The sequence below is a fragment of the Amazonocrinis nigriterrae CENA67 genome, assembly GCF_016056305.1.
Classification (GTDB): Bacteria; Cyanobacteriota; Cyanobacteriia; order Cyanobacteriales; family Nostocaceae; genus Amazonocrinis; species Amazonocrinis nigriterrae.
Genome location: NZ_JAECZC010000111.1, coordinates 30,127 through 87,797, shown reverse-complemented (window position 1 = coordinate 87,797; position 57,671 = coordinate 30,127). Strand labels below are relative to the sequence as shown.

Below are 57,671 nucleotides of genomic sequence, written 5' to 3'. Positions count from 1 at the left end.
CTTCGAGTTTGGCTTAGTGAAAAACGGCTACATCTGGAACTTCCCCAAAGCAGACGGCTATTCAATTGGTGTTGGTACATTCATTGGTGGTGAACGCCAAGACTTTAAGAAAATTTTGGATGAGTATGCCAAATCGTTTAATTTAGACATGACAATTAGCAAACAATATGGTCATCCCCTTTGTATTTGGGATGGCAATCAAAAGCTGCATACTCAAAATGCTGTTTTAGCTGGGGAAGCTGCTTGTGTAGTTGATCCCATGACAGCAGAAGGCATCCGTCCCTCAATTTTCAGTGGCTTACTGGCAGCAGGAGCTATTAATCAGGCCCTTTCTGGTGACATAAATGCTTTAGAACAATACACCGAAGCCATGAATGAACAATGGGGTGCTGATATGGCTTGGGCGCAAAAATTAGCTCAAGCATTCTATCGCTTTCCTGGTATTGGCTACAAAGTTGGTGTCAAGCGCCCCTCTGGTGCCCAAATCATGGGTAAGATTCTGTGTGGCGAACTGCGCTATGGTGATGTTGCTGGACGTGCCCTCAAGCGTTTGATTCCTGGTTTTGGGGGTTAATCAGCCCTTTGTGTCTTAGAGGTTGTTTGAAAAGTATTATTGCTAACATCAAAGCCTAAAAAACCTAACCCCCCTACCCCCCTTCCCTACGAGGGAATGGGGCTTTCAAAGCCTCTCTCCCTGTGGGGGAGAGGTTTGGAGAGGGGTTCTTAGTATACTTTTCTACTTTCCAAACATCCTCTTAGTGTCTTGGTGGTTCAACAGTCAATTTCTTAACCACTAAGGCACAAAGGCACAAAGGCAGAGTTAAGAATTGAGACTTTTGCAAGAGGTCTAGTGGGGGGTTGTTTTTGCTAGCGTGGTGATATAGGGTTTATTGCCCGCCCAGCAAGCAGCCAGAAAGAGGTTTAACATGGCTCATTTAAATCTTCGTCGCCCCCAAAATGTCAATGGCGATTTTTATGTAGATACTACTTGTATTGATTGTGATACATGTCGCTGGATGACTCCCGAAGTTTTTTATCGGGTTGATGAACAGTCGGCAGTATTTCACCAACCAGAGAATGAGACAGAAAGATTAGCAGCACTCCAAGCGCTTTTAGCTTGCCCTACTAGTTCCATTGGCACAGTTGAAAAACCACACGATATCAAAGATGCTCAACAAACTTTTCCGATTTTACTAGATGAAAATATTTATCACTGTGGCTATCATTCGGAAAAATCTTACGCTGCTGCTAGTTATTTGATTCAACTTGCGGAAGGTAATATCTTAGTTGATTCTCCCCGATTTACGCCTCCTTTAGTTAAGCATATAGAACAGATGGGTGGAATACGTTATATGTATTTAACCCACCGAGATGATGTGGCAGATCATCAAAAGTTTGCCGAACATTTTCATTGTCAGCGGATTCTCCACGCTGATGATATTTCTGGAAGTACTCGGAATGTGGAAATACAGCTAACTGGTGTAGAAGAATTTGCTTTAACTCCAGATTTGCTAATTATTCCTGTTCCCGGACATACCAAAGGGCACACGGTTTTACTGTACAAGAATAAGTTTCTCTTCACTGGCGACCATCTTGCTTGGTCAGAAAGTTTGCATCAGCTGATAGCATTCCACAATGTCTGCTGGTATTCTTGGCCACAACAGACTCAATCAATGCATCAATTGGCTAATTACTCATTTGAATGGGTGCTACCAGGTCATGGATGGAGGTTTCATGCTGATGCTGAAACTATGCGCCAGCAAATGCAAAAGTGTATTGAATATATGGAATCATTTTAAATTTAGAGATTGTTGAAAAACCTACGTTGAGTTGAAACTCAACTTAGTTGAATTTTTGCTTATAGCTGGATATATCCTAAGTAGGCTAAGCGGAAAGTAAGCGCCTGAGTGCTTACTCTGTAAGAATCTGCCAGTTTCTTCAATCCTTCTTCATCTAGCAAATCAAGCATTTCCATATTAGTAAGATCCTTTTTGAGAAAACTTGCTGGCATAAGAAGTTCTGCCGCAAAATAATTTGCTTCTTTTTCTTCTAAATTGATGCCTTTGCTTGAATCTTCGTTACGAAGCTTGACTTGAAAGCTATAGTCAATACGGTCAACATGTACTTTTTCTCCTTCGTGTAATAGAAAATGTCCAAGTTCATGGGCAATTGTAAATCTTTGCCTATTTTTATGATGAGAACTGTTAACGCCAATAACAGCACAATGGTTTTTAAAATCTCGAATTAGAAATCCAGATAGCTTGTCATCAGCTGGTTGATATTGCACTTCCACACCCAAAGCACGCGCCAATTCTTCAACAAAAATTGGTGCTGCTTGAATACATTGATCCTTAATCAGGCGTTCTACGACCTTACAGATGTACTTCCGGCGAACTGCCATATCACTCTCTCTCTTCAACAGAATCAAAGACAGCTTTGATCCAGTGCTGTTCCTCGGGAGGTCGATCTTTCAAGAGTTCATCAAGTTCTTCTTCGGATGTAATTTTGCTCTCTGGAAGTAAGGTAGCTGGCTCAACTCGCAATGCAAAAGCTAAGTCCACAAGGGTGTGAGCTAGAAACTTCTGTCTACCTTTTTCAATATTTGTCACAGAGGTACGGGTAAGAGAGACAAGTGAGGCTAGTGCCTCTTGACTCAATCCCCGTTTTTCTCTTGCTTCGCGGATACGGCGACCTACTTGTGTATAGAACCGTTGATAGTCAGGCATTTATACAGTAAGAGAATTTGCTGCATATCTTGTCAATCCTACAATACTGTAATGATGTTAATGAGACAAACAGTTTGTATTACAAACATATTTTTTTGCAAACAATTTTAATTGACATCAGGTAAATAAAGGGTTAGACTGCTACCTAATCTTGTAATTAATACATAACACTACACATAAAACTAAATTCAAAAAATTGAGATTTGTACTCTCAATTTAGGTTTTGAGATTTTGTAGGAGTAACTCAAGTGAACAACAATTTAATCTAAATCTGGAGTGAGGTAATGACTGTTAACTTCACTAAACCACAACTTTCACCAGATGAACTAACGCTGCACTTAGTTGCTAGTGGTATCGTAAAACTTGCAGAAAGCCTCAAAAACGGTAAAGCGCCCACTCTTCCTTATCCGAAAGAACTCCAACGTGGTCTAGATAGACTGGTTTTGAATTGCTTACGTCAAGGCAGGAAACCACCACAAGGAGTCCCTGAGTTGCTTTGTTGGTGTCGTCGGCCTTTAACAGAGTGGCATTTGGATTTGTCTCAAGAAGATTTAGGCGTAGCAGATAAGCTGCTTGATGGTCAAATACCAACTGCTATTTGTGAAGAGTGGGCGATCGCAAGTTCGGATATAGAAGCGGAACTCACCCAAAAACAGTTATTGCTAAACGTAATGAGTGTTTGCAGATTGGCTGACACTCCCGATTCTTATGTTCAGTTCCGTCGTTTGTTGATTAGTCAACTTCTACTAACAGCGTTTGAGTTACTACAAATTTGTACTGAACCATTGTTAGAAAAGCTAGAAGAACAAATTCAAGCAGCTTACGAACCTGCACCGGAATCCTATGCTGTCGATGGTTATTTTCACTGTTGCGCTCACTGTGGAAATTTGATGCTTCGCACTGTCCAAGGAGAATTGATCTGTGCGGAAGATCGTTGCCGTGCCAAAAATGTTAGCAAGTCAGGTCGTCAGATTTCTCAAAAACAGCAAGTTATTTGGCTCAAACGAGGATTACGGCGCTTTATTGCTGCACCTGGTTGTGCAGAGTTAAGATTGGCAGAAAAACTAGAAAATTTAGGTAAATCAAGGCTTCAAGTCAACTTATGGCCTGATTTTGATGCCTATGATTTACGAATTGTTTTTCCAGATAATGAAGTATGGGCAATTGATGTCAAAGACTGGGCTAATCCCTTTCTGTTAGCACACAAAGTCAGGCAACAAAATCCTTTGATTCCCAGCAAACCACCTTGGATAAAAGCCTACTTTGTCTTTCCAGATGATCGCAGTGAACAACGCCCGGATTATCTACGAGCTTTTTGTAATCATTGTCCGCTACCCAAACAGATTAAGGCTAAGTTTGAAAGCGCATTCATCAAAGATGTACGAAACAAGTTGCAAAGGTGCTAGTAAATGCGGGATACAAATTCTTGGCGGCGAGAGTTAAGACGTACTTTGCGGAATCATCGATTAGAAATTGAAGCACATTTAACGTTTGCAAAATTTTGTGACCTAGAATTAGGTCTCTACCTTTTATCACAGTTAATACCAACAGCAAGAGCAGATTCTCTGTGGGTACTACTAACTGGATACCCTTTTCCAATTGCTGAATCATACAATTGGAGTGAACAACAATGGCGAATGTTGGGTAACGCACGCCATATTCTTACCCAGTTTAGAAGCGACTCCAATTGGAGGAATGGCCTAGAGCATTATTGTTTGGTAGATGAACGTCTTCGAGGTTACGAAATAGATGCAGAGTTTAACCAATTCTCCCAGCGTTCTGTCAGCATTGCTTCTAATCGTTACCACATTTATTTAAATACCTTGAATCTACCATTACAGCATCATCAAGATCCTGTGAGGTGGATTACAGAAGCAGGCTTATACGAGTGTACTGATGGCAAATATCAAGCTACAGTTGAAATTCCCCCAGAGTTAATACTCAACCCACCTACAAGTCACGACTTGTCAGGAAGAACTCAAAGAAATCAAATCACAGTTTCCAAGCAAGAACTTGTTGAAACTGCGCGTTGGATGGATTCTGTATTACATCCAGAGCTAGTGGTATCTCAAGAAGAATCCCCAAACTCTCAAACATGGGAATATCGGATATCAAGAGTCAGCTTAGAACTGTTTGGTAATAACAGTATCACTCTCACTGATGCAGACAGTCTCACTATCAATGGATTAATGCATTTAATTGGCATGGTATCGTCTGGCAAATCCACTCTCATGGATGTGCTAGCAGTTAGGGCTGCTCAACAAAAACTTCATGTAACTCTAGTTGTGGGAGATGTGATTGGAGCATTGGAGCGGTCAAAATTATTTGAGAGATTAGGTATTAAAGTTGCTCCTATTCTGGGGGTGTCAAACCGAGAACGCCATACAAACCGCTTGCATCGAGCATGGACTGCTGAACATCCCCTAGAGCCGTTTGCTCAAGAACACCAAGGCTTTCAATGGCTGAGTGCAGCCTGTCCATTAAGCGAATTACGTCGGGATGTGACGCAACCCTTTGTATCGGGTAAGCAGCCTTGTTTATCTTTGTTACGTCTGGATAATGCAGAGGAAGAAGAACAAGCACAGACAAGTAAAACCCATGCTTGTCCCCTCTACAGTGCTTGTCCATTTCACCAAGCACAGAGAGATTTAGTGAAAGCGCAAATATGGATTGCTACACCAGCCAGCTTGGTATACACTCGCGTCGCTCGACAAATTAACACTGAGAGTATTCGTTTTATTGAGTTAGTTTCTCGTCGTAGCGACTTGATCATCGTAGATGAAGTTGACCAAGTACAAGTTCAACTTGATAACATTTTTAGCCCGAATCAAAAATTATTTGGGCCTGGAGGAAATGGTTGGTTTAGCCAAGTCCAGCAACCTGTGGTGCGGCAGTTAAATTTAGAGGGTCGGGGTCAACTCGCAGATCCAGATGTTGATAGGTGGGAGCTAGCACATGATACTACTCAAACAGCTATTAGTCGGATTTACTCGTTAATGCTAAATCAGAAAGCAGAAACTGCCCTGAAGACATGGAAGAAAAACGGAGAATCCTTTACAGATTGGTTGATTTTGGACAAATTAGCAGTCAAGCTAAGTGGTACACAATTTAACAAGCGCCAATCTAATCCAGATTATCGCAGACTGATGGACTTGTTTGAGGAATACCTCAACGACCCACTTGGTGACTGGAGCAATCATCAACTCTCAGAATTCACGCGTCAACTCATCACTGTTACCAATGAAGAATTAGTATTACAGCGTTTGCATGGCTGGATCGTGCAAAACAAATCTCCTGCTGTGGCACTAACAGAGGAAGAACTAAAAGATGCGGTAATACAACTGAAGTTTGCTTTGCTTGTGGCGGCGGTTCAAGAACGTCTCAACCGAATGTTACGGGATTGGAAGCTAGTAGAGGAAACCTTCAAACTTGAAGGAGAGAGTTCACTTTTGGTTCATAACCCACCGAGGGACTATGAGCCAGTTATGCCGGTAGCATCAATGGGTAATATATTGGCATTTCAGTATGTTAGTTACAATGACAACGAACCCGGAAACTTGTGCTTTTTTAAGTGCTTGGGTATTGGTCGTTGGCTTTTGTTGCATTTACACGAACTCTTTGCTAGTGATGGCATGGCGGGGCCAAACGTTTTGTTGCTTTCTGGTACAAGTTGGGCGGGGGATGCGCCAGGATATCATGTACAAGTGCCAGTAGCGGGAATATTGCGATCGCCCCTAGAAGAGCTACAAGCAATTGAAAAAAGTGATTTTCGATTTGAAGCTTTTTATTACGATGATCAAGGTCAACAGCCAATCACTGTCTCTGGTAAGTCTGGCCACCAAAGAGTTGTCGCCCTCAAAGAACTTCTAAATAAGTTGACACAACCAAGTGGTTTAGGAGGCCCCAGCTTACTTGAGGTAGAACGTGATGCATTACCAGAAGACCGTCAGCGGATTCTTTTACTTGTTGGTAGTTATGAAGAAGCAAAGCTGACACAAGAGCATTTAGAATACATTCGACCTGAATGGCGAGATCAAATACTGCGTTTGGTTTGTGATGATGACGAATTTGAAAGCGAATGGCGCAGTAGTAGCGGTCGAAGCATCCAACGTGGACTAGTAAGTAAATTTGCCACTACTGGAGCATGGATTTTAATAGCTCCTTTGATGGCAATTGAACGCGGACACAACATTCTTAACGAAGCTGGGAAAGCAGCATTTGGAGCGGCTTACTTTCTCGTGCGTCCGCTTCCACGTCCTGATGATATTAGTTATGCCATCCACTCCATCAATCGCTGGGCTGTAGAAAAGTACAATGACGTTTCCTGGCTAACTAGTAAGTGTGAAAATAATTTGCTGACACTTGACAATGTAGGAAAAGCCTTTCGTAACGCTGCTTACAGCGAATGGCGTCGTCTTTTGCGACTACCAATGATTTACAGCACATTGGGTAATGACGAGCGTAAAGCTGTGACTTGGAATCAGCTAGTTTCCATTTGGCAAGTTATTGGACGGCTGGTACGTGGAGGTAGCCCTGCGCGTGTGGTTTTCTGTGATGCAGCCTTTGCTCGTCGTACTGCCTACCAAGATGAGCTAGGGGAAGTACCATTAACCAGTCTTTTAGTCAGTATTAAACAAGTTTTGCGCCCTTATTTTTTGCCTGCCTCTAACGGCAAAATTACTCAGAGAGATCAGGCATTAGTGCAAGCACTATACGGGCCGTTTTATCAAGCTATTGAAAATATCGGAGGCATCGCTGACTGATGAGCTACGACGAATTACGCACTCTTTCCTTTCGTCTGAAAGAGGGTATCAAGCTGCAACATAATTTTCAAATTCTCAATCTTCCAGGTAAGTCTGAGCTATTGCAGTTACAATCTGAGCTTTCAGGTCGTCCACTTGATAGAACTACTATCCCTATCAGCTTACTGAATAAGGCAATGCGGGCTTTGGTGCCAGACTTAATTTACATTGCTGCCAATGCTGGTAGAAGCGGTGAAACCCCTTGGCTGTACAGTGAGACAGCAATTAATCCACAGGCATTGTATTTGATTCTCAACGCTTGGGTACAGACTCAATTTTCCAGAGCATCGGATGCAAGAAAACGTCAAGTGCTAGAGCAACTACAGCCAGCTCAACTTTATTGGCGACCCACACAAGTCAATACAGCTAAGTGGACTGTTGGGGATAATGGCACAGCAAACTTAGGTAATGACGATCAATTTATCTTACTGCCTTATATCCTGGCTGCTCAGTTCAGCAGTCCAGATGTATCGTTAAGATTCGGTTCAGAAACTTTACATTTTCGCCGCGCTCCTTTACCTCCAGGTATCAAGGGAGCTGAAATTGTTTCTTGGAAACCACTGGAATATGAGGGCTGGTACTGGTCTGTTGTAATTACTTTTACAGTACAGACTGTACCTTTTCAAAACTTTCCTGTTATTCACGCTGACATCAGCTTACGGCGTTGGGAAAGTAAGCCAATTACTTATTTACCGAGGAATAAAGAAACTAGTGTCTATTTACTTACAAGTGTGCCTTGGCTTGAGGGGCTGCATAACTCACAAAGTTTTCAAGTCGCACCGATAGGATGGGGACGTTTGCCCTCTTCGCAAACAGAGCAAGGTAATTCACAATACGGCTGGACATGGGGGAGTAATCTAACAGCTTTACTTGATAGGCTAAATCGCCAGCATCCTTTTCCTACACCACAAAATATTGTAGATGATCCGGCATCAGCACTTAATCTGAATGATCACCCCAATGCTGCACTAGTTTATCGCAATGGTATAAAGCCTGCTCATGAAGTTGAGCCTGGGTTCGGGCCAGTTGACCGTCGTGAACTTGCCGAACAAATTGCCGAATTACTTCAATCAGAGTGGGAATTTGTGGCAGCTCCCGAACGAGTTAAGTATAGTCCAAAAATTCCTATAAATCCCTTTTTACCAGATACAACAGCTAAAAAACTAAATTCCGAGGAGGAATTTCAAAATCAACGTTGTCATGCTATCAGCAAAACCATTGGTGAGCAATTAACAGTAGAAATCTGGTATCAACGCTCATCAACACGCGATACTTTGATTCATACTTTACGTCAATTCTTAGGAATTTCAGAGTTGGAATCATTTCCTTATAAGTTTCCTAATGTGAATCTAACTTTAAATATCCAAGAATATAATTTGGGGGAGTTAGGGGATGTATTACAGCTTGATAAAAGTATCACAAACAAAATAGAGCAACGTCGTGAAGCCATTACTCAACGATGTGAAGAAGTAGAAGCAAAGGTTCCGCAAGCTTCTTGTGTAACAGTTGCATTTATTGAACTAGATGGCCCAGATAAGTTTGCTGAAAACGCTGATCCAAAAGATGCGCTTCGTATGGGATTTGCTGTGAAGGAAAGCTGGACGCAGTTTATTAGCACTGATAACACTGGAAATTTGTCGCATCGTGCCAAAAATGGTTTTTTAGATTTACTGCGTCAGTTAGGTGTACAAGCACAACCACCAAAGATAGTAATTACGATACCCCACAGTAGTCAGCAAATGATCGCAACGCCTCCACAAGTTACCCAAAAAGCTTTACCAGAAAAACTGAATTATGTTGCTTTATGGATGATCAAACACAATTCCTCAACCAGCAGTGATGGTAGTATTCAACGTGTGCCAGTAATGGTTCACATGTCCTCAGATACTACAGAAATTAAAGCGATCGCTCCTGGCTTAGGAAACACTTGGTTACCCTATCGAGAAGCACTTCTGAAAATTGGTCAAGGCGAAGTAGAAAATTACCAACGTCAAGAAGAAGCTGTAATGAGATTCATCAAGCCAAAACTTAAAGATGTTCTCTCACTTGGTGATACACTCTTGCTCTGCCACGCACAGAACATCAGAAGTGTTTGGAAATGGTTACAAAATGGAAACATCACACTTGACAAAATAGCTTTTGGTGAAGAAAAGCCTTTAGACATTAGTCGCTTTCATTCTAATAAGCTTCGGATTGTGCGAGTGCGTGATAGTCAAAATCACGAAACACCAGAGTGGTATGCCCAAAAAGACGGAGATGGCCATGGCTTTAGCGAAGGCATTTTTAAAATGGGTGAGCGCGTCTTTGCTAGCACCTACAATACGCCTAAGCAGTTTCAGTTAAACCGTAATCTTTCTAAAGCCTCGTCTTGGACAAGCATAAGTCGAAAAACAAAGGAAGAAAAAATTTATGATGCATCTCCTGATGTTTATTATTGGAATCCAGGTTTAGTTGAATTGACTGTAGCTTGTATTCAACCGAATGATGATCCAATACTTTGGGCAGCGGTAACACATGAATTACGTCATCTAGCACTCCACTATGATGAACCACTCAAGCTGCCTTGGCCTCTTCATTTAGCTAGGTTGATGGAAGATTATGTATTGCTGCTTGAGGATTATGAGGAAATAGTATCATAAACAAATAACAGCAAGCTTTCGTCAACTAACGATCGCCTGCGATCGCTCGTCGTGCCACAATTGATATAATTTGGTTGCAGACATAGTTAAGTATAAAATATCGCCATCGCTGAGGATAGTTTCTAGCAATTCCCAGCCATGAAAGGTTTTGTAATTATTTTCTAAGTATAAAGGCACACATTCAGCCAATATAGCTACATCTTTCACCCAGTGGCCGCAGAAGGGATGTAATGGTGTAATTTCTGTCGCAAAAGCTACCCACAGATTATCCGCTGTAATGCCATTGCCGAGGATTTTGCCTCCAAGTGCAGCAGCGGCGAAAGCTGGTGCTGCAAGTTCAGCAGGACTGAGTACAGCCTCGAAATCAAATAACTGTTGAGCCATTCTAGCAAAATCAGGGTCGGCATAATGCACAATCACCGGAATACTTGGTGTTAAGCCTTTAGCCTTCAAGGCAATCTCTAAGTTAGTAGCATCGTTGTTGGTGACAGCAAGCACCGCAGCAGCTGAGTTGATATTGCTGGCTTTGAGTATTGTGCGGAAACTGGCATCACCTTGAATTACTGGAATACCCAATCCTCTGGTGGAGTTGACAAATCTGTTATTAGAGTCTGTTTCAATTACTACTATTTCATGTCCGCTGGCATGGAGTTGTTGGATAATTGTGATGCCGATGCCACTCAAGCCACAGACGATGTAATGATTTCGCTGCGGAATGCGTGCTGCGTCCCAAAATTGTTTGAAGCGACTGCCTAAGACAAAATCGGTAAGCATGGCGTACCAAATACCAATCACTGCTGCCCCAATCAGCATGATCACAATAGTAAATAATTTAATACTGTCGGGAGCATTTTCTACTACTTTGTCATTACCGCCGGCTCCGGTGATCATACCTACAGCAAAATATAAGGCATCGATAAAAGAAATGTTTAACTTAGTAGCAGTATAGGTGAGTGTAGACAGCAAAATGATTGCCAGTAATACAATTGCCATCGACACCACCGATTGAGCATGTTGTTGAAACTTGCTCAGGCTGGTAAGAACTTTCAGCAGTTTTCTCACCAGTGAACGGCGGGGAGGACGGATGCGAGGTTGAGTAGCAATGACTAAGCGATCGCCTAATTTTAACTCTTCTCCAGACAGCACGGCAGAGATTAAATCTATCTCACCTTGCACAGGTAAGTAATAAATCATCATCTGCGAAGTGTCATCCCACAAATCACTCAGCTTACGACCTAGCCAAGGGTGGTTTTCATGTATATATTCTTCTTTGATAGGCCAAGTCTGCTGAAATAACTTGATTTGCCCAATGGCTTGGTTTCCCAGGGCCACAAATGTAAATACTGGTGCTGCTAAACCTACAACACTCATACTTAAATGGTCAGGCAAAGTTTGATCCAAGCGATCGCTCAAATTCGTATTATAGAGACGGTTAATAATCCGAATTTGGGGATTTAGCACCCGCGCTTGCATCATAATCGATAAATTTACAGCATCATCACAGCTAGCAATCACTAAAGTGTCTGCCTCCTGAATTGACGCTGCTGTCAGTGTAGCAGCTGCATGTAAATCACCAACAATCACATCTTTTGCTGTTTCGCCAGGGATAGGTTGGTGATGAATGCCAACAACTAACGCTCCCTGCTGTCTCAACAAACGAAAGATTTTATATCCAGTACGTCCTAAGCCACAAACAATGATTCGGGGTTTCATGAAACAGCAGGATCATCTACAGCAAGGGCTGCATTTCGAGTTATTTAGAATCATTGTTACTCACATTTCTAGGACAGAACTGTAGCTGTAAACACGATACTTACAATAAAAAAACTCCATCTTTGAGAGTGGAGTTTTTGGGAATAGGGAATTGAGTATGGTGAATGGGAATAAGTGAGCAGAATTTCCTAACAGACAGCATCTAATTCATATCGCAGTTGTCAAAATTGTCTTTGTGTTTCGGTCTTCTACCAATGCACCGACGAGATATCAACGAACCAACTAGGTAAAACTCATCAACACCTAATGTCTCCTCAGCAGTTTGAGACTGAACATTCATGAATTCGACTTTTACTGATGCCATAGTACTCATAAAATTAATAGGCTTGATAAATTTAACGCTAGATAACAATTGAAAATCACTACAAAAAATTAATCCTGTGACAGGATTTTAGGCTAAGCTTAGCCCTAGATTTAACCAGAGCTAAGCTAGTTTCATCCTCAAGATACCTATCGAGGATAAATTCAGAATTTATGCAAAAACCTAAAAAATTTTTCGTGGGCTAGTAAAACTATAACCAGAATAACGTGAGTTCGATGAACCTCTCCCCAACCCCTCTCCGACGCGGAGAGGGGCTTTGAAATTCTTGATCAAGCATGAAAAATTAAGGTTTTGAAGCCTCTGACGCTACATGCGCGGCTGTCGGCAAAGCCGGACGCCAGACGCATCAAGTCGGGAAACCCTTTCGGCAGTTGCGCGGCTGTCGGCAAAGCCGCCCAACGCACTGCCTCACCCCGGCGGTGGCTCCCCAACGCAGTGGCTCCTCCTTTCAGGGGAGAGGTTTGGAGAGGGATCTTTAAAATCTGTCGAACTCACGTCAGAATAAATCAGCCAGGAGCCAGAAATAATAGTAAAAGATAGGACAGTGCAACCAACGGTACACTGTCCTATGCTCTGAAAATCCACAAACAATACAGACCAGATTGACTATTTACAGTCATCAGCCATCAGCTATCAGCCATCTAAGAAGCATTTTGCAATTCAGCGGTACGTACTGATAGCTGCTGTGTTTGATTACCTCGTTGCACTTTCACCTGCAACACTTGACCAAGGCGGCTATCTTCTACAACATTCTGTAACTGTTCGGCGCTGGTGATTGGTCTACCATCAATTTGGACAATGACATCTCCCCGCCGGATACCAGCACTAGCAGCTGGGGAATTGGGTATAACTCGCATCACCAAAACGCCGTTAACTTCTGGTATTTCGATAGAAGAGTTGGGATCAGTGTTGTTCTGCTTTGCTAATTGAGGTGTTAAAGTTACCATTTGCACACCTAAATAGGGGTGGGCAACTTTGCCGTTACGCTGTAACTGAGATGCGATCACTTTGGCTTTATCAATGGGAATCGCAAAGCCAATACCCATAGCATCAGCACGAATGGCTGTGTTAATCCCAATCACTTCACCCCGTTCATTTAATAGCGGCCCACCAGAGTTACCAGGGTTAATAGCTGCATCGGTTTGAATAAAATCCAAGCGTTTGTCAGTGATACCAACTTGAGCGCTGGAACGTTTGAGGGTGCTGACAATTCCTAAAGTAACAGTGTTATCAAATCCTAAAGGATTACCTACTGCGATCGCCCAGTCTCCCACCTGTACATTATTGGAAGAACCTAACGATGCGACTGGTAAATCGCCACCAGCGTTAATTTTCACTACCGCTAAATCTGTGACTTCATCAATACCTTGAACTTTTCCTTCAAAGGTACGACTATCTTTGAGGCGGACTGTCACCTTATCAGCTTTATCTACCACATGGGCATTAGTTAAAATTAACCCGCTTTTGTCAATGATGAAACCAGAACCAAGACCCCGCAACTGTTCAGAAGGAATCTGTTGGGGTAGACTGTCACCAAAAAATCTACGGAAAAAAGGATCTTCCATAAATGGATCTACTCTACGGGTAATTGTCCGTTCTGTGTCAATCCGTACAACTGCTGGCCCGACAAGATTTACAGCTGCTGTGACAAAACTAGTGCTGCCGATCGCACCAGTTGCAGGAGATGGTCGTTGGGCGATTATTTCTAGGGTATCTGGGTTAGTCGCAGTATTCGGTGCAGGTTCTGCTTGTGAGGGCAATACTCGTAACGAAGTGACAGTTAACACAACACCTAAAGCGATCGCTAACACATGAGTACTAAGTTGACGTATGGAGCGAGGTAGTTTGTAAAATCGCATAATCACAACCTAATTTAGAAGTTTAATTGTTAGTTAGTCGTGACAAAACAAAGGATGTAGATGCCCTTTGAGTAGCTTCCCACGGAATAGGCTAAAGGCTAAATGTTGATATTTTATACTTCATTCTTCATCCTTCAGTTAAGAAATCTATCTACAGCTATTTTTACAGGTTGGATATAAATCCAGCGTCTTAACATTTGCTCTGAGCTTTAGGTTTCGCCTGATTCCTCCAATATTGAATTTCGGGCAGTGTGTAAACCACCTGTAATTAAAATTATTTACATATTTAGCGCCATAGCTATTATGGACATTTACCCTTTGTAGGTTCGGCTTTCACCCATTCCCTGGGGACTGGGGATGAGAGAGATGAGGGAGAAATAACTAATAACAATGCCCAATGCCCCATTCACCATTCCCCATTCTCCATTGCCCACTCAGTTAAATAAATTATTGCTCTCTAGGCTAGGATTTTAGTACTACCAGTGCTTTCATAACCCATGAATGGATCAAACCGACTAGCCAACGAATCCTTGCCTGTATCTGAGCAAACAGAACACTCCCATAATCAAGATTTAAGCCACGCGCATACAGACCATACTCATGGGCATGAAGAATCGGTGCATCCTCACATCCATAGTGAAGAGTCTTTACGGCGAATTGTCAATCGGCTGTCACGTATAGAAGGACACATTCGTGGTATTAAGACAATGGTGCAACAAAATAGCCCTTGCCCTGATGTTTTATTGCAAATTGCTGCTGTGCGGGGTGCATTAGATCGGGTAGCGAGAATCGTTCTTGATGAACATTTAACAGAGTGTATTGCTAGAGCTGCCAAAGAGGGCAACATGGAAGTTGAAATTGAACAATTAAAAGCAGCTTTAGATCGGTTTTTGCCCTGAAAGCTAGAAAATTGAAACAGAATGAAACCAGTAGATAAAAAGTCTTTATATTGGGAGACTGTTCTATGACGGAGATAAACCGTGATAAACAACTGTCGAGAATAGTTTTAAAAGGCTTCAAGTCTATCGCCAATTGTGACCTTAAACTCTCCAGAGTGAACATTTTAATCAGTGCTAATGGGGCGGGTAAATCCAATTTTATCGGCTTCTTCCGCATGGTTGGGCAGTTGTTAGAGAAGAACCTACAAGTTTTTGTGAGTCGCCAAGGAAGTCCTGATGCGTTATTACATTTTGGGCGGAAAACAACGGAACAATTAGAGTTTGAATTATACTTCGGCAATAATGGATACTTCGCTACCCTTGAACCGACCCAGGATAATCGCTTGATGTTCGCTAGGGAATCGTTCTGGTGGAACATGGGTGGTGAACGTGAAATCGGTAGGGGTCATTTCGAGACAAAGGCTTTCATCGGCACAAGAACGGGAATTGATGAATACGTTTTGCCTGCCATGCAACAGTGGCGAGTTTACCATTTCCATGACACAAGTGACAGCGCCTACATCAAACAGCCGCAGGGTATCAATGACAATGCTTATCTGCGTCCTGATGCACGTAACCTTGCATCCTTCCTGTATCTATTGCGTAACAGCTACCCAGCGTCATATCAAAGAATCGTCAAAACTATTCGACTGATTGCTCCGTTTTTTGGGGATTTTAACCTGCGTCCTGCTCCACAGAACAAGGAGGTTATTGAGTTGGAATGGTTCGAGCGGGGTCAGGATATTCCGTTTAAGGCACACTTGCTTTCAGATGGCACGCTGCGCTTTATATGTCTAGCAACGGTTTTTCTGCAACCTGAAGATCTCCAAACAGAAACAATTATCGTTGATGAGCCAGAACTGGGACTTCACCCTTACGCTATTAAGGTACTGGCTTCGTTAATCCGTACTGTCTCTAAACAAGTGATTGTTTCTACTCAGTCCGTTGAATTGCTTAACGAATTTGAAGCAAATGATGTGATTATTGTAGACCGCGATGAAGGAAGTTCTTACCTTCACAAGTTGAATCAGCATGAGTTGGAAGAATGGCTATTGGATTATAGCTTGGGCGAGCTTTGGCAAAAGAACCTCTTAGGCGGAAGACCGGCACGATGATCAGGGTCAATGTTTTCGTGGAAGGGCAAACTGAAGAAACTTTCGTTAGAGAACTGCTGTACAATTATTTTCTAGAGAAAAATATTTACCTCAATCTTATTCTTGTAAAAACTAGTTCCACTGGTAAGGGTGGAGTGATGATTTATGCCAAAATTAAGCTGCAATTAAATCGTAAATGTCTAGAAGACAAAACGGCGATCGTCACTACCATGTTTGATATGTATGCCTTGCCTAATGATTTCCCTGGATGCGATTCCATACCGAAAACTAGCGACCCATTCAAGAAGGCTGAATATTTGGAACAGGAAATGGGCAAGGATATTGCTCACAACAATTTTATCCCGAACTTGCTCGTACATGAATTTGAAGGGCTGCTGTACAGTCAGCCACAAGTGTTTGCCCAGTGGTTTGATGAAAGTGTAGTCAGTATTTTGCAAGCCGACCGTAAGCCTTTGCTTCTCCTGAGCATATTAATAATAATCCACTAACAGCGCCATCAAAACGAATTCGTAATTGTTGCAATGGCTACGATAAAGTATTACATGGTTCCTTGCTGGCGCTTGAGATTGGTTTGAGTAAAATACGTCAAGAATGTCAGCATTTTAACCAATGGTTGTTGCGTCTGGAAAATATAATTCCAAGCTAACTTCATTTGATGAGTAAATCGAAGTGATTATAAGCTAAGGATATGGTTTTAGAAAATTATCAATTTCACTATTCTGTAATTGGCAATTTAGAAAAACCATTGATTTTGTTCTTACATGGCTTCATGGGTAATATTGATGAATTTGATGAAGCTATAGAATTACTAGGTAATGAATTCTCTTATCTAATACTTGACCTTCCCGGACATGGAAAAACTCAAGTTTTAGGTGGGGAGGATTACTATACAATGAAAAATACTGCCTATGGCTTAATCAACTTACTAGATAATTTGAACATTTCTCAATGCTTTTTAGTTGGTTATTCAATGGGTGGCAGATTAGCTTTATACCTCACCTTACATTTTCCAGAACGTTTTTATAAACTTGTATTAGAATCAGCCTCTCCAGGTTTGGCAACGGAAACAGAACGATTAGAACGAGTTAAATGCGATAATCAAATAGCTAATAAATTAGCAAGAAGTGTAAATAAGAGTGATTTTGCAACTTTTCTATCTAATTGGTACAATCAGCCGATTTTTGGTGATATAAAAACTCATCCTAGATTTGAAATGATGGTAAAAAACAGGTTACAGAATCATCCAATTGAATTAGCTAAATCACTGAAATTTATGGGTACTGGATGTCAACCATCTTTATGGGAAATGCTTAATAAAAATACTAAGCCTTTGCTATTACTAGCTGGTGAGTATGATGATAAATTTATCAATATAAATACGGAAATGACTCAAGTATGTAAGTTTGCTCAGTTTAAATTAATTAAAAATGCTGGACATAATATTCACTTTGAAAATACCACAGCATTTGTGCAAAATGTGCGATATTTTTTTAGGCATTAAGTAGATTTATGATAAATCACTGAACTTGAAACTTTTTTTCTACTGGTTTGCTTTGAGTGCTTGAGCTTGGCGCTAAATTTAGTGATGGTGGTTGGTTATTTTGGTTTAATTCCTCTTGCAACATGGTCTGATAAATCTTAGGCAAAGAGCTAGTCATAGAATTAGTTTCTATGCCATATCCTAAACTTGTCCATGTGGGAGATAGTCGCCGCAAAACATCATTTAACTGTCCCTGACGCAGCTGTTGAGAAATATCAGTTTTCCAAACTTGCGAATCATTCAACCAACGGTAAACTACCAAGTCTTGATATTCTGGTTCAAAACTATAAGAAACCCAAAACATTAACCTGCTTGGGTGCGGGTGATAGCGGCGGGCTATTTGATACCAAGTAGTATTGATGATTTGATATCTACCAGCAGCTGTAGAACAATTTCCTGTGTTGGGGCCTGTGACAATTGTGATGCATATCTCAGGATGGCGGCTGAGGTCGTTGACTTGCTGACCACCATACAAGAGAGAATAGGGACGGTTGCTATTTGCCTCGCTGGCTGAAATAGTTCGCATCAAAGCGCGAATGTAAGGATCACCGCCTTTCATGACTAAAGGTGGCTGTTTGGCTGTAAAAACTGGATCATCAGGCGATCGCAAGTCTCCATATATATACCATTGCAACAAACATATGAAGCCGAGAAGTGCGGCTATTGGGCCAATCAGTTTTTCAACGCCCTTGAGTTCAAAGCCTTTCAGAGTCTCACTCCTTTAAATTTGCTCTCTTAGTCAATAACAATCATTGATACACCGATTTCGGCAAAGTTCACAAATCGCTTTGCTTGTAGTTAGGAGTTAATAGTGAGGAGTGAGGAATTACAACTCATAACTCCTAACTCCTAACTCCTAACTTGTTAATTAGGCTACGTTAGCAAATAACTCGCCAAAGCTTTTTGATGTAGCTTCAGGTTTGGCAACAATCTCGACAATTTTATTGCGTGCGGCTGGCTCAAACAAGGACTCTACACAAACTTGGGCAACTTTTTGCCGAGGAATACTACCATCGAATAATGTATCAGCACCCTGCATGACTATAGGATCGGTGTTATCTTCATTCTTTAAACCGCCAGGTCGCACAATCGTATAGGTAAGACCGCTTTTCTGGATGTACTCCTCGGCTTGCTTCTTCCAAACCAAAATCAGCCAGAACAAGTTTAAAGGGTGGAACAATTGGGAAGTACACAAAGAAGAAACAATGACAAAATGCTCGATTCCCTTTGCTTTGGCTGCATCCACTAAATTTTTAGTACCTTCAAAATCTACTTTATAGGGGCCGGTAGGGTCAAAGCTAGGTTTTGCCCCAGTAGCGCAAAGCAAGACTGTGCTGTCTCCCAAAGCAGCAGTCAGGCTTTCTGAGTTCAATACATCGCCCGCTACTAACTCAGCCTCAGGAGGCAAAATAGCTCTAGCTGTTTCTGTATCCCGCACCAAAGCACGAACTGGGATGTTCCGCGCTATCAATTCTTGCACAATCCGGCGACCTGTTTCACCTGTTGCTCCTGCGACAAATGCTTTCATGACAAACGCCATCCTGGGAAACTAATATGTGATTGTTCAGTTCTTTATTTTAGTGATTTTATAAAGTTTATGACAGATTATTGAGGTTTCGGTCAAAATGGGATGTTACAGTAAAAGACCCAAACAAGCTGGGAATTATTAATATAGACAAACGCCTAATTATAGGGGAATCCATTGATGCTTTCAACAAATGGCGAATATCATTCTTTGGAAATAACAGACACTGTTTTACCCGCAGAGTCAAGCCTAGCAGAAGCTGAGGAAACACCCCAACAAGCAACTGTAGAGTCACCAACTAAGTTTTATGGTCACTATAGCGACTGTATGGAAATGTATGCTCCAGCTGATACAGTTGCTCAGTATCTTAATGCTCACGCTTCATGGTTTTCTCGTTGCGCTGAACCGATGAAGGTGCAACCGTTGGGTAAAAATGGCTATGCTTTGACAATTGGTCGTTTTGGCTCTTTTGGTTATGAAGTTGAACCGAAAATAGGTTTAGAATTGTTACCACCAGAGCAAGGAGTATACTACATTCGCACAATCCCTATTCCTGACTATCAGCCACCTGGTTACGATGTAGACTATCGAGCAGCACTACAGTTAAAAGAAAATTTGGTTAACGATGCTTGTAGTAATCTCGGTGAAGTGACACGAGTTGAATGGGAACTGGATTTAATGGTTCATCTACACTTTCCTCGGTTTATTCAGCGATTGCCCAAGTCTATAATTCAATCTACAGGCGATCGCTTATTAAACCAAATTGTCCGTCAAGTCTCTCGCCGCCTCACACGCAAAGTTCAGGAAGATTTCTACCAATCTTTGGGTATTCCATTTCCTAATGCTTCTAAGAAAAAGCGGTGAGTCGAAAGTCAGTGGTCAGTAGTCAGTGGTCAGTGGTCAGTGGTCAGTAACAAAGAAAAATAAATCACTGACTCCTGCAACTAACAACTAACAACTAACAACTGACAACTAACAACTGACTACGCTTGAGTCAAAATTCTCTGAACAATTTGCACGCCACTGAAAGCCTGCCAAACAAAAAGTCCTAACAGCGTGAAGTTTAATAAAATGTGAGTTGCACGTGCCCAATTTGCTCCTTTTTGCATGTAAGGAGATAAGGCAGCAGAAAATGCAATCAGACTAGTCATACCAAGCCCTGCAAGCAGGTGCGGCCCTACAAACAATTTACCGTTATTGATGTAAGTGACGGCCATACCACCAACGGCACCTGTCACCATCAAAGCTAAGAGTATAGAGCCTATTTGGTAGTGCCTAATATTATATCTACCTTTAATCAGTTCTTTCTTTTGTTCTCCTTGAGCGTTTCTGGTACGCTGTACTTGCAGCCCCAGGTAAGCAGCGTAAAGTGAAATCGCCAATAACAGCCACATCAGCACGGGATGAAAAAAGTTCAGCCAATATTTAACCGAGGGAGATAGTACTGAATCCATTGTGTTCTCGCCCAATTCTTAAATCTTAATAAAAATTAGCATAACTCTAAATATTATTTTATAGTTAGCCTTCTTGCAAAAGTGGTTAAACAATCTCAGACTAAATTTTGAGAGTAGACGAATAAAACCTGCTGGTGCAGAATTTCATGACTGAAAACAAAGATATTTTGCTGCTGAAGGCCGCTAAAAGTGGCGATATCAAGCGGCTGGGTGCGCTACTGGCTGCTGGTGCTTTGGTGGACGCGTGCGATCGCGATGGCACTACGGCTTTAATGTTTGCTGCCAATTTAGGCTACACCGAAATTGTGCGATCGCTGCTAGATGCTGGGGCAAATATTAACTTGCCAAGAATTCGCTATGGATTAACAGCTTTGATGTTGGCTGGTAGTGCCAATCAGCTTGATATTGTACAGCTTTTAGTGTCTAGAGGTGCTGATGTCAATGCTGTTAATGAAGATGGCAGCACAGCTTTAATGGCAGCAGCACTCAAAGGTCATGTTGATGTGGTGCGAGTTTTATTAGCGGCTGGTGCTAAAGTCAATTTCACGGATCAAGATGATGACACTGCTTTGAAACTGGCTGTGAAGCACGGACACACAGCTGTTATAGAATTACTTTTACAAAATGGTGCAAATGTCAATATCCAAGATGAAGAAGGCGAAACACCCTTGATGGTAGCGGTAGACTTGGGAAATTTGGAGGTTGTGCAAGCATTACTGACAGCTGGGGCTGACGTTAACTTGAGAAATAGCCATGGGGGAACTGCGCTGTTGGCAGCTGCGGCAGCTGGACATAGTGCGATCGCAGCTGCTTTACTGGAGCGGAGTGCCGAAATTAATGCCCAAGACAAAGATGGTGAAACAGCCCTCCACCTGGCTGTTGTGGAAGGCTATATTGATGTAGTGCAAGTGTTACTCAACCGGGGTGCAAATGTACAAATCAAAAATAATTTGGGTGATACCCCAATGTTTGTAGCCGTATTACAAGGACACAACCAAATTGTTGAGGCATTACTGCGTTATGGAAGCGATATTAACGGCCAAAACCAGGGTGAAATACCTTTGAAGCTGGCTGTATCGCAGGGACAAACCCAGATGGTAAAGTTGTTGTTAGACTACGGTGCTGATGCCAATACTCTAGTAGAAAATGGCAAAACTGTTTTGATTAAAGCAACCGAACGCAACTACACAGAAATCATACAGCTGTTGCTGGCAAAGCAAGCAGATGTGAATTTTCAAGACTCAGCCGGGGCAACAGCATTGATGTGGGCTGCCTCTGGGGGGTATGGTGAGGCTGTGCAGATATTGCTTGAAGCTGGGGCAGATATGAATTTAAAAAATCGCGGTGGTTATACCGCCTTAATGATTGCGGAATTTAATGGATACAGAGATATAGTTAGAAGTCTGATCAATGCTGGGGCGCAAGAATAGCCATTCTAGCAGTTTCTCAGCAACAATAATTGGCAGTTGGTTACTCAAGGCTGATTGCAATTGTTTTGCAGCCAAGTAGATAAATCTGTTGGTGTTGCAAAATCCAATAGCGCCTCAGCGAGATTTTCCAGCTGTTCAACAGATAATTGACTAATACTCTCTTGTATTTGCTGATCTACATTACCAATGCGTCGTCGCAGCAGACGCATTACTACCTCTAAAGTCTGTTCCTGTCTGGCTTCATTGCGGACTTCCCGTATGACTTCATCGCGGGCTTGCTGTTTGACTTCATCGAGGATTTCCTCTTTGAGTTCCTCATAAATTCTGGTTTTTTTGATATCAAAAGTATCTAATTCAAACATTTTGATTAACTCCTGACGGCTGAGACGGGGCAATTTATAGAGTACAATTGTCTCTATCAAATCTAGCACTTGCTGCATGAGGGCTGTATTAGCTAGTTCTGTGCGTGTCCTAGTAATCAGATTTTTTGCATATTCAGGGGTCTGTTTATCACTTTCAACCACTAATTTGATGATACCAACTCCTAAAGATTGTTCAGCTTCATTTCCCAACTCGTTCAGATATAATCGCGTAACAAGTTGACTATCAAGCAAAACTTGATAAGGTTCGATTTCTATTGGTTCAATGCTGCGGTGAGGAAAAATCACTACTGCCCGCCAAGCTTTTGTCGGTGTGTTAAGTCGTAAATAAAGAAATATTTGTGAAAACAAACGAGCGTAAAATTCAGTATCTTTTTGAAACTGAACTTCGGGAAAATAAATTGGGCGATCGCTAGCATTAACAACAGGAAGAAATACCCCATCAATACGAAATGCTGTTTGTTTCAATTCTACTGAGGTAAAACTATATGCATTCGCTTCTGATGGTTGTAAATTGATTAATTCAAAAAAGGCGCTAGGAAAGGTTTTAAATAGTTTATAAAAAATTGAATCAGTTCTCATTGGATTTTGAGATAATATCAAATCATATGGGATGATAGTACTATAAAATCAACAAGAGTGAACTTATAATCAAAATAGCAGTTATTAATTAAGTACACTAAAACAAATGAAAACTCTTTGTGTCTTAGTGTCTTTGGTGGTTATTTTATTTTTTACTACTCAGGCACAAAGACAAAAATTGTGAATAAAATAAAACTCCGTTGTAGCTGTTGTGAGCTTGCTACAACGGAGAATATAAGAAATTGAAGCACCGAGGGAAAGCACAGGGAAAAAGTTTCTGCTTCCAAGATACCAAAGAAGCCAAAATGAAGAAGGAAATTACCTTTAATATTTCACCTAGTCTTCCCCTCGGTGTTTCCTACTGTGCTAGATATGCTTAATATATAGATTTTAGTTTTTGATAACAGTATTCTAACGATCAGTTTTCAGGTATCATAGTAAACGGCTAAATGACAAAGTTAATTTCATCTAGGATTGCGACAAGATTTGTGGGTGGGAATTGGTTGCCAGAGGGGTAGTTCGTTGCAGTTGATGGAAACAGCAATTGAGCAGGTGTTTCAAGAAAATCAACTTAACCAAAGTGCGATCGCAGGTTTTGCTACCATTAACACTAAAGCCTCAGAGGTTGCTCTAGTAGAACTTTGCCGCTTACGGGGGTTGCCTTTAAAAACCTTTACAGCAGAAATGTTGTCCACTGTTTCTGTCCCCAACCCCGCCACAATTATCGAAACGCAAGTGGGAACACCTAGCGTAGCAGAAGCAGCAGCTATTCTCGCAGCTTCTCATGCAAATTTAGATGATTGCTCCAAATTGCCCTTATTGTCTACCAAATTCCAAGTCATGTTTTTAGTTCCTAAACAAATTTTTCGTTTAAAAGGGCAACCTGGAGTAGTAACGCTGGCTGTTACTCAACAATCAAATTAGGAACAAAAAGCTTAAACTCACGAATGATTGAGGACTGCCATAGACCCTTTGTTGTTGATCTAGTAATTTTTTATTACAAAACTACTCTCAGAAAATAGCTGATGATGCTAGAAACAATTGTTAACACAATTGACCCCAAAAATGCAGGCAAGAATCCCTTAATTTCAAACCCATAACCAGGTGTGAGGGCGCTTGCTAGCCAAAGGGTGAGGGCGTTGATGACAAATGTAAATAAGCCAAAAGTCAGTAAGGTAATGGGAAACGCCAAAATACTTAAAATTGGGCGAATAAATGCATTAACTAGTCCAATAACTGCTACAGCAACAAGGGCCGCTACAAAATTTTTCACAGAGAATCCCGGAACAATATTAGCAGTGATCAGTAAAGCCACCGCAGTTCCTAGCCAAGTTAATAAAAAGTGTTTCATAATTTCAAAACTTAAGAAAAAGCTTCAACTGATTCATTGATGGTTAATGGCAATTACAGCTGGGTACTGGGTACTGGGTAACAGATACCAACATCATCATAAATTCACACGTTACCACAATCCCTAATCCCCAGTCCCTAATCACCAGTACCCAGTCCCTCTTACACTACCGTTACCTTGATGATCGCCGCAAGAGAATTTCCCAAGTAGCGCCACCGACTACGCCGTCAGGTTCTAGTCCATAGCGTTTTTGCGCTGCTTTGACTGCTTCTTCGGTTGCTGGGCCAAAGTCTCCATCTATACCGCCATCGAGAAATCCCAGCCTTTGCAACCGCTGTTGCAACTTAGTGACTTCCGAATTACGCATACCTGGACGCAAAATCGGCAATCCTTCTGTGGTGTATTGAACGCCAGGGATTTGGGTAGTAGTTGTAGTTGTGCTGCGGGTGTTGGATGTGCTGCGATTCTGCGATGAAGGGCGTTTAGGTGTTGTTTGTGGCTTTTGAGTTGTAGTTGGTTTGCGGATAACAGGTCTGGGTTCGGGTTTGGTAGTTGCAACTGGAGGTGTGGTTGTGCGGATAACAGGTCTGGGTTCGGGTTTGAGAGTTGCAACTGGAGTTGTACTAGGGAGAGTGGGAACAGGGAAACTGGTTGTCGAGTTAGATGCTGAGTTAGTTGATGGGTTAGCAGCAGAGACGCCTGGTGTAGCTGCTGGGCCATTTGGGAACAGTCTTTGCCAAGTTTCAGCATCAACAATGCCATCTGGGTTTAAGCCAACTGCTTGCTTAAAACGGGAAACAGCACTAGCTGTATTTTCGTTATAGACACCATTGACTGCTTCTGAGTAAAAGCCCAAAAGCTTCAAAGCGGCTTGCAGTTCCGATACACGTTCGCCTTGGCTACCAACTTGCAGCACAGGACGATTGATGTTACTTTGAACGCTGACTTGGGCAATTTCTTGTTGTGCGGCAATTGATACCATACCAGAGGAGCCAATAAGCACAGTCGTAGAGGAAAACACAAGTAAGCTAAAAAACTTATTAGCCCTCAATAAGTCACATGCTTTTCCTGACCCCAGGTAGTTCAATATACTTGCTGTGAGGCTGCCTTTCATGGAATTTGTTCCCAGAATCTTCTGATGCTAATATTACAGCCGCTTGCGTTTAGAAAACAGCTGGTGCGATCGCGATCGCGTATAAATTATATAGCCAATAGTCAACAGTCAACAGTCATCAGTCATCAATCAACTATCAAGAGCATTATTAATTGCTTCTTCTTGACCAACTAAAGACAGATAAGGTTCCTGCAAATACCTACAAGCAGCTGTCATGGCATCTTGTGCATTCACGGATGCAATCAACTCTTGAAACTTCATATCAAAGTCAATTCCCAAGCCTAAAATTTCATACCAGCCGTATATTTGAGCAATTTGTCCGTTTGTTTGTTTACCCAAAGCATACTGTCCCAATATTTTGTTCTTAGCCGCTTGCAGGGCACTTTCTGATACTTCTGTGTTACAGAGTAACTCTACTTCTGTACGCAGACCGTTCAGGGCTATACTTGTATTTTCTGGTGCAGTACCCATATAAACCACAAACGACCCTGGATACAGCCGTGTTGGGTAAAATGCAGAAACTTCATAAGCTAAGCCCCGCTTTTCTCGCAATTCTACAAACAAACGGCTGGAAAGCCCATTACCTAAGTAGGTCGAAAGTAGCTTTAGCGGTGCATAATCAGGAGAAATCACTGATGAACCCAAGTAACCCAACATGACGATTGATTGCTGCGTTTGGATGGGCTTGAGTTGGTGTTGTGGTTGTACTTGAATTTCAGGTAAATTAATACTAGGTAGTGGTTGTGTAGGAATTTGCCAATCACCAAATACTTGTTCTACCAATGCCACTGCATCTTGTTGGGAAATGCGACCGGCAATACTAATGACTACGTTATCTGGACGGAAATAAGTCTGGTGATATGCAACTAAGTCTGCACGGGTTAAGCGGCTCATGGTTGCTTCGTTACCCAGCAATGACATAGCGTAGGGATGGTTTTGATACATCACCTGCCGCATTTGCTCAAAGGCAACGGTAAACGGTTGCTCTTGTTGAGAACGAATATTTTGTAGTGCCAAACGCCGTTCTAGTTCCACTTGCACTTCAGGAAATGTAGGCGATCGCAAAATTCGCCCTGACAATGCTAAAATTTCCGGGAAGTCTGATGTTACTGTCTTCAACGACAACAAAAAGTAATCTGTGGTAGTATCTGCACTTAAACTAGCCCCCACAGACTCCACTTGTTCAGCAATTTCTAAACTCGAAAGTCCATCACATCCCTTTGTCATTACTGCTGAAAGCAAATAGGCTAAGCCTGCTTGCTCTTGTTTTTCGTAACAACTGCCAGCACGAATAAAAATCCGCCCTGCAATAATATCCGCAGCCGGATTTTCTGCTACTAGCACTACAATGCCATTGTTCAATACAGTGCGATGGATAGAGGAGTGAGATAAAGAAGGTTTCACGGTTTGAGTTATTAGTTGTCAGTGGTCAGTTGTTAGTTGTTAGTTGTCAGTTGTCAGTTGTTAGTTGTTAGTTGTGAGAGAGTAAGGTTTTAGGGAGTTATTAGACCTATTGCAAAAGTCCTTCTTTTTATCTTCTTCTTTGTGTCTACCCTGCGGGAACGCCTGACGGCGAATGCGCCTTTACGTGAGATAAAAAATTATTTATGCAAAAAGTCTATTCTGTTGCTTTAGTTCCCAAAGTTGTGGTGAATGGTGAGTCCTATCCTGAAGGTGGGTTTCTCGCCATATGGAACTGGCTAAACCAAAGGGCGTTGTTTGGCTGTGAGTAATTGCAGACCAAAAGGTAAGTTCTTTACAGCTACTGACAACTAACTACTGACAACTGACATTAACAGGGTTTAAGTATGGTGACAGCGTAATTATGCGGTGAAAGATACTGTTTAGCTAATTGTTGCAGTTCTTGGGCATTAAATGATTGAATCTGCTGCGGATATGCTACTGCTAATTCAGCTTGGGCAATGGTATTGTAGTAACCATAAAGCCCAGTCAGCTGATTTGGCGTTTCTGTAGAAAAAGCATATTCATTACACAGAAGTCTGCGTGTACGAGCAAGTTCTTGTTCTGTTATGCCTTGAGTTTGCAAATCATTCAAATGAGTGCAAATTAAGTACTCAACTTTCTCTAAATTTTCTGGCTCCAACCAAGCGGTAATTGTAAATAAACTTGATTCTCTCTGTAGAGAAAAATTACTACAAATCCCCTGTACTAGTTGCAATTCTTCCCGTAAATCACGCACTAAACGCGAAGTCCGCCCTTCTGCTAATAACACCGACAATAAATCTAAACCATGAGCAGTACGCAGTTGCTCTACTCCTGGTACAACCCATGCCATCAATAACCGCGCTTGCTCTATGCGTAGTAAATAAAGTTCTTGACGGCGAATTTCGGCGATAGCTGGTTCTATCACTTTTGGTGCAAGCGGACAAGCAGAACGTTCAGGAAAATTCACAAATGATTTATTTACCAGTTCCCAAGCTGGCTGTTGAGCAATTCCTCCCACAACCACTACTGTCATGTTTTCTGGTTGGTAGTGAGTGCGATGAAAACAGCGCATTGCTTCTGGTGAATGCTGCATGAGTTCTTGTTCACTACCAAGTATTGAACGTCCGTAAGGATGGGTTTGGTAAACGCTTTTGTTCAAAGCTTGGAATCCTATCCAATCAGGATCATCATAGCAAGAGCGGATTTCTTCTAGCACTACGTCCCGTTCGCGGGCAAATTCATCGTCTGGTATTGCGGCATTCAGCAGTAGTTCGCCCAAGTGGGGCAAAGTCTCTTGTAGGTAAGGTGCAGCCGTAGTTAAGGAATAATGAGCATAATCGTAGCTTGTGGCTGCATTACTCACACCACCTCTGTTTTCAATCTTGTGATCAAACATTCCTGGAGGTAGCGTTGCTGTACCTTTAAAAATCATGTGTTCTAAAAAGTGAGCCATGCCATACCACGGTTCTGGCTCAAGGGTAGCTCCAGCACGCACCCATACATCAGCGACAACTACAGGGGTAGTGGAAATTTCTTGATGAATAAACGTTAAACCATTATCTAATCGGATAACCGAGGCTGGAAACACGCTATTAATTAGTTGTTGTTGTGACAATTTTTTGTAGCTTTAACCACAATTTCATGTTATTTTTGTAATCTTAACTCTGAACGATCGCTAATTTAGAATCAAGTTATACAGATTTAGTTTTCTTAAACAGGTAAGTACCATTTCTCAGGTTTATCAAAATTGAACTTATTTCAGCAAAATCGGCAAAATCCTGATTCTGCCTCAATTTACATTTATTATTTATAATTTTTAATTACTAATTAATATTGTATAAGTTTTCCTAATATTAAAATTAAAGCTCCCAATTTATTGCTGATTTTGGGAGCTGAGAATTTTGAGTTCACCGCGACGCCGTTTTACCTAAGTTTATGACCTGGTTAAACCAGGTGGGTACCGATGTGCCTCGTTTAAAGTTTCCGGGTACATGCCCGGTCTACTGCCACGAGAACTGTTTGGTTCCCTTTTCTTTAAAGACATAGATCAAAAAACTTGATGGCAGTCACCAACGTCGTAGTGCAACTCACTCATTATAGCTTTCAAAAACAGGTTGTGTGTTGAAGATCAAAATTTTCTCGCAAATTTAACCAAACCCCTTTGGGGTGGGAATCGGGAATAGGGAACGAACAGTTAAGAGTTGCCTTTCATTGATCTTTCATTGATTGGAATACCAGATAGATTCTACGGTGTGGGCAGTGGCGATCGCTGCATCGCGGTTCTGGTGATTTAGCAAAACGGTGACGTGTCCCAGTTTGCGCCCAGGGCGTGATTCACTTTTACCATACCAGTGGACATGAGCTTGAGGAATGGCTGCTAATTTTTGGCGCTGGCTTTGGTAGTCACTAAAGGAATTTTCATATCCCAATAGGTTGACCATTACAGCACTGGCGCATTGTAAAGCGGGATCACCCAAAGTCAAACCACAAACAGCACGCAAATGCTGCTCAAATTGGGAAGTTTTGCAAGCATCTAAAGAAAAGTGTCCAGAATTATGGGTACGAGGTGCGATTTCGTTGACCAAGACTTGACCATCACCAGTGAGGAATAGTTCAATGCCGAAAACTCCCACTACTTCCAGGCTATTTAATAGAGTATGAGCGATCGCTGCTATTTCTGCTGCCTGATTTACCGTAATATCCGCTGGTGCAATGACTCGCCGACACACTTGTTGTTCTTGCTGGGTTTCTACAACTGGGTATGTGACAACATCACCTTGGACAGAACGCGCCGCAATTATCGCCAATTCCCGCTCAAAAGGTACAAATTCCTCGATTAAAAATAAATTTTTGCTGGAATTTAACTTTTCTTGTAAAGTGGCTAAATCCTGGATAATGAAAGTTCCTTGACCGTCATAACCGTGCCGCCTGGCTTTCAAGACCAGTGGAAAATCCAGAGATTCTATCTTAGAAGCGAGATTTTCCTGTTCAACAGCGAAAAAATGGGGAACAGGCAAGCCCAAATCACGTAAATAGCAGCGTTGGTGATATTTATCTAATATAGGTGTCAAAGCTTCTAACCTGGGGCGGAAGCAGACACCTTGGTGTGCTAAAGATGATAAAGCATTCAGATTCACAAATTCATTTTCAAAGCTGATGACATCGCATTTAGTGGCTAAAATCTCTGTAGCCAGAGCATCATCAACTGGGGCGAAAACAGTTTCCTGGGCAATAGATACAGCGGGATCATCTTTACTCGGAGTTTGTACAACTAATTCCACTCCTAACTTTTTGGCTGCATCCGCCATCATCCAGGCAAGTTGTCCGCCACCAATTATACCAACACGTTTCATTAACATCCTAGAGAATCACGAGTTTCCACGCCAGTTTGAGAATTGACTCCGCTGGCTTTGGCGCACAATTCTTTAATTTGCGCTTTGTCTAAAATTGCATCAGTAAAATCTGCACCGTTGATATTGACATCGGTAAAGATGGCGCGGAGCAAAAGAGCTTCTTTGAAAATGGCATCACTCAAATCAGCTTTAGTCAAGTTTACCTGATCAACCATTGCATTCGTTAAATCAGCTCCGTGGAGATTTGCTTGTGTCATCACCGAAGCACTCATCACGGCTCCTCGCAAGTCAGCGTTTGTAAAGTTAGCTAGTTCCATGTTGGCGTTAGAAAACTCAGCAGCTTGCAAACTTTGACCTGAAAAGTCGCGTCTTGATAACTCTGCATTACTAAATGACAACGGATGAGTCCAGTCTACCGCCAGTGCTGGGGAAGCCAGGAAAAATGTCATAATCCCCAAAATTAATGCTAATCCGTGCTTCCAAAACATATTCGTAGCTACTTTGGTGTTACTGGATTCAGCTTACCGCATTTGAATATGGCGAGATGGGGGGATGAGTGGGATGAGGGAGATGAGGGAGATGAGGGGGAAATAATAACTGTTTTTTGTTTTGTTCAATTTTTATCACAGCACTTTTGAACTAATTGAACTACACAACTCCCCACTCCCTACTCCCTACTCCCCATTTCAAGCGATCGCACTCTCGTCTGCAAATTTGTTACTTAGGAATGATGATGGTAATTCACAAGACATATTTTGTGATTCTACAGCACAAAATCTCATGAGCAGATATTTAAAATATGAGTAAATGATTATGGAGTAATTACTCGTGCATTATTTACAATTATTGACATAAAAAATTGAATTTTAGGATAAAAGTAGTTTCATTAGTAGTAGAAATCATCAACAATTTGGTTTACATTTCTTAAATTTACTAATTTCAGGTAAAGTTTGTTGTCTTTTAAGTTCACCTAGCACTATCGACTGTTAGTCTTTTAATTAAGGTGAGCAGTAAGCATTGTTTGAGCGTAATGATTTAAGTGTCTCAAATGCTGAAAAAGCTTTACAAGTTTACAAGAGGATAATTAGCTGTAACTTCATTGTGATTAGTTAATGACTCAAAAATATTCTATAGATTTATATTCTCAACTACACAAATTCAACCCGGCGAATTACCAACACTGATATGACACATTACTCTGTTGAATGGATTGAAGCATGGTGCCAAGAGAATGGCTGGACAGAATTATTTATTGAACGGCGTAACAATTATTGGGCTTTCCCTCCGGGAGGAGTAATACCTGAACCAATTCCGAGTCACGTTCTCAAATCGATCAAAGCCGAAAAGGGGTTAACCTTTGAGGAAAGATTATGGTCGGTATCTGCGGTAATTGGCACAATCGTAGCTGTAATTTCTACCTTTGTACTGCGGTGTCCAATGCCTTTGGTTGCAGCTTTCGCTTTTAATGCGGTGACAGTGGCGCAATTTGAACTTGAAGATGCTTAAATTGTGTGTAAGTTTGAGTATTTATATTAAATAAAGCTGCTCTTGAATGTATTCTTAACAAGAGCAGCTTTTATAGCAAAGTGCTTAGTTAGTTGTCAGTTGTCAGTTGTCAGTTGTTATTCTCCCCATCTCCCCTGTGCCCCTAATCCCCACTCCCTCCGGTCGTGGGGGCCCCGAGTTCCCCTGCTCCCCCTGCCTTATCAAACCTGCTGTAAATAATATTCAAATCTTTCTCGAAGTTGTTCAACTGTGAAATTCTTAGTCCAATATTCTACTAAAGCATGACCAAATGCCCAAGCGTTGCGGTCGGGAGATGCAGAAGTTTCCAGCAGCAGCGGCCACAGGGCTAATAAGTCAAAGTTGGGTGTTTTAGAATCGCTGCCATTCAAAAGTGAGAAAAGCTCATAAGCCATTTGCAGTTTACCAATTACAATCGGTAACTTTTCCACTGGGATTTGTTCTGCCAGTAAATAAGCTAAGGTGGGAGTACCGGTTGACAGGGTAGAAATAAACTGGAGGACAGGACTTTTAAGCAGTGCTGTCAGTCCTTGTGTGGTAGCCATCTGAAAGGTGTAGTGGTCGATGATTTTAGCAGCGGCGACAGTGCGGGCTTCTAGGTTACGCAAAAATCGAGCTAGGCGGAGTTGTTTTGCAGGCGCGATCGCTTCTACTAATCCTAAAGATAGGGCTTCCACTCCCCAGGAAACTCGCCCGGTTTTGATGTCACTGGTGACGATTGGTAAAACCAAATTACAGAATTCACCCAAAAGTTGCACGCGGTATTCAGTCGCTTGGCGAATGGCAATTTCTTTTGGGCGATCGCCCCCTTCCCAATCATAAGGAGGTTGCCATTCACGGATGGGACGCAAGCGATCTACTTGAGTTACTACTGCGATCGCGTTTAAGTCGCTAACTTCCGCCTGTATATCTCTGAGAAAGTCCACATCCATTTGTAAGGCGGGATCAAGGGCAGGAGTCACAAGTAACAGCAAATCTGCGGTTGTAGCATAATCAAGCACTAATTTTCGTAGTTCTCCACGGTTGACTTGCTCGTAACCTGGTGTATCCAAAAGTGTGAGAATTTCACCGTTGGCAGTTTGCCAGTGGTAATTTTGAATCTGTGCAGTACTGGGTAAAACATCAACAGCTGCTTGATCCGTTTGAAACAAAGTATTAATCAAACTGCTTTTTCCCGATCCCGTTCGCCCCACCAGCAGAATATTCACGGGTTTTTGTTCAACCGCCTCCACTGGTTCGGCTTGGGCTAGGATGTCTCGCAGTGTTTGAGTTTTGACTGTGGGTAGTTTTGGTATGGCAACTGTGGTGACTGAAGTGGGGATTGTTTTGCCGTAGAGAGCGATCGCTTGCTGACATAAGTTTCTCAGGGCAGCTTCTCGCAGTAGTTGACCTAAATTTACTAATAATTGCTGAGTAGCACGGTTACTCGTACCTTTGGTAGCTCGATTAGCAACAGCAGCCACCGGATTTAACAGCCACTGCGCCCAGTTCCAAACCCGCCAGAGTTTGCGTGCAGATGGTTCCACCTTGCGGTAGACTTCATATGCTTGGTATGCCTGCCCAACTGTCACCTGATTGAGAGCAGGAGATAACTTTTGCATCCATAAATCCAAGCCATCCATTGTTCCCCGAATCAGTCCATAAGCTTGGGGAACGTAAATATTGAGCAGGGGGTATTGTACTTGAGGATTGTAAATATGAGCGATCGCTACTACTAAATCTTGGCATCGCTGCCAAAATGTCGCCCAATCTTCCCAAATCGGGCGATCGTTTTGTGCTGCTTGCAAGATTTCCTGGAGTGCGGCTTCTGCTTGTTTGGTGGTGTCAGTTTCCGGCGGTAGTTTGACAGCATTGTCTGTAGTAGATTCCAGTTTGGCGCTGACTTCTGCTAGTACGGCTTCTACTTGCTTGAATGCTGGTTGAGTCCATCTCACCAGCAGCCAACGCCAGGCGACGAATATTAGAGTGAACACAGCCCAGATCCAATTAATACCCCAAGCGTGGATTTGTAAACCTGCGGATATTAATAAAAAAGTGATGATGGAGGCGATGGGAAGTGCTAAGACAACCCATTGCCACAACTTTAATCGCACCATTGCCCTATACCTATCTTGGTTAGAGTTCCTTACTGCTATTGTCGATCTAATACTCTTGTAGTTAGTTCTGGATTGCTGGGTGTCTTAAAGTGTAATAATTTGGCAGTCATAGTTTATGCGAGTTATTACACTTATAAGCAAACTTTAAAGAGTATAATAACGAACCACAGAGGCACAGAGTACACAGAGAAGGAGGAAAGGAGAAATGCTAAAACTCTTTCCCTACTCCCTACTCCCCATCTCCACCCGGCAATTTTAGGTTTGCCAGATTAGTAGTTCAGATGACGAGTTGTAATCAAAGTGGAGATTTGCTTACCTTTACGATACGATTTACGTGAATAAATCACAAAAAGCTGCTTTGTACGGGTTTTATTATGCTTGTAGACTTTACAGTTGAAAACTATCGGTCAATTAAAGAACCTGTAACTTTAAGTGCAGTTGCTCAAAAACAAAATACTCGTCAAACAAGTCAAAGCAGCAAACGCAAACGAGTAAAGTCTGATCATGAAATTGCACCCGGATATCATCTTGAAGGCTGGAATATTGAGCTTTTACCAGTTCTAGCTATTTTTGGAGCTAATGCATCAGGCAAAAGTAATATTATCCAAGCTCTAGATTATTTATTGTTCATAATGGCTCATGGCACACAGGAAGTAGTCAACTTTCAACGAATGTTTAAACATGCAAAACTAGACCCCTTCAAATTAGATAGTATTTCTGCTCGCAGCCCAACAAAATTTGAGTTACGAACTACATTTAACAACGCTATCTATACTTATTCTCTAATAATTAATCAAAATCATGTAGTTTCAGAAAACTTAGACTATGCCTTAAACACTACTAAAAGGACTCGTCGTTTATTTCATCGTCAATGGGATAAAGATAAGAAAAAATTTATATGGAAAACTGGTGATGATTTTACAGGCCCACATAATCAGCTTCAAAAAATTATTAGAGAAAATGAATTATTTATTAGTACATTAGTCAAATTAAAAGTAGATATATTAAACCCTTTTATAGACTGGATAACAATTAGATGGGTTGGAATTGACTTGACAGATGAATATTTAGACGGTGCTTCGATTCTAATTTCGCAAGATATTAACATTTATGGATTCAATGAATTAATTAAACAAACATTAAATATTGTACAAAAATTTGATACCGGACTGTCTAGAATAGAGTTTAAAAAAAAATCTGATAGTGATTTTGAATACAATATATATGCTGTGCATAATACTTCTGATGGTGACGAAATCCAGTGGCTTTTTGATGAAGAGTCTCTTGGTACTCAGCGCTTATTTAATTTGGCATTCCGTATAGTAATGTCTTTGACAGTAAGCGGATTAATAATTGTCGATGAATTAGGTACAAATATTCATCCAAATATTACAAGAAATATTATCAAAATATTTCAAAATCCTCAAACGAATCCAAAACGCGCTCAACTGATTTTCACTAGTCATGATAATACCTTACAAAGAAATAATTTGTTACGGCGTGATCAAATTTGGTTTACCCAAAAACGTCCTGATCAAAGCACTGAATTATATTCTTTGAGTGATTTTAAGGTACGCAATGATTTAGCAATTGATAAAGCTTATTTAGATGGTCGCTTTGGGGCTGTCCCGTTTCTTCCATCTGATGAGGAAATGATTTTACAGGGTGATTAGTAGTGCCAAGACCGTTAAATCGTCGTCAACCAAGTAGAAATATTGCTCAAAAAATACTAATAGCTTGTGAAGGAAGTAAAACAGAACCAATTTATTTTAAAAGTATTCGCAATGACTTGCGATCGCCAACTTTAAAAATTATTGTATTGGAGAATCAAGGTAGAACTGATCCACGTAGTATTATTGAAAGACTCATCGAAGAACGATCGCAGCTAAGAGAAAACCAGCAGTGGAATTCTAAAGATACTGCTTGGGCTGTGTTTGATGGAGATGAGCATATTGAAAAAAGTTTTGAAAATTGGCAAAGTGCCATTAATCGAGCTAAAAGCCAAAAAATTCAGCTAGCAATTACAAATCCCTGTTTTGAACTTTGGTACTTAATTCACTTTCAAGACCATTTTGCAGAAATTACCCGTGATAGGTTGCGGAATTTGCTTGAAAGGCATATACCGAATTACGAAAAATCAATGTGTCTGTATCCAAATCCATTAAAACCTTTGACAAAACAAGCAATTCAACGTGCTGATAAGATTGGGGTACAGATCCAACGTAATGAACTAGATGAACACTCGAATCCCTGCTGTAGTCAATTACCTGAGTTGGTTAGTCTTTTATTAAAGGAAGAATTAAACAAGTAAAACATGTCGAAAGTCAGTTAAATCAACTAAATGACTTTTGCAAGAGGTCTATTGAGGCGATCGCTTTTTGGTGAAATTGTGATCTACTGACGGCTAACTTACCTCGATTAAACCTGCGGTGATTTGGGCAGTTTAAAATACGTAACTTTATACTACGGTTTATTGGTCGATTTATTGTAGAATAATTTTGAACTGCGATCGCTCGCTTTGGGATGTTGCTTACACACGATGGCAACAAACCAAAACAAGCGAACGAGTGTGAACACTGCTCTATAAGTAACTCTGGAGAATTGACATGGGCTACAAGCACATCGAAGTCAAACCTACATCTGGTTTCACTGGTGCAGAAATCAGCGGCGTGGATCTTTCCCGTCCTCTGGAAGATGATGTAGTTAAAGAAATTCGTAAAGCATTATTGAAGTGGAAAGTCGTATTCTTCCGTAATCAGAACATCGATCATGCTGCTCAAATTGCCTTCACGAGTCGTTTCGGCGAAGTTACCTACGCACACCCCCACGAAGATGAGCCAATTGAGGGTTTCTCAGAAATCCTCCCCATTGACCGCAGCCGCTACGAACGACGCAACGGGTTGCGCCGTTCTAGCTACGAAAGCCGTTGGCATACCGATGTGACAGCGGTTGTCAATCCGCCTGCGGGGTCAATTTTGCGTGCAGTTAACGTGCCTAGCGTTGGTGGTGATACACAGTGGACTAATTTAGTTGCAGCCTACGAGGGTTTGTCAGCACCTCTGCGTGCGTTAGCAGACGGATTGAAAGCTGAACACCGCTTTAATGCACGTTTGAATATACCCAGCAACAGTAAGCTAGCCCAGCGCATTGCAGCTAATCCCCTGGTTTCCGTCCATCCGGTAGTGCGGGTTCATCCTGAGACAGGCGAAAAAGCGTTGTTTGTCAACCCAGGCTTCACCTCGCACATTCTTGATGTATCACGTCAAGAAAGCGATTTGCTGCTGGAGTTGTTCTTTAACCAAATCACCAAACCTGCATACACTACCCGCTTCCGCTGGAATAACGGAGATATCGCCTTCTGGGACAACCGCGCCACCGCACATTTGGCCCCCCAAGATTTGGATCATATAGAAGTTGAGCGCGTGCTTTATCGCACCACCCTCACTGGCGACGTTCCAGTTGGCCCTGATGGTTTCCGTTCACAAATGGTTGAAGGTGAACCCTTTAGCAAGGAATTACCAACCGTGTTGAAGAGTAAAGTCCAGCAACCAGAAGCACAACCAGTGCTTTCGTAAGATTAGAGGCGGTTTCTAACCGCCTCTATACAGACAAAACCCGCCTACGCAGGTTTCAAACTTAGTTTGTATAGCCGCCAATACCATTCGCCCACGCTTTATTAATTACGAATTACGAATTACGAATTACGAATTACCAATTGTTGTTCTAACACCGCTGCAACTCGTAAAATTAGCGCTTCATTGTATGGTGCAGCTATCAATTGCACACCTAAAGGTAGGGCATCTGGGCGCAGAATTGGTATTGATAAAACAGGTAAGCCAATGAAAGATAATGGTTGAGTGAATAAACCTAAATGAGGACGGACGAGAATTTCCTCTCCGTCTAAAATCATGGTTTGTTGACCAATTAATGGTGCTGAAATGGGTGTAGTTGGGGCAAGAATTACATCGACATTTTGAAAAATTTCACGGACGCGATCGCGATACCATTTTCTAAACCGTTGTGCTTGCAAATACCAATGACTAGGAATTAACGCCCCAGCCAAAAAGCGATCGCGGGTTGCGGGGTCGAAATCTTGGGGACGCGATCGCAATTTATCCAAATGCAGATTTGCACCCTCGCTAGCCGTAATTACAAACGCCGCTGCACGGGCGCAGTGTGCTTCTGGTATCGTTACATACTCAGTTACATGCAAAGCATCCGCTACCTGTTGTACTGCTGCTAAAGCTTCCGGTGCTGCACCTTTGAGAAAATAACCATCAGCGATAGCAATTTTGATACCAGAGATATCTTGATTTAATTGTGGTAAACATAAATCAGGAAGACGCTTGGTACAAATTGGATCGCGATCGTCTTCACCTTGAAGCACATCAAACACCGTAGCAATATCCTGTACCGAACGAGCAAAAGGCCCAATATGGTCAAAACTGCTAGAAAATAAAGCTACACCAGCACGCGATAACCGTCCGTAAGTTGGCTTCAAACCAAAAACACCACACAAAGCCGCCGGAACCCGAATTGAACCATTCGTATCAGAACCCAGCGTCAACGGTACCAAACCAGCAGCAACAGCCGCCGCCGAACCCCCCGAAGAACCGCCAGCCACCCGTTGTAAATCATGGGGGTTGTGAGTAGCACCGTAATGAGAGTTTTCCGTCACAAACCCATAGGCGTACTCATCCATATTTAAAGCACCAACTAACACAGCACCAGCTTGTTTCAGCTTAGCCACTGCTGTTGCATCCTGAGTAACTGCTGGGTTTTCCGCATTAATTTTCGACCCCGCCAGAGTAGTTAAACCAGCGATATCAAAGAGATTTTTGACCGCAAAAGGTACACCAGCCAACACACCAGGGTTTTTACCTTGTGCTACTTCATCATCAACTCGTGCTGCATCAGCCAAAGCTTTTTCAGCAATTACAGCCGTAAAACAATTGAGTTCATGATCTCGTGCTGCTATACGTCCTAGTGCATTTTTAGTAACATCCACCGCACTAACTTGACCTTCACGTATAGCAGTTGCTATAGATACAGCATCATTCATGGTTCAAACACAGGTATAGCTTCAACCTTCCCCTTCCCCTTTACTCCTTCCCCTTCCAATGGTGCAAACACAGGTGCAGCTTCAACATCCTCCGGTAAAGGGAAAGAATTTACTAAATGTGCGATCGCTTTAATTCTCTCAAAATTTGCCACCACCCCATCCCGATATTCATCTCTTAATTGCAAATCTAACAACAACGCCATTTGATCAACATACTCACCCACATCAAACTCTTTACCTTCCATCTCTCCTCTGTGTCCTCTGCGCCTCTGCGGTTCATTATTCTAAATTTACAACTTCTTGCGGCAACTCAAAAAACCCATCTTTCCCAGACTCAAAATTAATCACCTCATAGACAGCATCAACATTTAACTCTCCATAAATGTGAGGAAATAATTCACCTATCTCAGCCTCTTCATAGCGAATTTCAGCTTGAACCTTTTCTGAATCAATAAAAAGTAATACCAAATCTTTTTGATTAAAGAAAAACCTATTTGCAACTTTGACAATTTGTGTTGACTTAGAACAGTGGATAAAACCTTCAGTGTCCAGCGAATCAGCGCGATAGCTACCGATAAATTTTGCGTCTTCCCATTGTTGGCGTTGGGTTATGTGGAGGATAGTGTTCATGTTGTTTGCATCATTTTACGAATCTCATCTGAATCTATTTGAAGGTTAACTAGGTTCATTTGGATAAAATTCAATAATTAAATTATTTTGCTGATTACTATTAGGATATATAGTTATTTCAATTGCTAATTTACCTTTCTGCCACCCTTTACCATCAATTTTAAGAACCTGACAATTTTAACAGCATTTAATTTAACTTCACTGAAGGGTATAAACTCATCACCAGCAGAGATGTTAGCAAACAAACTACCAACTGAATTTTTAGTAAGCTGACTTTTATAGGTGCAAACTTCATGATGCCATTTATTTACCAATTGTCGTATAACTAATTCTCTTAATCTACTTACTTTATAAGTATGTTTTTCAAATAACACTACATCATCTCCACAGTCTAAAGTAATACATTTATTTTTCATAACTATATTTATACTATTAATTGAAAGTATCAATTAAATTATATTGTGATTTTACTAGTAGTAGTTTAGTATAAATACTGAATGAAAAAATCGTATCAAGTGATCGCTCAACAAAATCTTTCTTTTAAATCTCACGCAAAGACGCAAAGACGCAAAGTTATTCTTAGCGCCTTTGCGCCTTTGCGTGAGATAATTCCTTCTATAAATTCGCCGGAACACACACATCAGGCGCACACAAACCGGGAAATTGTAACGTTGTCACCTCAAACGTATTCAAATCTACTTTACGGATAGCATGATTATTAGTATCAGCAACATATAAATATGAACTTATAGCACTCAATCCCGAAGGTTCAAAAAAGCGGCTATTCTTACCTTGACCATCTTGTAAACCAGCAGCACCATCGCCTAAAACAGTTTGACAATTCCCTGTACTAGGACTAACTAATTTAATTTTGTGATTGTAAGTATCAGCTACCCACAAATAATTTTGAGCATATTCTACACCTAAACAATGCTGTAACCGCACATCCTCGCCTTGTCCATCAACATCACCAAAACCAAATAAACCACCACTACCACAAACAGTTGTTACTTGTTGCGGTTCTACTAATTTCACACCACGAATTGAACTGACTTCGCTGTCAGCAATATATAATTCTTCTCCATTGGTAGTGATACCACTGGGTTGTGCAAAAGCAGACTCAGTTAATAAACCATCAACACAAGCTTCTGCACCAGTTCCAGCATAGGTTTTAATAATGCTAGTTTCTAAATCCATTTGCCAAATTTGATGCGGGCCAGCCATTGCAATAAATAATGTATTACCAACTTTTACTAAATCCCAAGGAGAATTCAACACAGTTTCTAAACCAACACCTCCATGAGGATAAATATTGTGGCTTTGTTCACCAGTTCCGGCGATGGTTTCCACAACTTGACGCTGTAAATCAATTCGTCGCAACGCATGATTTTCTGTATCTGCAACGTAAAGAATCTGATTTTCAGCATCAAATGTCATTCCTTGGGGTGCAAAAAACTGTGCTTCGTTAAAAGCACCGTCAGTTAAACCAGATTTACCCGTACCAATTAAATGCAAAATTTCGCCATCAAAGTTACTCATCACTAAGCGATGATGTCCAGAGTCGGCGATGAATAAACCTGCTGGATTAGCTAAAACTTTACCAGGAAAAGCTAAGGGTGTGATTAATGGTTGACGCTGTTTTTCTAAAGTCAAGCTAAGTTCTTGAAAATTAATAGTGCCTTTTTCAAGGTGTTGGGTAATTAATTGTTCAATTAGTTGATCTAAAGCGTCACGATTTCCTTCACCAGAGACGTAGCCAACCACATAACCTTCTGGATCGATGACCATTAAGGTAGGCCAAGCACGCACAGTATACTCTTCCCAAACTCGGAAACCACTATCTACTATAACTGGGTGTTCAATGTCATAGCGCAAAATAGCTTGGCGGATACTTTCGGTTTCTTTTTCGTTGTCAAATTTGGCAGAGTGGACACCAATAACTGTAAGGCTATCTTTGTATTTTTGTTCTAAATATTTTAGGTCTGGTAGAACGTGCAAACAGTTGATACAGCAGTATGTCCAAAAGTCTAAAATTACAACTCTACCTTTGAGTTGTTTTAGAGATAAAGGTTTATCTGTATTTAACCAAGAATAATTTTGCGGTAATTCTGGCGCTCTAACACGGGAAGGCATAAAGAATTAAAAATTAAGAATTAAAAATTAAAAATGCAAGCATTATGCTTATTAACTATAGGTTAATACGGTTCTGTTAAGTCTAAGACTTTGTGTCAAATTAAATTTTTTTAACAACCCGCCAAGGACGCAGAGAGAAGAAAGAAAAGGAAGAAATCCGTCACTGAACTGTATTGAACTATAGTAGAACTTACGCAATAACTCTTTTAAACTCTTATTTCTTCACGTCTTTTGTGTGCTTTGCAGTTCGTTTTTTTGATACTTTTGCGTAAGTCCTGTATAAGTAATTTGAAGTGGCTGGATCTTTTGTGAAAGAATTTGACACATTAAGTAATACAGAGTTATTAGACTGGCTACAACTAGCTAAAACCCAAGCTGAACGAGGACGAATTGTCGATCGCATCCCAAAATTAGCTTCAGCAGATCCTCGCTGGTTTGCAGTTCACATCTGCTGTGAATCAAAGCATTACAGCCTTGGGGATACAGGTTGTGTTTTTCCGTTGATGAGTGTAATTAAGCCATTTTCGTTCCTCTATCTGCTAGAACATATGGGAGCAGAAACAGTGTTACAGTGGGTGGGAATTCAACCTTCTGATGCACCGTTCAATTCTCTAGATCAACTAATTGCCGATCGCGGACACCCCCGCAATCCGATGATTAATAGTGGTGCTATTGCCCTTGCAGATAAGTTACCAGGAAAAAATGGTAGTGATCGCACTCAATTATTCTGTCAATGGTTAAATCAATTAGCAGGTTGTCAACTCAAGTTAGATCAGGCGCTGTTGGCTTCTGTACGTTCATCACGTTCCCCCGCAAATCAAGCGATCGCAAATTATCTCGCTGAAAGCGGACATCTTTACAATCTTGATATAGCCCTTGACACTTACGAGCAAATATGCTGTTTATCTGCTCAGGTTGAGGATTTAGCTTTACTGGGAAAACTGCTTGCTTATGAAAGTGGTTTTTTAGCATCAAAACACCGCCAAATTGTTAACGGCGTGATGTTAACCTGTGGACTTTACGAAGCTTCTGCCGAGTTTGTCGTCAGAATTGGTCTACCGATGAAATCAGGAATTGGTGGCGGACTTTTAGCAATCGTACCAGGTGAGGGGGCGATCGCTACTTACAGTCCTTGCTTGGATAGTACAGGGAATTCAGTAGCAGCGATCGCCTTTGTTGAAGCTTTATCGCAAAAGTTAAAGTTGAGTATCTTCAGCTAACGAAAGTTGATTATCAATAACAGATGACAGTCATCAGCCATCAGTCATTGTTTTTCAACTTCAGAAACTCCTGTTTTTGGTAACTCAGTGGCTTCAGGTGATGGTGTTACCTCTAGCTGTGGTTCTGCTGCTGGAGACTCAATAATCTCTGGTAGCGTGGGGGTTAAGCTTGGCGATGGTTGGACATTGCGACGAAAACGATTAAAAAATCCGCCAAATCTTTGTTTTTGAGGTTGAGGAACTACAGTTTTTGGTAATTCTGTTGCTTCAGGTGTGGGTGTCACCTCTGACTGTGGTTCTGGTGTAGTTTCTGGAAGCGGTATAACCGGTTCTGGTGTAGGAGATTCAATAATCTTTGTTTCAGGAACTTCTTTTTGTGGTAATTCTGTCGCAGGTGTTACTTCTGGCTGCGGTTCAGGTGTGGTTTCTGGTGTGCTAGGGGATGGTTGGACAGTGGGACGGGGACGACGGTTAAAAATGCCGCCAAATCGCTGTTTTTCAGGTTCAGGAACTACTTTTTTTGGTAACTCTGTTGCTTGGGGTGTAGGCGTTACTTCTTTTTGTGGTGACTCGGTTGGTTGTGTTTGGGGAATTTCTGGAACTTTAGTTTCAGGAATTGGCTGTTTTTCTTCGGCTGGCTGTGGTTGAGGTGTAATTTCCACAGCAGGAGTTGTGGTAGGGGTAGGCGTGGGGATTGGTTCAGTAATTGGTTTTTTGACGTAATTTTGGTCTACAATGCCACGTACATCATCAGCTTTCAGTTCTCCTCTGACAATTCTCGACAGAGTGTCTTTCCCCTTTGGCTGGTAGTTAATCACTCTGACAGTAGTGTTAAAAGCATTTTTTACAGGATTTCCTTGGTTATCCAAAAATTCCAGTTTTACCCAGTTTTTACCAGGCTGAAAGCCTTTGAGATAAACTGCTTGCCAACTGTCAAGCACAAAGCTTTCGCCATTAATCGTACAGCGGATGCGCCAATCTCCAAATTGATCATTGGGGTTGTCTTTAGTAGCAAGGTGTAGGGGAGCATTAGTCAAGTAAAAATCCAGTAGGATTGGTTCTGCCCCATAATTGTCTTTGGGACGGCTGTAGGTGAGTAAGGGCAAAGCTGCATCCGGTTGGTTGTCGTCACTTTTGGTAAAAATGTGAAATGTTGTCTGGGCATAAGCGCCTTCATTTTTAAAGCTTTCATGCCAAGGACGCGAGGCAAAGACGCGCAGGGTATGAGTACCAGGAGACAAGTCTGGCAAAACTAACGGCTGCTTCAAATCGTAAACAGCCACATAAGGTTGATTATCGAGAATTACATGTAAATGAGGCCCTAATTCAAATTGTGGGTCTTTAAATATTGGTAAATCTTTAACCTGAAAGTTAACTTTAACAGTGTTTTCCTCTAGGACTTCATCAGGTTTAGGAGTAACTATTGTAACTTGTGGTCGATAAACTTCTAAAGCTGGGCGTAGTTCTTGAATGACATCAGGAGGGGAAACTTCTGAAAATTGTTGAGAAATCTGTTGAGGTTTTTCTGTATAGCCAATGGATACTTCTTTACTAACAGCTTTTTCACCACAACTAGCTAAATTCAATACCAGCACTAAAGTTATTAAGCATCTAAAAATAGCAAAACTCCTAGAGAGGAGCTTCTGTAAAATCGGCTTCTGCCACAAATTCATGCTTTACACCCAAAGTATAGTCTTCAACAACTGACAAATTATTTTGGCTTAAACTGTCCACTCGGAACTATAGCCCAAAAGGTGAAATCTTCCCTTCATGCCACGAGATTTCCCATTCACACAGTTAACAGTCTCAGTCAATCGTCATCAGTTAACGCCCACAATAAGTAGTTTGCAATTTATACGCCGTTTTAGCAAAGCACAGAATTTCTACTATATACAGTAAAATCATAAATTTTACGAATTGTTATCCTTTGTAAATTATATGAAGAAACTATTGACTTTTTGGACAAGACTAGGAACTTACAAGGTAGCAAAGGCAATTATTTCAGGGATTTTGAATTATTGTTAAAATGTGTCTAACAGTGTACGAGTGAAGACTCTATAATTCAACAGAAACAACACTCCACATCAAGAGTCTTCCATCGCTGCTCCAGAGTTTTCTGGGAGCTGTGATAGCGGTTCACTTTGTGGTATCCATGATTCCTCATTCCTTATCCAGAGAGGAGGTCGAATGACAATCAGTCCTCCGGAGCGAGAGGAAAAAAAGGCCAGAGTGATAGTTGATAACGATCCGGTTCCTACCTCATTTGAGAAATGGGCACAACCAGGACACTTTGACAGAACTCTAGCCAGAGGTCCCAAAACCACCACATGGATTTGGAACCTTCATGCCCTCGCCCACGATTTCGATACACATACAAGCGATTTAGAAGAAATATCCCGCAAGATATTTGCCGCGCACTTCGGGCATTTGGCCGTAGTGACAATCTGGCTCAGCGGGATGATATTCCACGGGGCTAAGTTCTCTAACTACGAAGCGTGGTTAAGCGACCCGTTGAATGTCAAGCCAAGCGCTCAAGTCGTTTGGCCAATTGTGGGACAAGACATCCTCAATGGTGATGTCGGTGGTGGTTTCCACGGCATTCAAATCACCTCTGGCTTGTTCCAAGTATGGCGTGGCTGGGGTATTACCAACTCCTTCCAACTGTATGTAACTGCCATTGGCGGCTTGGTATTAGCAGGCTTGTTCCTATTTGCAGGTTGGTTCCATTACCACAAGCGCGCTCCTAAACTGGAATGGTTCCAGAATGTGGAGTCAATGCTGAATCACCACTTGCAAGTGTTGCTAGGTTGTGGTTCCTTGGGATGGGCTGGTCACTTGATCCATGTGTCTGCACCAACCAACAAACTTTTGGATGCAGGCGTCGCCCTCAAAGACATACCCCTGCCCCACGAATTCATCCTGAACAAAGACTTGTTGATTGAGCTTTATCCTGGCTTTGCTAGTGGTTTAGCACCTTTCTTCACTTTGAACTGGGGTCAGTATGCTGACTTCCTGACATTCAAAGGCGGTCTGAACCCAGTAACAGGTGGCTTGTGGCTGACAGATATTTCTCATCACCACCTAGCGATCGCAGTACTGTTTATCATTGCTGGTCACCAATACCGCACCAACTGGGGTATCGGTCACAGCATTAAAGAGATCCTAGAAAACCATAAAGGGCCCTTCACTGGTGAAGGTCACAAAGGTCTCTACGAAAACCTGACCACATCTTGGCACGCTCAGCTGGCAACTAACCTTGCCTTCTTGGGTTCCCTGACCATCATCATCGCGCACCACATGTATGCGATGCCCCCCTATCCATACTTGGCAACTGATTACGCTACGCAGTTGTGCATATTCACTCACCATATTTGGATTGGTGGCTTCCTGATCGTTGGTGGAGCAGCTCACGCAGCTATCTTCATGGTGCGGGATTATGATCCGGTGGTGAACCAAAACAACCTACTGGATCGGGTGATTCGTCACCGGGATGCGATTATCTCTCATCTCAACTGGGTGTCTATTTTCCTTGGCTTCCACAGCTTTGGACTTTACATCCACAACGACACAATGCGTGCGTTGGGTCGTCCTCAAGACATGTTCTCTGATACGGCAATTCAGTTGCAGCCAGTATTTGCTCAGTGGGTACAAAATATCCACGCCTTAGCTCCTGGTAGCACTGCACCCAATGCCTTAGAACCTGTGAGCTATGTGTTTGGCGGTGGTATTTTGGCTGTAGGTGGCAAAGTCGCAGCAGCACCCATTGCTTTGGGTACAGCTGACTTTTTGATTCACCACATTCACGCCTTCACCATTCACGTAACAGTACTAATTCTGCTCAAGGGCGTATTGTTTGCCCGCAGTTCTCGTCTGATTCCAGACAAGGCAAACCTAGGCTTCCGCTTCCCTTGCGACGGCCCTGGTCGTGGCGGCACATGTCAAGTATCTGGTTGGGATCATGTGTTCCTCGGATTGTTCTGGATGTACAACTCCCTATCCATTGTGATTTTCCACTTCAGTTGGAAAATGCAATCAGATGTTTGGGGTACTGTAGATGCAGACGGTACTGTAACAACCATCACAGGTGGTAACTTTGCCCAAAGTGCCATCACCATCAACGGTTGGTTGCGTGACTTCTTGTGGGCGCAAGCTTCACAAGTAATCAACTCCTATGGCAGTGCGCTATCTGCTTATGGACTCATGTTCTTGGGCGCTCACTTTGTTTGGGCATTCAGCTTGATGTTCCTGTTCAGTGGTCGCGGCTACTGGCAAGAATTAATTGAGTCCATCGTTTGGGCGCATAATAAACTAAGGGTAGCGCCATCAATCCAGCCTCGCGCTCTGAGCATCATTCAAGGACGGGCTGTTGGTGTAGCTCACTACCTCTTAGGAGGAATAGCCACAACCTGGGCTTTCTTCCACGCACACATCCTTTCAGTAGGGTAGTAATCAGTTATATGTAGTGCTGAGTGCTGAGTGCTGAGTGGTGAGGAGTTAAAACTCAGCACTCAGGACTCAAAACTCAGAACTTCAGAAGCTGATACCTGATGGCTAAAGGTCAGAGGAATTATCAAACCTATGGCAACAAAATTTCCAAAATTTAGCCAGGATCTCGCACAGGATCCGACTACACGTCGGATATGGTATGCGATCGCTACAGGCAACGACTTTGAAAGTCACGATGGCATGACAGAAGAAAATCTTTACCAAAAGATTTTCGCAACTCACTTCGGTCACTTGGCAATCATCTTCCTGTGGGCATCGAGCCTCCTGTTCCACGTAGCCTGGCAAGGTAACTTTGAACAGTGGATCAAAGATCCCCTTCACGTACGCCCCATCGCTCACGCGATTTGGGATCCCCACTTTGGTAAACCAGCGATCGAAGCGTTTACCCAAGCAGGTGCAAACTATCCAGTAAACATTACCTACTCTGGTATCTACCACTGGTGGTATACCATCGGTATGCGGACAAACAGCGAACTGTACACCGGTTCAGTCTTCCTGCTAATCTTCGCAGCTGTGTTATTGTTCGCTGGCTGGCTGCACTTACAACCCAAGTTCCGTCCTAGCTTGGCATGGTTCAAGAGCGCTGAACATCGCCTCAACCACCACCTAGCAGGTCTATTTGGTGTTAGCTCTTTGGCTTGGGCAGGTCACTTGATTCACGTTGCTATCCCCGAAGCTCGCGGACAGCACGTAGGTTGGGATAACTTCCTAACCACCGCACCCCACCCAGCAGGTTTGACACCTTTCTTCACAGGAAACTGGGGTGTATACGCTCAAAACCCTGACACTCCTGGGCATGTGTTCAGCACATCTCAAGGTGCAGGAACAGCGATTCTAACTTTCTTGGGTGGTTTCCATCCTCAGACAGAATCCTTGTGGTTGACCGATATTGCTCACCACCACTTGGCGATCGCAGTACTATTCATTGTTGCCGGTCACATGTACCGGACAAACTTTGGGATTGGTCACAGTCTCAAAGAGGCATTGAATGCTAAGAGCTTCTTTGGTATTCCCGTTGAAGGCCCATTCAACTTGCCTCACCAAGGTATTTATGATACCTACAACAACTCCTTACACTTCCAGTTGGGTTGGCACTTAGCTGCCTTGGGTGTGGTTACATCCTTGGTAGCACAGCACATGTACTCACTGCCTTCTTACGCATTTATTGCTAAGGACTACACAACTCAGGCAGCTTTGTACACACACCATCAGTACATTGCTATATTCCTGATGGTAGGTGCTTTCGCCCACGGAGCAATCTTCTGGGTTCGTGACTACGACCCCGAACAAAACAAAGGCAACGTTCTCGACCGTGTATTGAAGCACAAAGAAGCGATTATCTCCCACCTCAGCTGGGTATCCCTTTTCTTGGGCTTCCACACCCTCGGTTTATACGTCCACAACGACGTAGTAGTAGCTTTTGGTACTCCTGAAAAGCAAATCTTGATTGAACCGGTCTTTGCTCAGTTCATTCAAGCTGCTCACGGTAAAGTACTTTACGGGTTAGACACCTTGTTGTCTAACCCTGATAGCGTCGCTTACACAGCATGGCCCAACTACGGCAACGTATGGCTACCAGGCTGGTTAGATGCGATCAACTCCAGCACCAATTCTCTGTTCTTAACCATTGGCCCTGGCGACTTCTTGGTACACCATGCGATCGCCCTCGGCTTGCACACCACCACCTTGATTTTGGTCAAAGGTGCTTTGGATGCGCGTGGTTCTAAGCTGATGCCCGATAAAAAGGACTTCGGCTATTCCTTCCCCTGTGACGGCCCCGGCCGTGGCGGTACTTGCGATATCTCCGCTTGGGACGCTTTCTACCTAGCATTGTTCTGGGCATTGAACACAGTCGGTTGGTTAACCTTCTACTGGCACTGGAAACACCTAGGTATTTGGCAAGGTAACGTTGCTCAGTTCAACGAAAACTCCACATACCTCATGGGTTGGTTCCGTGATTACCTGTGGGCTAACTCTGCTCAGTTGATTAACGGTTACAACCCATACGGCGTGAATAACCTGTCTGTTTGGGCTTGGATGTTCCTCTTCGGACACCTAGTTTGGGCAACTGGCTTCATGTTCTTAATCTCCTGGAGAGGTTACTGGCAAGAGTTGATTGAAACTCTGGTTTGGGCGCACGAACGTACTCCTCTAGCTAACTTGGTTCGCTGGAAAGATAAGCCCGTGGCTCTATCCATCGTTCAAGCTCGTTTGGTTGGTCTAGCTCACTTCACCGTTGGTTATGTCTTGACCTACGCAGCCTTCCTGATTGCCTCTACGGCTGGTAAGTTCGGTTGATCTGGCTACTAGTTTTGTAGATAAGTAATAAAAATCCCCTGCTTAATGGCGGGGGATTTTTATTACTTAATAATTACACCTGACATTTGATATCTTCAGCTACGCTAATAAAAGAAGATGCTTATTTATGTAAAAACTATGACTATGCAACCTGAAAGTACATCCTTAGGAGATTTGTTTTGTCGTCGTATTCCTTTTAAAGTACCAAAATACCAAAGAGCTTTTGATTGGGAACAAGAAGAAATTGATGATTTTATTAAAGATTTGTTAGTACTTTATAAGGCAAGACAAGTTAATCCTAGTCAACCAAGAAAACATTTCTTTGGTGGGTTAGTAAGTATAAAACAGCATATACCCAATAGTTATACAGGAAATCTTTATGATTTGGTTGATGGTCAGCAAAGGCTAGCAACTTTTACAATGACAATTGCTTCCCTTGTTAAAGCATTCGAGTCTCTTGCTAATGAAGCTGAAGCTGAAAAAGATATAGAAACTTCACAAGCAGCTAAATCTTATGCAAGTACTACTAGAGATGAATACTTAGAATATAAAGAAGTCGTAAATAACCAATTACAGCCGCGTCTTCGCCTTACTCTCTCAAAAGCCGATCACGTCTTTTTTGAAGACTTGATAAATGGCCGCAGTCCTCAATGCTCACGAGATTCTCATAAAAAATTACAAGTTGCATGGGATTCTATTAGGAAAAATCTTATTGATAAAATCCTGAGTGATATTAGTAAATCCAGTGTTTCTGATAAACTCAATTCTCTTCTACAATTACGGAAGTCTATTATAGAAGACTGTTATGTAATTTATATTGTTAGTGAGGATAGAAGTGAAGCTTACAGATTATTTGCGGTACTAAATGATAGAGGGAGAGAGTTGAGTGATGGAAATAAACTGCGCTCAGATACTCTTGAATTACTAGAAAAACACGAGAGAGAACAAGGACTTGCTGAAGATAACTGGGACACAATACTTAGCTATCCAGCAACAGAAGTAGACCAATTCTTTAGAAATTACTATGCATCTCATCAGGGTAAGGGTGCAGCAAAGAGAAATTTAGCAGATACATTTCGAGATGATATATTTAAATTTCCACCTGGAGTAGTTTTAGAAATTTCTGAAACTGAAGAAGCTAAAAAAGTATCTCATACTATTTCTGATATAAAAAATGAGCAACAAGTTTTTATAGAAATATTAGAACGAAGGTGGCCTTATCGAGATGCAACAGCTTCAGACTGGCAACAGGAAAGACTACAACGTTTAATAAAAGTATTAAGGCATACACTTTGTATACCTCTTTTACTTAGTGTTTACCATTGTCTTTCGGAAAAAGTATTTATAGAAATTATAGACATTTTGGAACGCTTTGCTTTTCGCTACATTACTATTGTAGGAGCGCACGCTGAGAAAATATCTACAATATATTATGATCACGCGAAGTTAATTAGACAAGCACCGCAACAATATAATATTTCTACTTTAAGAGATGAATTGAAAGCAGTACAAGAAAAATATGCACCTGATGAGACTTTTGAATCTCTATTAATACAAAAATTAAGCTATCAAGATAATTCCTCCAAAAAAATGATTATTAGACATTTTTTAACTACATTAGAAGATCATATTGAGTGGTATCATAATGGTGCAAATGGGAAACCAAAACCAAATGAAATAAGTATTTTTGATTTAAGCAAAGTTACAATAGAGCATATATACCCGCAGAATGCTAGCAGTACTTCCATAATTGAAGAGCTTGAGTTATTAAAGAACGACATTGGTAATTTGTCTTTTTGGCCTGGTCGTAACAACAATAGTGCAGGTAATAAGTCATTTTTTGATAAAAAAAGTCTTTACGAACAATCAAATGTAACATTCAATAGGGAGTTAGCAAAATTAAATGATTGGGATAAAAATCACTTCGAGCAACGAAGAAACAAATTACTAAAAATGGCGAAAAAGGTTTTTACTGTCTAAAGATTAAGTCAGCCTATGAACACTAAACTTGTGGAATCGCTGTTGCAGGTTATCTTATCTCTTTCTGATGAAGAGCGATCGCTCTTAGAGAAAAAACTTTTTTTCGATTCATCAGAACCTCCAACCCGTGACCTAATACAACTTGCTCAAATTGGTGGTTCATTTAAATTTCTTGAAGATGAACCAGACATATACTCCCTTGAAGACGGAGAACCTATCTAATGTCTCTCCAAAAAGGTGATATCGTCTTGGTTCCATTTCCGTTTACAGACTTGAGTGGAACAAAGCTACGCCCTGGTTTAGTTTTATGGGTAGATACTATGGGGGATGATATCACTTTATGTTTTATTTCATCTCAAAATATAAGTAGTTTGAGTCCAGAAGAGTTTATCTTAGATCCTTCAGAGCCAGATTTTACTAATACTGGATTACGAGTTGCTTCTAAAGTTAGAGTAACTCGAATAACCACTATAGAACGTAAACTAATCACTAGAAGGATAGGTAAATTAGGAGCAAGTCAAGTTCAACATTTGAATACAGTAATACTTCAAGCCTTGAAACTGACATAATGTGAAGCCTGTTATCAACCTAGTGACCGCGATCGCCTAAAATAAACTAGCAGAAATTAACTAACGGAGTTATCAGGTGTCTATTCCCGAAATTACACAAACACTATTAGCAGCAAAAAAAGCTAAAGGACTAAGTTTCGCTGATTTAGAAAAAATTCTTGGACGCGATGAAGTATGGATTGCAGCTTTATTCTACCGTCAAGCTACTGCTTCCCAAGAAGAAGCAAAGTTACTGGTGGACGCATTAGGGTTAGATGCAAGCTACATTCAACAATTGGCTGAATACCCTGTGAAAGGATTGGGGCCAGTTGTACCAACCGACCCACTGATTTATCGTTTTTATGAAATTATGCAAGTCTATGGGTATCCACTTAAAGACGTAATTCAGGAAAAGTTCGGCGATGGAATTATGAGCGCTATTGATTTTACTTTAGATGTGGAGAAAGAAGAAGACCCCAAAGGCGATCGCGTGAAAATTATTATGTCTGGCAAATTTCTACCCTACAAAAAATGGTAGCCTCTTAGTTTTGCAGAGAATAGGGTTTACCTATGTTGATACTAACTACTAACATATAAATATGACGATGCGCTAATTACACAACATTAATTATTCTTGACAGACGAAACTGAAAAAAACCGCCTAACTAGTCTTTGTAGCCCTTATTATACTCAAACTAACGGAGCAGTATATTTGGGTGATAGCCTAGAGCTAATTAAATTCATTGATGATAACAGTATTAATTTAATCTTGACATCACCGCCGTTTGCTCTCACCCGCAAAAAAGAATACGGGAACGAAAGTGCGGAAAAATATATTGAGTGGTTTCTACCTTTTGCCTATGAATTTAAAAGAGTACTAAAAACTGATGGCTCACTCGTTATAGACTTAGGCGGTGCTTATCTTCCTGGGATACCTGTACGGAGTATTTACCAATACGAACTTTTAGTTAAATTATGTAAGGAAGTTGGCTTTTTTCTCGCTCAAGAATTCTATCACTACAATCCGGCTCGATTGCCTACTCCTGCTGAGTGGGTGACAATCAGACGGATTCGAGTTAAAGATTCAGTAAACGTTGTTTGGTGGTTATCCAAAACACCAACTCCCAAAGCAGACAATCGAAAAGTTTTAAAGCCATATAGCCAAAGTATGAAGCAATTACTCAAAAATGGCTATACTCCTAAAATACGTCCGAGTGGACATGATATTTCTGACAAGTTCCAAAAAGATAACCAGGGTGCAATTCCGCCGAATTTATTAGAAATTGCTAACACTGAATCAAATAGTGTTTATTTACGTCGTTGTAAAGCAGCAGGAGTTAAAACCCATCCAGCACGTTTTCCTCAAGGGTTCGCCGAGTTCTTTATCAAATTTTTAACTGATAAAGATGATATCGTTTTAGATCCATTTGCAGGTTCTAATACAACTGGGTTTGTTTGTGAAACTTTACAACGCCGATGGATATCTTTTGAGATTAATGAGAATTATCTCCTAGGAAGCCGTTATCGCTTCAGTCAATAGTCAATGAAGTTAATAGTGAGAGATGATTAAGATTTGTAAATACTGTACGGGCGGGTTTATCGACATATCTTGCTACCAATTTAGTAAGATTGCGGAATTTGCCCCTACAACTTCTGTACGGGCGGGTAAGGAACGCATATCTTGCTACTAATTGAATAAGATTGCAAAACCCGCCCCTACAACTACTCACTCAAATCTCTCCATTAACTTGCATTTGATGAACTTGATTTGCTAACTCTTGACGACCTTGATCATCAAGCTTGTCAATCGCTAACATCCCCATAAGAATAACTTCTTTCAGGGTTAACCGTGTTGAATGTGCCTGTTTTTGCACAATCTCCTTAATAATTGGACTAACACCAATCGCTGTACTAGCTCTTGCCACAGAATAATAGGGAAACACTAATCACTTCGCCTAAATCTTAGCACTTTCAATGAAGTTCTTCTATAACAGATAGAATTGATTTTAATTATGTAAAAACTTATATTTATGTGTTGAAGTATAAAAACTAGAATTTATAAATTTAGCTAATAAAAGATAATCAGATAGATAAGTTAAATTCTGACATTTCTGGACAATTTTTACTAGATGCTTAATCACACTATCAGAAGTACCAGCCAAATTTTACACGGAAATCAAGCAATTTTTTGATATTTAATCAAAACTTGCACTGTATATAACAGTGACATTAATTGCTATCAAGCTATTTGAGATCTATTTGATGTTCGGCAGTTGTTTATAGTTAGTAATAACTATCAGTTTGACTAACTTTCTGCTTGCTGCTTGATAGGCAAATGCACTTAGATGTTGCATTATTGTCTGTGAATATATTCATTAGTCATTTGTAAACATAAGATCTAGTCCACTTACTTCAAACTTAGAAACCAAAGCAACGCAGTGGCTCCTAATGACAAGTGAGAAATGACAAACTCAATAGTACCGCTACGCAAAAGTCAAAATTCCAAAGTAAAAATGCTTATAAACTCAGCTTTTCAGTGGATATGTCAACTAAATGCATAACAGTCTGAATTCAAATTTCCGAATTTAGGTAGAGATTTCGTGTTTTAGCAAAATCAAAAGCAAAAACTCTTGCCAGTTGTGGTTTTGACAAATTTTAGTACTTGCAGCTGATAAAAAGATGCGTTAAAGAAATTGTAAATTGTCAAATAGAATCTCGTTAAGTCGCTTTACAGAACTATACAGTACCCCTGAAAATAATTACTTGACCAAAGTAAAATTGCCGTAAATACAGGCAATTGATGCTGTCAAGCGTAAAAAACAGTAATCAGAGGAGAGACAAAGTGATGAGAGAGCCTTATCTGTTGGCAGCAAGCTTGTTAACAGGATTAGCATTACCAACATCGACTCTTCCACAAGTGTCGATGATGCTACCAGAAAGTTCTCAATTCCTGTCTGATTTTAAACACAATTACCAGCCAACAGTAGGTAAAACTAGCATTCCCAGCTTTGATATTTATTTCGCACAATTCAGTAGTCAGATGTTGCCATACTCACATGCTTTACAACCAAAAGTAGGTCAGAAAAGCATCGCCAGCTTGGACACATCCTTACCACAATTCAGCAACCAGGTATCAACATCACCAACAGAACCATTAGTCAATGATAGTTATCAACCAGCTAGACTCCCACTCACATCTGGCAATCAACTTTATTACCAAAGATTAGCGGCACTAAAAACAGGCCAGATTTATACACACATGTATGGTCATAGTGTGCAGTCATTATCGGAGTCAACCCAGAAGCGTCAACTCACTTATGAAGACTGGAAAAATTTATTAGCTTTAGAAGCTAAAGCAATCACTAAAATTCAAGATGCAAATAATTTGAGCATCTTAGTAGGTGATTCTTTAAGTATGTGGTTTCCCACAGAAAAATTGCCTGCTGGTAAATTATGGCTAAATCAAGGAATATCTGGAGATACTTCTGGAGGCATTTTAAAAAGATTGGCAGCCTTTTCGGCAACAAGACCAGAGGCGATTTACATTATGGCTGGGATTAACGACTTACGCAAAGGTGCTAGTGATGAAACTATTGTGCGTAATCACCGCCAGATTATCCGCAGTCTGAAGCACAGTCACCCAAAAACAAAGATAATTATCGAATCAATTCTGCCTACTCGCCTACCAACAATCAGTAATAGCCGTATTCGTCACATCAATGCACAACTTGCGCTAATTGCAAAACAAGAAGGAGCCACTTATCTCAATATCTATAGTTGGTTTGTGGATTATCAAGGAAATTTGCGTTTAGAGTTAACTACAGATGGATTACATTTATCACCAGATGGGTATGATGTTTGGCGCTCAGCACTAGATCAGATGGAATTTCAGCTGACTCAGCGCGGGAAATGAGCGATCGCAGTTTAAATTTATGGAAATTACTGATAGAGATTTTGTCACCATACGTTCTGTCATTGAACGTCAATTAGAAGCCTTTCAAAAAGATGATGCTCAAGGTGCTTTTGCCTTTGCCAGTCCTGGAATTCAGGAACAATTTTGCACTCCAGAAAATTTTATGCAGATGGTGAGAAAGCATTATCCTGCCGTATACCGTCCTCGTTCTGTCTTCTTTGAGAAGATTACAATTATCCAGGGCAACATCACTCAGCCAGTGCTGCTACTTAGTCCTCATGGAGTTCCTTTGAGAGCTTTATATTTTATGGAAAAACAGCCAGACGATACCTGGAGGATTAACGGTTGCTTTCTAGTGTCTGTGAAAGCAGAAATTATTTAATTTTGGGAATTGGGAATTGGGAATTGGGAATTGGGAATTGGAAATGGGGAGATTGTTAACAAATTACCAATCATCAATTTAGGAGTTGGCACTTAAGGGTTGTTGGTTTAAAACCTGATTTAACTTACCACTGCGGTAACCTTCTAAATCTAAGGTGACGTAGATAAAGCCAAAATCTTGAAATGCAGAAACTACTGAGGGTAAATTTGTAGTTAAAACAAATTCTTTAATTTGTTCTGGTAACAATTCAATGCGTGCTGTGTCTCCTTCAGAGCGCACACGCAAATTATGCCAACCTAGCTTTCGCAAATAAATTTCTGCCCTACCTACTCGTTGCAACTTGGCTACAGTAATTTCTTCACCATAGGGAAAACGAGAACTCAGACAAGGTTGGGCGGGTTTATCCCACCAAGGTAATCCTAGTTGTTGTGAAAGTTGACGGACTTCAGCTTTTGTGATACCGACTTCTGCTAAAGGCGATCGCGCACCTCTTTCTTTAGCTGCTTGAATACCTGGGCGATAATCATGCAAATCATCGGCGTTTACCCCATCTACCACAAAAGGATAACCCAACTCCAAAGCTAAAGGTTTAAGAGTGTCGTGCAATTCGCTTTTACAAAAATAGCAACGGTTAACAGGGTTAGAAGTGTAATTGGGATTGTCCATTTCGTGAGTCTGGACAATTTGGTGAGGAATCCCAATAGTTGCAGCTTGAATTTTGGCGTCTTCTAACTCTTCTGGTAAAAGAGAAGGAGAAACTGCTGTGATTGCCAAAGCGCGAGATCCCAACACCTCATAAGCAATCTTGGCAACCAAAGTACTATCCACACCACCAGAGTAGGCAATCAAAGCCTGCTCCATTTCTGTAAAAATAGCTTTTATTTGCTCAAGTTTTTCTGTCAGTATCATTTTCCAATCCCATCAAAACCTGATAACGCCCAATAAATATCATTTTAGTCAATAGTCATTAGTCAGTGGTCAGTTGTCAGTGGTCAGTTGTCAGTTGTCAGTTGTCAGTGGTCAGTAGTTA

General features: G+C 41.4%; 52 protein-coding genes, 1 other RNA gene and 1 pseudogene (1 of these 54 running past the window's edge). 28 read left to right on the top strand and 26 right to left on the bottom strand.

All coding sequences use genetic code 11. The features are described from left to right. A protein-coding gene (locus tag I8748_RS33980) for a geranylgeranyl reductase family protein (RefSeq protein ID WP_198128876.1) crosses the window boundary here: on the top strand, positions 1 to 574 show its 3' portion. It extends 548 nt beyond the left edge of the window; only the last 574 of its 1,122 coding nucleotides appear in the window; its start codon lies off the left edge, out of view; it ends in the stop codon at positions 572 to 574. Positions 575 to 926: 352 nt separating this feature from the next. After that, entirely contained in the window at positions 927 to 1,799 is an 873-nt protein-coding gene (locus tag I8748_RS33975) for an MBL fold metallo-hydrolase (RefSeq protein ID WP_198128875.1), read from the top strand. A 59-nt stretch (positions 1,800 to 1,858) separates the two neighbouring features. Here I8748_RS33975 and I8748_RS33970 read toward each other — a convergent pair whose 3' ends face one another. After that, positions 1,859 to 2,401, bottom strand: coding sequence for an ImmA/IrrE family metallo-endopeptidase (locus I8748_RS33970; protein ID WP_198128874.1), 543 nt, complete (start codon positions 2,399 to 2,401; stop codon positions 1,859 to 1,861). Position 2,402: 1 nt separating this feature from the next. Further along, positions 2,403 to 2,726 carry a helix-turn-helix domain-containing protein gene (locus tag I8748_RS33965; RefSeq protein WP_198128873.1) on the bottom strand — a complete coding sequence of 108 codons (324 nt, stop codon included), beginning with the start codon at positions 2,724 to 2,726 and terminating at the stop codon, positions 2,403 to 2,405. 284 nt (positions 2,727 to 3,010) lie between these two features. Between I8748_RS33965 and I8748_RS33960 the strand changes: the two genes are divergently transcribed. Genes I8748_RS33960 through I8748_RS33950 form a run of 3 tightly spaced genes read left to right on the top strand, consistent with a single transcriptional unit; the run spans position 3,011 to position 10,167 of the window. Beyond that, positions 3,011 to 4,132, top strand: a complete 1,122-nt coding sequence (locus I8748_RS33960; RefSeq protein WP_198128872.1) for a pPIWI_RE_Y domain-containing protein — start codon at positions 3,011 to 3,013, stop codon at positions 4,130 to 4,132. 3 nt (positions 4,133 to 4,135) lie between these two features. Then, a complete protein-coding gene (locus I8748_RS33955) occupies positions 4,136 to 7,489 on the top strand; it encodes a pPIWI_RE_Z domain-containing protein (RefSeq protein WP_198128871.1) in 3,354 nt (1,117 codons plus the stop codon). Then, entirely contained in the window at positions 7,489 to 10,167 is a 2,679-nt protein-coding gene (locus I8748_RS33950; RefSeq protein ID WP_198128870.1) for a pPIWI_RE module domain-containing protein, read from the top strand. Before I8748_RS33955 ends, I8748_RS33950 begins: the two co-directional genes overlap by 1 nt. 21 nt (positions 10,168 to 10,188) lie before the next feature. On the opposite strand, the gene I8748_RS33945 is transcribed toward I8748_RS33950, so the two are convergent. The 3 genes from I8748_RS33945 to I8748_RS33935 all read right to left on the bottom strand — a co-directional run bounded on the left by I8748_RS33945 (position 10,189) and on the right by I8748_RS33935 (position 14,121). Further along, complete coding sequence (locus I8748_RS33945) at positions 10,189 to 11,880, bottom strand: NAD-binding protein (RefSeq protein WP_198128869.1); 1,692 nt, start codon at positions 11,878 to 11,880, stop codon at positions 10,189 to 10,191. 202 nt (positions 11,881 to 12,082) lie between these two features. Further along, positions 12,083 to 12,220 (bottom strand): hypothetical protein, encoded by a 138-nt coding sequence (locus tag I8748_RS33940; protein ID WP_198128868.1) that lies wholly within the window; start codon positions 12,218 to 12,220, stop codon positions 12,083 to 12,085. Positions 12,221 to 12,903: 683 nt separating this feature from the next. Then, positions 12,904 to 14,121, bottom strand: coding sequence for an HhoA/HhoB/HtrA family serine endopeptidase (locus I8748_RS33935; protein WP_198128867.1), 1,218 nt, complete (start codon positions 14,119 to 14,121; stop codon positions 12,904 to 12,906). A 497-nt stretch (positions 14,122 to 14,618) separates the two neighbouring features. Between I8748_RS33935 and I8748_RS33930 the strand changes: the two genes are divergently transcribed. The 5 genes from I8748_RS33930 (at position 14,619) to menH (ending at position 17,675) form a co-directional block, all read left to right on the top strand. After that, positions 14,619 to 15,020 (top strand): metal-sensing transcriptional repressor, encoded by a 402-nt coding sequence (locus I8748_RS33930; RefSeq protein ID WP_198128866.1) that lies wholly within the window; start codon positions 14,619 to 14,621, stop codon positions 15,018 to 15,020. Between the two features lie 155 nt (positions 15,021 to 15,175). Next, entirely contained in the window at positions 15,176 to 16,174 is a 999-nt protein-coding gene (locus tag I8748_RS33925) for an AAA family ATPase (protein WP_318781320.1), read from the top strand. Beyond that, positions 16,171 to 16,662 carry a DUF4276 family protein gene (locus I8748_RS33920; RefSeq protein ID WP_263977123.1) on the top strand — a complete coding sequence of 164 codons (492 nt, stop codon included), beginning with the start codon at positions 16,171 to 16,173 and terminating at the stop codon, positions 16,660 to 16,662. The genes I8748_RS33925 and I8748_RS33920 overlap by 4 nt, the downstream gene beginning before the upstream one ends. Further along, the gene (locus I8748_RS35940; protein ID WP_318781323.1) at positions 16,644 to 16,820 is read left to right on the top strand and encodes a DUF4276 family protein; all 177 of its coding nucleotides are present in this window, start codon (positions 16,644 to 16,646) and stop codon (positions 16,818 to 16,820) included. Before I8748_RS33920 ends, I8748_RS35940 begins: the two co-directional genes overlap by 19 nt. A 42-nt stretch (positions 16,821 to 16,862) precedes the next feature. Then, positions 16,863 to 17,675, top strand: coding sequence for a 2-succinyl-6-hydroxy-2,4-cyclohexadiene-1-carboxylate synthase (gene menH, locus I8748_RS33915; protein WP_198128864.1), 813 nt, complete (start codon positions 16,863 to 16,865; stop codon positions 17,673 to 17,675). Positions 17,676 to 17,691: 16 nt separating this feature from the next. Here the strand turns inward: menH and I8748_RS33910 are convergent, their stop codons facing one another. Together I8748_RS33910 and I8748_RS33905 are read right to left on the bottom strand one after the other, a co-directional pair. Beyond that, the gene (locus I8748_RS33910) at positions 17,692 to 18,357 is read right to left on the bottom strand and encodes a glycoside hydrolase family 24 protein (RefSeq protein WP_318781322.1); all 666 of its coding nucleotides are present in this window, start codon (positions 18,355 to 18,357) and stop codon (positions 17,692 to 17,694) included. 225 nt (positions 18,358 to 18,582) lie between these two features. Then, positions 18,583 to 19,242, bottom strand: a complete 660-nt coding sequence (locus tag I8748_RS33905; RefSeq protein ID WP_198128863.1) for an SDR family oxidoreductase — start codon at positions 19,240 to 19,242, stop codon at positions 18,583 to 18,585. A 177-nt stretch (positions 19,243 to 19,419) separates the two neighbouring features. On the opposite strand from I8748_RS33905, the gene I8748_RS33900 reads away from it, so the two are divergent. Beyond that, complete coding sequence (locus I8748_RS33900; RefSeq protein ID WP_198128862.1) at positions 19,420 to 20,103, top strand: DUF1997 domain-containing protein; 684 nt, start codon at positions 19,420 to 19,422, stop codon at positions 20,101 to 20,103. A gap of 119 nt (positions 20,104 to 20,222) precedes the next feature. Here I8748_RS33900 and I8748_RS33895 read toward each other — a convergent pair whose 3' ends face one another. Beyond that, the gene (locus tag I8748_RS33895; RefSeq protein WP_198128861.1) at positions 20,223 to 20,693 is read right to left on the bottom strand and encodes a DUF4079 domain-containing protein; all 471 of its coding nucleotides are present in this window, start codon (positions 20,691 to 20,693) and stop codon (positions 20,223 to 20,225) included. 146 nt (positions 20,694 to 20,839) lie between these two features. Between I8748_RS33895 and I8748_RS33890 the strand changes: the two genes are divergently transcribed. Beyond that, complete coding sequence (locus tag I8748_RS33890; RefSeq protein WP_198128860.1) at positions 20,840 to 22,123, top strand: ankyrin repeat domain-containing protein; 1,284 nt, start codon at positions 20,840 to 20,842, stop codon at positions 22,121 to 22,123. A 44-nt stretch (positions 22,124 to 22,167) separates the two neighbouring features. On the opposite strand, the gene I8748_RS33885 is transcribed toward I8748_RS33890, so the two are convergent. Next, on the bottom strand, positions 22,168 to 23,085 hold the full coding sequence (locus tag I8748_RS33885; RefSeq protein ID WP_198128859.1) for an Rpn family recombination-promoting nuclease/putative transposase: 918 nt from the start codon (positions 23,083 to 23,085) through the stop codon (positions 22,168 to 22,170). Between the two features lie 531 nt (positions 23,086 to 23,616). Between I8748_RS33885 and I8748_RS33880 the strand changes: the two genes are divergently transcribed. Next, positions 23,617 to 24,009, top strand: coding sequence for a cobalamin biosynthesis protein (locus tag I8748_RS33880; protein ID WP_404800396.1), 393 nt, complete (start codon positions 23,617 to 23,619; stop codon positions 24,007 to 24,009). Between the two features lie 73 nt (positions 24,010 to 24,082). Here the strand turns inward: I8748_RS33880 and I8748_RS33875 are convergent, their stop codons facing one another. The 3 genes from I8748_RS33875 to I8748_RS33865 all read right to left on the bottom strand — a co-directional run bounded on the left by I8748_RS33875 (position 24,083) and on the right by I8748_RS33865 (position 26,966). Beyond that, on the bottom strand, positions 24,083 to 24,436 hold the full coding sequence (locus I8748_RS33875) for a phage holin family protein (protein ID WP_198128857.1): 354 nt from the start codon (positions 24,434 to 24,436) through the stop codon (positions 24,083 to 24,085). Between the two features lie 172 nt (positions 24,437 to 24,608). Continuing rightward, positions 24,609 to 25,550 carry a peptidoglycan-binding domain-containing protein gene (locus tag I8748_RS33870; protein WP_198128856.1) on the bottom strand — a complete coding sequence of 314 codons (942 nt, stop codon included), beginning with the start codon at positions 25,548 to 25,550 and terminating at the stop codon, positions 24,609 to 24,611. A gap of 129 nt (positions 25,551 to 25,679) precedes the next feature. Further along, positions 25,680 to 26,966 carry a M16 family metallopeptidase gene (locus tag I8748_RS33865; RefSeq protein ID WP_198128928.1) on the bottom strand — a complete coding sequence of 429 codons (1,287 nt, stop codon included), beginning with the start codon at positions 26,964 to 26,966 and terminating at the stop codon, positions 25,680 to 25,682. Between the two features lie 191 nt (positions 26,967 to 27,157). Between I8748_RS33865 and I8748_RS35935 the strand changes: the two genes are divergently transcribed. Further along, on the top strand, positions 27,158 to 27,283 hold the full coding sequence (locus I8748_RS35935; RefSeq protein ID WP_263977122.1) for a hypothetical protein: 126 nt from the start codon (positions 27,158 to 27,160) through the stop codon (positions 27,281 to 27,283). A 59-nt stretch (positions 27,284 to 27,342) separates the two neighbouring features. On the opposite strand, the gene I8748_RS33860 is transcribed toward I8748_RS35935, so the two are convergent. The 4 genes from I8748_RS33860 to I8748_RS33845 form a co-directional block, all read right to left on the bottom strand. Next, positions 27,343 to 28,584, bottom strand: coding sequence for a M16 family metallopeptidase (locus I8748_RS33860; protein ID WP_198128927.1), 1,242 nt, complete (start codon positions 28,582 to 28,584; stop codon positions 27,343 to 27,345). Positions 28,585 to 28,899: 315 nt separating this feature from the next. Further along, positions 28,900 to 29,083: non-coding RNA, 6S RNA (gene ssrS / locus I8748_RS33855), on the bottom strand. A 132-nt stretch (positions 29,084 to 29,215) separates the two neighbouring features. After that, on the bottom strand, positions 29,216 to 30,349 hold the full coding sequence (locus I8748_RS33850) for a 5-(carboxyamino)imidazole ribonucleotide synthase (protein WP_198128855.1): 1,134 nt from the start codon (positions 30,347 to 30,349) through the stop codon (positions 29,216 to 29,218). Next, positions 30,349 to 30,837, bottom strand: coding sequence for a pentapeptide repeat-containing protein (locus I8748_RS33845; RefSeq protein ID WP_198128854.1), 489 nt, complete (start codon positions 30,835 to 30,837; stop codon positions 30,349 to 30,351). Before I8748_RS33845 ends, I8748_RS33850 begins: the two co-directional genes overlap by 1 nt. Positions 30,838 to 31,534: 697 nt before the next feature. Between I8748_RS33845 and I8748_RS33840 the strand changes: the two genes are divergently transcribed. Then, on the top strand, positions 31,535 to 31,855 hold the full coding sequence (locus I8748_RS33840) for a slr1957 family protein (protein ID WP_198128853.1): 321 nt from the start codon (positions 31,535 to 31,537) through the stop codon (positions 31,853 to 31,855). Between the two features lie 200 nt (positions 31,856 to 32,055). Here I8748_RS33840 and I8748_RS33835 read toward each other — a convergent pair whose 3' ends face one another. Then, positions 32,056 to 33,969 carry a GTPase family protein gene (locus I8748_RS33835; RefSeq protein WP_198128852.1) on the bottom strand — a complete coding sequence of 638 codons (1,914 nt, stop codon included), beginning with the start codon at positions 33,967 to 33,969 and terminating at the stop codon, positions 32,056 to 32,058. Between the two features lie 374 nt (positions 33,970 to 34,343). Here I8748_RS33835 and I8748_RS33830 point away from each other — a divergent pair, with 374 nt between their 5' ends. The 3 genes from I8748_RS33830 to I8748_RS33820 all read left to right on the top strand — a co-directional run bounded on the left by I8748_RS33830 (position 34,344) and on the right by I8748_RS33820 (position 37,544). Continuing rightward, a complete protein-coding gene (locus I8748_RS33830) occupies positions 34,344 to 35,642 on the top strand; it encodes an AAA family ATPase (RefSeq protein WP_198128851.1) in 1,299 nt (432 codons plus the stop codon). Between the two features lie 2 nt (positions 35,643 to 35,644). Further along, the gene (locus I8748_RS33825) at positions 35,645 to 36,280 is read left to right on the top strand and encodes an RloB family protein (protein ID WP_198128850.1); all 636 of its coding nucleotides are present in this window, start codon (positions 35,645 to 35,647) and stop codon (positions 36,278 to 36,280) included. 295 nt (positions 36,281 to 36,575) lie between these two features. Further along, on the top strand, positions 36,576 to 37,544 hold the full coding sequence (locus I8748_RS33820; RefSeq protein WP_198128849.1) for a TauD/TfdA dioxygenase family protein: 969 nt from the start codon (positions 36,576 to 36,578) through the stop codon (positions 37,542 to 37,544). Between the two features lie 119 nt (positions 37,545 to 37,663). Here the strand turns inward: I8748_RS33820 and I8748_RS33815 are convergent, their stop codons facing one another. The 6 genes and pseudogenes from I8748_RS33815 to I8748_RS33790 all read right to left on the bottom strand — a co-directional run bounded on the left by I8748_RS33815 (position 37,664) and on the right by I8748_RS33790 (position 41,794). Beyond that, positions 37,664 to 39,031 carry an AtzE family amidohydrolase gene (locus tag I8748_RS33815; RefSeq protein ID WP_198128848.1) on the bottom strand — a complete coding sequence of 456 codons (1,368 nt, stop codon included), beginning with the start codon at positions 39,029 to 39,031 and terminating at the stop codon, positions 37,664 to 37,666. A gap of 59 nt (positions 39,032 to 39,090) precedes the next feature. After that, a pseudogene (locus I8748_RS33810) lies at positions 39,091 to 39,276 on the bottom strand (DUF4089 domain-containing protein); the annotation flags it as partial. 34 nt (positions 39,277 to 39,310) lie between these two features. After that, a complete protein-coding gene (locus I8748_RS33805) occupies positions 39,311 to 39,661 on the bottom strand; it encodes a DUF952 domain-containing protein (protein WP_198128846.1) in 351 nt (116 codons plus the stop codon). Between the two features lie 45 nt (positions 39,662 to 39,706). Further along, positions 39,707 to 39,820 carry a hypothetical protein gene (locus I8748_RS36420; protein WP_198128926.1) on the bottom strand — a complete coding sequence of 38 codons (114 nt, stop codon included), beginning with the start codon at positions 39,818 to 39,820 and terminating at the stop codon, positions 39,707 to 39,709. After that, the gene (locus I8748_RS33795; RefSeq protein WP_198128845.1) at positions 39,787 to 40,077 is read right to left on the bottom strand and encodes a hypothetical protein; all 291 of its coding nucleotides are present in this window, start codon (positions 40,075 to 40,077) and stop codon (positions 39,787 to 39,789) included. The genes I8748_RS36420 and I8748_RS33795 overlap by 34 nt, the downstream gene beginning before the upstream one ends. A gap of 199 nt (positions 40,078 to 40,276) precedes the next feature. Continuing rightward, the gene (locus I8748_RS33790; protein ID WP_198128844.1) at positions 40,277 to 41,794 is read right to left on the bottom strand and encodes a thioredoxin-like domain-containing protein; all 1,518 of its coding nucleotides are present in this window, start codon (positions 41,792 to 41,794) and stop codon (positions 40,277 to 40,279) included. Between the two features lie 293 nt (positions 41,795 to 42,087). Here I8748_RS33790 and I8748_RS33785 point away from each other — a divergent pair, with 293 nt between their 5' ends. Then, entirely contained in the window at positions 42,088 to 43,014 is a 927-nt protein-coding gene (locus I8748_RS33785) for a glutaminase (protein ID WP_404800395.1), read from the top strand. Between the two features lie 44 nt (positions 43,015 to 43,058). On the opposite strand, the gene I8748_RS33780 is transcribed toward I8748_RS33785, so the two are convergent. Then, a complete protein-coding gene (locus I8748_RS33780; protein ID WP_198128843.1) occupies positions 43,059 to 44,687 on the bottom strand; it encodes a hypothetical protein in 1,629 nt (542 codons plus the stop codon). 514 nt (positions 44,688 to 45,201) lie between these two features. On the opposite strand from I8748_RS33780, the gene psaA reads away from it, so the two are divergent. From psaA to I8748_RS33745, 7 genes are all read left to right on the top strand, one after another. Beyond that, a complete protein-coding gene (gene psaA, locus I8748_RS33775) occupies positions 45,202 to 47,460 on the top strand; it encodes a photosystem I core protein PsaA (RefSeq protein WP_198128842.1) in 2,259 nt (752 codons plus the stop codon). Between the two features lie 132 nt (positions 47,461 to 47,592). Beyond that, on the top strand, positions 47,593 to 49,818 hold the full coding sequence (psaB, locus tag I8748_RS33770) for a photosystem I core protein PsaB (RefSeq protein ID WP_198128841.1): 2,226 nt from the start codon (positions 47,593 to 47,595) through the stop codon (positions 49,816 to 49,818). Between the two features lie 138 nt (positions 49,819 to 49,956). Beyond that, positions 49,957 to 51,798, top strand: coding sequence for a DUF262 domain-containing protein (locus I8748_RS33765; protein WP_198128840.1), 1,842 nt, complete (start codon positions 49,957 to 49,959; stop codon positions 51,796 to 51,798). A 15-nt stretch (positions 51,799 to 51,813) separates the two neighbouring features. Then, the gene (locus I8748_RS33760) at positions 51,814 to 52,020 is read left to right on the top strand and encodes a hypothetical protein (protein ID WP_198128839.1); all 207 of its coding nucleotides are present in this window, start codon (positions 51,814 to 51,816) and stop codon (positions 52,018 to 52,020) included. Then, positions 52,020 to 52,367 carry a type II toxin-antitoxin system PemK/MazF family toxin gene (locus tag I8748_RS33755; protein WP_198128838.1) on the top strand — a complete coding sequence of 116 codons (348 nt, stop codon included), beginning with the start codon at positions 52,020 to 52,022 and terminating at the stop codon, positions 52,365 to 52,367. The genes I8748_RS33760 and I8748_RS33755 overlap by 1 nt, the downstream gene beginning before the upstream one ends. A 76-nt stretch (positions 52,368 to 52,443) precedes the next feature. Next, positions 52,444 to 52,884, top strand: a complete 441-nt coding sequence (gene cynS / locus I8748_RS33750) for a cyanase (RefSeq protein WP_198128837.1) — start codon at positions 52,444 to 52,446, stop codon at positions 52,882 to 52,884. Positions 52,885 to 52,980: 96 nt separating this feature from the next. After that, positions 52,981 to 53,886 (top strand): DNA-methyltransferase, encoded by a 906-nt coding sequence (locus I8748_RS33745; RefSeq protein WP_198128836.1) that lies wholly within the window; start codon positions 52,981 to 52,983, stop codon positions 53,884 to 53,886. 190 nt (positions 53,887 to 54,076) lie between these two features. On the opposite strand, the gene I8748_RS33740 is transcribed toward I8748_RS33745, so the two are convergent. Continuing rightward, positions 54,077 to 54,289 carry a hypothetical protein gene (locus tag I8748_RS33740; protein WP_198128835.1) on the bottom strand — a complete coding sequence of 71 codons (213 nt, stop codon included), beginning with the start codon at positions 54,287 to 54,289 and terminating at the stop codon, positions 54,077 to 54,079. 902 nt (positions 54,290 to 55,191) lie between these two features. Between I8748_RS33740 and I8748_RS33735 the strand changes: the two genes are divergently transcribed. After that, positions 55,192 to 56,259 carry an SGNH/GDSL hydrolase family protein gene (locus I8748_RS33735; RefSeq protein ID WP_198128834.1) on the top strand — a complete coding sequence of 356 codons (1,068 nt, stop codon included), beginning with the start codon at positions 55,192 to 55,194 and terminating at the stop codon, positions 56,257 to 56,259. A gap of 19 nt (positions 56,260 to 56,278) precedes the next feature. After that, positions 56,279 to 56,641 carry a DUF4864 domain-containing protein gene (locus I8748_RS33730; RefSeq protein ID WP_198128833.1) on the top strand — a complete coding sequence of 121 codons (363 nt, stop codon included), beginning with the start codon at positions 56,279 to 56,281 and terminating at the stop codon, positions 56,639 to 56,641. 78 nt (positions 56,642 to 56,719) lie between these two features. Here I8748_RS33730 and larE read toward each other — a convergent pair whose 3' ends face one another. Continuing rightward, on the bottom strand, positions 56,720 to 57,550 hold the full coding sequence (larE, locus tag I8748_RS33725; protein ID WP_198128832.1) for an ATP-dependent sacrificial sulfur transferase LarE: 831 nt from the start codon (positions 57,548 to 57,550) through the stop codon (positions 56,720 to 56,722). Positions 57,551 to 57,671 lie beyond the last annotated feature (121 nt).

Excerpts from the sequence above, each read along its gene's own strand:
- I8748_RS33940 (WP_198128868.1), bottom strand. The coding sequence starts at position 12,220 with ATGAATGTTCAGTCTCAAACTGCTGAGGAGACATTAGGTGTTGATGAG.
- I8748_RS33805 (WP_198128846.1), bottom strand. The coding sequence starts at position 39,661 with ATGAACACTATCCTCCACATAACCCAACGCCAACAATGGGAAGACGCA.
- I8748_RS33780 (WP_198128843.1), bottom strand. The coding sequence starts at position 44,687 with ATGAATTTGTGGCAGAAGCCGATTTTACAGAAGCTCCTCTCTAGGAGT.
- I8748_RS33730 (WP_198128833.1), top strand. The coding sequence starts at position 56,279 with ATGGAAATTACTGATAGAGATTTTGTCACCATACGTTCTGTCATTGAA.
- psaB (WP_198128841.1), top strand. The coding sequence starts at position 47,593 with ATGGCAACAAAATTTCCAAAATTTAGCCAGGATCTCGCACAGGATCCG.
- I8748_RS33840 (WP_198128853.1), top strand. The coding sequence starts at position 31,535 with ATGACACATTACTCTGTTGAATGGATTGAAGCATGGTGCCAAGAGAAT.
- I8748_RS33895 (WP_198128861.1), bottom strand. The coding sequence starts at position 20,693 with ATGGATTCAGTACTATCTCCCTCGGTTAAATATTGGCTGAACTTTTTT.
- I8748_RS33830 (WP_198128851.1), top strand. The coding sequence starts at position 34,344 with ATGCTTGTAGACTTTACAGTTGAAAACTATCGGTCAATTAAAGAACCT.
- I8748_RS33795 (WP_198128845.1), bottom strand. The coding sequence starts at position 40,077 with ATGAAAAATAAATGTATTACTTTAGACTGTGGAGATGATGTAGTGTTA.
- psaA (WP_198128842.1), top strand. The coding sequence starts at position 45,202 with ATGACAATCAGTCCTCCGGAGCGAGAGGAAAAAAAGGCCAGAGTGATA.
- I8748_RS33960 (WP_198128872.1), top strand. The coding sequence starts at position 3,011 with ATGACTGTTAACTTCACTAAACCACAACTTTCACCAGATGAACTAACG.
- I8748_RS33885 (WP_198128859.1), bottom strand. The coding sequence starts at position 23,085 with ATGAGAACTGATTCAATTTTTTATAAACTATTTAAAACCTTTCCTAGC.
- I8748_RS33880 (WP_404800396.1), top strand. The coding sequence starts at position 23,617 with ATGGAAACAGCAATTGAGCAGGTGTTTCAAGAAAATCAACTTAACCAA.
- I8748_RS33755 (WP_198128838.1), top strand. The coding sequence starts at position 52,020 with ATGTCTCTCCAAAAAGGTGATATCGTCTTGGTTCCATTTCCGTTTACA.
- I8748_RS33765 (WP_198128840.1), top strand. The coding sequence starts at position 49,957 with ATGACTATGCAACCTGAAAGTACATCCTTAGGAGATTTGTTTTGTCGT.
- I8748_RS33790 (WP_198128844.1), bottom strand. The coding sequence starts at position 41,794 with ATGCCTTCCCGTGTTAGAGCGCCAGAATTACCGCAAAATTATTCTTGG.
- I8748_RS33845 (WP_198128854.1), bottom strand. The coding sequence starts at position 30,837 with ATGTTTTGGAAGCACGGATTAGCATTAATTTTGGGGATTATGACATTT.
- I8748_RS33815 (WP_198128848.1), bottom strand. The coding sequence starts at position 39,031 with ATGAATGATGCTGTATCTATAGCAACTGCTATACGTGAAGGTCAAGTT.
- I8748_RS33835 (WP_198128852.1), bottom strand. The coding sequence starts at position 33,969 with ATGGTGCGATTAAAGTTGTGGCAATGGGTTGTCTTAGCACTTCCCATC.
- I8748_RS33900 (WP_198128862.1), top strand. The coding sequence starts at position 19,420 with ATGCTTTCAACAAATGGCGAATATCATTCTTTGGAAATAACAGACACT.
- I8748_RS33930 (WP_198128866.1), top strand. The coding sequence starts at position 14,619 with ATGAATGGATCAAACCGACTAGCCAACGAATCCTTGCCTGTATCTGAG.
- I8748_RS33945 (WP_198128869.1), bottom strand. The coding sequence starts at position 11,880 with ATGAAACCCCGAATCATTGTTTGTGGCTTAGGACGTACTGGATATAAA.
- menH (WP_198128864.1), top strand. The coding sequence starts at position 16,863 with ATGGTTTTAGAAAATTATCAATTTCACTATTCTGTAATTGGCAATTTA.
- I8748_RS33875 (WP_198128857.1), bottom strand. The coding sequence starts at position 24,436 with ATGAAACACTTTTTATTAACTTGGCTAGGAACTGCGGTGGCTTTACTG.
- I8748_RS33965 (WP_198128873.1), bottom strand. The coding sequence starts at position 2,726 with ATGCCTGACTATCAACGGTTCTATACACAAGTAGGTCGCCGTATCCGC.
- I8748_RS33760 (WP_198128839.1), top strand. The coding sequence starts at position 51,814 with ATGAACACTAAACTTGTGGAATCGCTGTTGCAGGTTATCTTATCTCTT.
- I8748_RS33935 (WP_198128867.1), bottom strand. The coding sequence starts at position 14,121 with ATGCGATTTTACAAACTACCTCGCTCCATACGTCAACTTAGTACTCAT.
- I8748_RS33735 (WP_198128834.1), top strand. The coding sequence starts at position 55,192 with ATGAGAGAGCCTTATCTGTTGGCAGCAAGCTTGTTAACAGGATTAGCA.
- I8748_RS33920 (WP_263977123.1), top strand. The coding sequence starts at position 16,171 with ATGATCAGGGTCAATGTTTTCGTGGAAGGGCAAACTGAAGAAACTTTC.
- I8748_RS33950 (WP_198128870.1), top strand. The coding sequence starts at position 7,489 with ATGAGCTACGACGAATTACGCACTCTTTCCTTTCGTCTGAAAGAGGGT.
- I8748_RS35935 (WP_263977122.1), top strand. The coding sequence starts at position 27,158 with ATGCAAAAAGTCTATTCTGTTGCTTTAGTTCCCAAAGTTGTGGTGAAT.
- I8748_RS33955 (WP_198128871.1), top strand. The coding sequence starts at position 4,136 with ATGCGGGATACAAATTCTTGGCGGCGAGAGTTAAGACGTACTTTGCGG.
- I8748_RS33850 (WP_198128855.1), bottom strand. The coding sequence starts at position 30,349 with ATGAAACGTGTTGGTATAATTGGTGGCGGACAACTTGCCTGGATGATG.
- I8748_RS33970 (WP_198128874.1), bottom strand. The coding sequence starts at position 2,401 with ATGGCAGTTCGCCGGAAGTACATCTGTAAGGTCGTAGAACGCCTGATT.
- I8748_RS33905 (WP_198128863.1), bottom strand. The coding sequence starts at position 19,242 with ATGAAAGCATTTGTCGCAGGAGCAACAGGTGAAACAGGTCGCCGGATT.
- I8748_RS33975 (WP_198128875.1), top strand. The coding sequence starts at position 927 with ATGGCTCATTTAAATCTTCGTCGCCCCCAAAATGTCAATGGCGATTTT.
- I8748_RS33820 (WP_198128849.1), top strand. The coding sequence starts at position 36,576 with ATGGGCTACAAGCACATCGAAGTCAAACCTACATCTGGTTTCACTGGT.
- larE (WP_198128832.1), bottom strand. The coding sequence starts at position 57,550 with ATGATACTGACAGAAAAACTTGAGCAAATAAAAGCTATTTTTACAGAA.
- I8748_RS33870 (WP_198128856.1), bottom strand. The coding sequence starts at position 25,550 with ATGAAAGGCAGCCTCACAGCAAGTATATTGAACTACCTGGGGTCAGGA.
- I8748_RS33890 (WP_198128860.1), top strand. The coding sequence starts at position 20,840 with ATGACTGAAAACAAAGATATTTTGCTGCTGAAGGCCGCTAAAAGTGGC.